56 protein-coding genes and 1 tRNA gene (1 of these 57 cut by a window edge) are annotated in these 55,648 nt (G+C 71.9%); 28 read left to right on the top strand and 29 right to left on the bottom strand.

Annotated elements, in window-relative coordinates:
* Positions 1-489, bottom strand: partial view of a TetR/AcrR family transcriptional regulator gene (locus C3489_RS15050; protein ID WP_103782316.1) — the 5' portion only. 93 nt of this gene lie to the left of the window's left edge; the window shows 489 of its 582 coding nt (coding positions 1-489); it begins with the start codon at positions 487-489; its stop codon lies off the left edge, out of view.
* Between the two features lie 101 nt (positions 490-590).
* Here C3489_RS15050 and C3489_RS15045 point away from each other — a divergent pair, with 101 nt between their 5' ends.
* Complete coding sequence (locus tag C3489_RS15045; RefSeq protein ID WP_103782315.1) at positions 591-3,035, top strand: glycoside hydrolase family 3 protein; 2,445 nt, start codon at positions 591-593, stop codon at positions 3,033-3,035.
* Between the two features lie 88 nt (positions 3,036-3,123).
* Here the strand turns inward: C3489_RS15045 and C3489_RS15040 are convergent, their stop codons facing one another.
* Complete coding sequence (locus C3489_RS15040; RefSeq protein ID WP_103782314.1) at positions 3,124-4,095, bottom strand: aldose epimerase family protein; 972 nt, start codon at positions 4,093-4,095, stop codon at positions 3,124-3,126.
* A 10-nt stretch (positions 4,096-4,105) separates the two neighbouring features.
* Positions 4,106-5,005, bottom strand: a complete 900-nt coding sequence (locus C3489_RS15035; RefSeq protein WP_103782313.1) for an SGNH/GDSL hydrolase family protein — start codon at positions 5,003-5,005, stop codon at positions 4,106-4,108.
* A 254-nt stretch (positions 5,006-5,259) separates the two neighbouring features.
* Here C3489_RS15035 and C3489_RS15030 point away from each other — a divergent pair, with 254 nt between their 5' ends.
* Complete coding sequence (locus C3489_RS15030; protein ID WP_103782312.1) at positions 5,260-5,754, top strand: DUF3145 domain-containing protein; 495 nt, start codon at positions 5,260-5,262, stop codon at positions 5,752-5,754.
* A 147-nt stretch (positions 5,755-5,901) separates the two neighbouring features.
* Here the strand turns inward: C3489_RS15030 and fabF are convergent, their stop codons facing one another.
* From fabF to fasR, 5 genes are all read right to left on the bottom strand, one after another.
* Positions 5,902-7,173 carry a beta-ketoacyl-ACP synthase II gene (fabF, locus tag C3489_RS15025; RefSeq protein WP_103782311.1) on the bottom strand — a complete coding sequence of 424 codons (1,272 nt, stop codon included), beginning with the start codon at positions 7,171-7,173 and terminating at the stop codon, positions 5,902-5,904.
* A gap of 89 nt (positions 7,174-7,262) precedes the next feature.
* Positions 7,263-7,511: an acyl carrier protein gene (locus C3489_RS15020; protein ID WP_004931691.1), complete on the bottom strand. Its 249-nt coding sequence runs from the start codon at positions 7,509-7,511 to the stop codon at positions 7,263-7,265.
* Between the two features lie 104 nt (positions 7,512-7,615).
* On the bottom strand, positions 7,616-8,647 hold the full coding sequence (locus C3489_RS15015) for a ketoacyl-ACP synthase III (protein ID WP_103782310.1): 1,032 nt from the start codon (positions 8,645-8,647) through the stop codon (positions 7,616-7,618).
* A 24-nt stretch (positions 8,648-8,671) separates the two neighbouring features.
* Entirely contained in the window at positions 8,672-9,583 is a 912-nt protein-coding gene (locus C3489_RS15010; protein WP_103782309.1) for an ACP S-malonyltransferase, read from the bottom strand.
* A gap of 89 nt (positions 9,584-9,672) precedes the next feature.
* The gene (fasR, locus tag C3489_RS15005; protein ID WP_103782308.1) at positions 9,673-10,878 is read right to left on the bottom strand and encodes a fatty acid biosynthesis transcriptional regulator FasR; all 1,206 of its coding nucleotides are present in this window, start codon (positions 10,876-10,878) and stop codon (positions 9,673-9,675) included.
* Positions 10,879-10,973: 95 nt separating this feature from the next.
* Between fasR and C3489_RS15000 the strand changes: the two genes are divergently transcribed.
* Together C3489_RS15000 and C3489_RS14995 are read left to right on the top strand one after the other, a co-directional pair.
* Positions 10,974-11,654, top strand: a complete 681-nt coding sequence (locus C3489_RS15000) for a pirin family protein (protein ID WP_181139679.1) — start codon at positions 10,974-10,976, stop codon at positions 11,652-11,654.
* Positions 11,655-11,746: 92 nt separating this feature from the next.
* Entirely contained in the window at positions 11,747-12,328 is a 582-nt protein-coding gene (locus C3489_RS14995) for a hypothetical protein (protein ID WP_103782307.1), read from the top strand.
* 43 nt (positions 12,329-12,371) lie between these two features.
* On the opposite strand, the gene C3489_RS14990 is transcribed toward C3489_RS14995, so the two are convergent.
* Positions 12,372-13,214: a serine hydrolase gene (locus tag C3489_RS14990; RefSeq protein ID WP_103782306.1), complete on the bottom strand. Its 843-nt coding sequence runs from the start codon at positions 13,212-13,214 to the stop codon at positions 12,372-12,374.
* Between the two features lie 18 nt (positions 13,215-13,232).
* Positions 13,233-13,700, bottom strand: coding sequence for a GNAT family N-acetyltransferase (locus tag C3489_RS14985; protein ID WP_103782305.1), 468 nt, complete (start codon positions 13,698-13,700; stop codon positions 13,233-13,235).
* A gap of 96 nt (positions 13,701-13,796) precedes the next feature.
* Between C3489_RS14985 and C3489_RS14980 the strand changes: the two genes are divergently transcribed.
* Positions 13,797-14,288: a MerR family transcriptional regulator gene (locus C3489_RS14980; RefSeq protein WP_103782304.1), complete on the top strand. Its 492-nt coding sequence runs from the start codon at positions 13,797-13,799 to the stop codon at positions 14,286-14,288.
* A gap of 80 nt (positions 14,289-14,368) precedes the next feature.
* Here the strand turns inward: C3489_RS14980 and C3489_RS14975 are convergent, their stop codons facing one another.
* The 3 genes from C3489_RS14975 to C3489_RS14965 form a co-directional block, all read right to left on the bottom strand.
* Positions 14,369-15,223 (bottom strand): DUF4429 domain-containing protein, encoded by an 855-nt coding sequence (locus C3489_RS14975; RefSeq protein ID WP_103782303.1) that lies wholly within the window; start codon positions 15,221-15,223, stop codon positions 14,369-14,371.
* Between the two features lie 58 nt (positions 15,224-15,281).
* Positions 15,282-16,499, bottom strand: coding sequence for an alpha/beta hydrolase (locus C3489_RS14970; protein ID WP_103782302.1), 1,218 nt, complete (start codon positions 16,497-16,499; stop codon positions 15,282-15,284).
* 81 nt (positions 16,500-16,580) lie between these two features.
* Positions 16,581-17,252, bottom strand: a complete 672-nt coding sequence (locus C3489_RS14965) for a TetR/AcrR family transcriptional regulator (RefSeq protein ID WP_374936747.1) — start codon at positions 17,250-17,252, stop codon at positions 16,581-16,583.
* Positions 17,253-17,364: 112 nt separating this feature from the next.
* Between C3489_RS14965 and C3489_RS14960 the strand changes: the two genes are divergently transcribed.
* Positions 17,365-18,987 carry an MFS transporter gene (locus tag C3489_RS14960; RefSeq protein WP_103782301.1) on the top strand — a complete coding sequence of 541 codons (1,623 nt, stop codon included), beginning with the start codon at positions 17,365-17,367 and terminating at the stop codon, positions 18,985-18,987.
* Between the two features lie 305 nt (positions 18,988-19,292).
* Positions 19,293-19,604 carry a small hydrophobic protein gene (locus C3489_RS14955; protein WP_103782300.1) on the top strand — a complete coding sequence of 104 codons (312 nt, stop codon included), beginning with the start codon at positions 19,293-19,295 and terminating at the stop codon, positions 19,602-19,604.
* Positions 19,605-19,656: 52 nt separating this feature from the next.
* Here C3489_RS14955 and C3489_RS14950 read toward each other — a convergent pair whose 3' ends face one another.
* Together C3489_RS14950 and aceE are read right to left on the bottom strand one after the other, a co-directional pair.
* On the bottom strand, positions 19,657-20,400 hold the full coding sequence (locus tag C3489_RS14950) for a potassium channel family protein (RefSeq protein ID WP_103782299.1): 744 nt from the start codon (positions 20,398-20,400) through the stop codon (positions 19,657-19,659).
* A gap of 111 nt (positions 20,401-20,511) precedes the next feature.
* The gene (gene aceE, locus C3489_RS14945) at positions 20,512-23,259 is read right to left on the bottom strand and encodes a pyruvate dehydrogenase (acetyl-transferring), homodimeric type (protein ID WP_103782298.1); all 2,748 of its coding nucleotides are present in this window, start codon (positions 23,257-23,259) and stop codon (positions 20,512-20,514) included.
* 396 nt (positions 23,260-23,655) lie between these two features.
* Between aceE and C3489_RS14935 the strand changes: the two genes are divergently transcribed.
* From C3489_RS14935 to C3489_RS14910, 6 genes are all read left to right on the top strand, one after another.
* On the top strand, positions 23,656-24,093 hold the full coding sequence (locus C3489_RS14935) for a DUF3052 domain-containing protein (RefSeq protein ID WP_181139677.1): 438 nt from the start codon (positions 23,656-23,658) through the stop codon (positions 24,091-24,093).
* A 131-nt stretch (positions 24,094-24,224) separates the two neighbouring features.
* Positions 24,225-24,683 carry a peroxiredoxin gene (locus tag C3489_RS14930; RefSeq protein ID WP_103782296.1) on the top strand — a complete coding sequence of 153 codons (459 nt, stop codon included), beginning with the start codon at positions 24,225-24,227 and terminating at the stop codon, positions 24,681-24,683.
* 133 nt (positions 24,684-24,816) lie between these two features.
* A complete protein-coding gene (locus tag C3489_RS14925; RefSeq protein ID WP_103782295.1) occupies positions 24,817-25,392 on the top strand; it encodes a TerD family protein in 576 nt (191 codons plus the stop codon).
* Positions 25,393-25,492: 100 nt separating this feature from the next.
* On the top strand, positions 25,493-26,071 hold the full coding sequence (locus tag C3489_RS14920) for a TerD family protein (RefSeq protein WP_103782294.1): 579 nt from the start codon (positions 25,493-25,495) through the stop codon (positions 26,069-26,071).
* A gap of 50 nt (positions 26,072-26,121) precedes the next feature.
* The gene (locus C3489_RS14915; RefSeq protein ID WP_103782293.1) at positions 26,122-27,264 is read left to right on the top strand and encodes a DUF475 domain-containing protein; all 1,143 of its coding nucleotides are present in this window, start codon (positions 26,122-26,124) and stop codon (positions 27,262-27,264) included.
* Between the two features lie 105 nt (positions 27,265-27,369).
* Positions 27,370-28,107, top strand: coding sequence for a Tellurium resistance (locus C3489_RS14910; protein WP_103782292.1), 738 nt, complete (start codon positions 27,370-27,372; stop codon positions 28,105-28,107).
* A gap of 10 nt (positions 28,108-28,117) precedes the next feature.
* On the opposite strand, the gene C3489_RS14905 is transcribed toward C3489_RS14910, so the two are convergent.
* A complete protein-coding gene (locus C3489_RS14905) occupies positions 28,118-28,960 on the bottom strand; it encodes a TerD family protein (RefSeq protein ID WP_103782291.1) in 843 nt (280 codons plus the stop codon).
* 190 nt (positions 28,961-29,150) lie between these two features.
* Here C3489_RS14905 and C3489_RS14900 point away from each other — a divergent pair, with 190 nt between their 5' ends.
* The 3 genes from C3489_RS14900 to C3489_RS14890 are packed head-to-tail and all read left to right on the top strand — an operon-like array spanning position 29,151 to position 33,645.
* Positions 29,151-30,317, top strand: coding sequence for an HpcH/HpaI aldolase/citrate lyase family protein (locus tag C3489_RS14900; protein ID WP_103782290.1), 1,167 nt, complete (start codon positions 29,151-29,153; stop codon positions 30,315-30,317).
* Positions 30,318-30,331: 14 nt separating this feature from the next.
* Positions 30,332-32,830 (top strand): phosphoribosyltransferase, encoded by a 2,499-nt coding sequence (locus C3489_RS14895; RefSeq protein WP_103782289.1) that lies wholly within the window; start codon positions 30,332-30,334, stop codon positions 32,828-32,830.
* Positions 32,830-33,645, top strand: a complete 816-nt coding sequence (locus tag C3489_RS14890; protein ID WP_103782288.1) for an HAD family hydrolase — start codon at positions 32,830-32,832, stop codon at positions 33,643-33,645. The genes C3489_RS14895 and C3489_RS14890 overlap by 1 nt, the downstream gene beginning before the upstream one ends.
* A gap of 70 nt (positions 33,646-33,715) precedes the next feature.
* Here the strand turns inward: C3489_RS14890 and C3489_RS14885 are convergent, their stop codons facing one another.
* Together C3489_RS14885 and C3489_RS14880 are read right to left on the bottom strand one after the other, a co-directional pair.
* Positions 33,716-33,937 carry a zinc ribbon domain-containing protein gene (locus C3489_RS14885; RefSeq protein WP_103782287.1) on the bottom strand — a complete coding sequence of 74 codons (222 nt, stop codon included), beginning with the start codon at positions 33,935-33,937 and terminating at the stop codon, positions 33,716-33,718.
* Positions 33,938-33,946: 9 nt separating this feature from the next.
* Entirely contained in the window at positions 33,947-35,323 is a 1,377-nt protein-coding gene (locus C3489_RS14880; protein ID WP_103782286.1) for a hypothetical protein, read from the bottom strand.
* Between the two features lie 376 nt (positions 35,324-35,699).
* Here C3489_RS14880 and C3489_RS14875 point away from each other — a divergent pair, with 376 nt between their 5' ends.
* From C3489_RS14875 to C3489_RS14860, 4 genes are all read left to right on the top strand, one after another.
* On the top strand, positions 35,700-37,430 hold the full coding sequence (locus C3489_RS14875; RefSeq protein ID WP_258054700.1) for a transposase: 1,731 nt from the start codon (positions 35,700-35,702) through the stop codon (positions 37,428-37,430).
* Positions 37,410-37,481: transfer RNA gene (locus C3489_RS14870), tRNA-Val, on the top strand. Before C3489_RS14875 ends, C3489_RS14870 begins: the two co-directional genes overlap by 21 nt.
* 67 nt (positions 37,482-37,548) lie before the next feature.
* Positions 37,549-37,959, top strand: a complete 411-nt coding sequence (locus C3489_RS39065) for a DUF6153 family protein (RefSeq protein ID WP_258054699.1) — start codon at positions 37,549-37,551, stop codon at positions 37,957-37,959.
* Positions 37,960-38,048: 89 nt separating this feature from the next.
* Entirely contained in the window at positions 38,049-38,705 is a 657-nt protein-coding gene (locus tag C3489_RS14860; RefSeq protein WP_103782284.1) for a DUF305 domain-containing protein, read from the top strand.
* A gap of 102 nt (positions 38,706-38,807) precedes the next feature.
* Here the strand turns inward: C3489_RS14860 and C3489_RS14855 are convergent, their stop codons facing one another.
* Positions 38,808-39,842, bottom strand: coding sequence for a trans-acting enoyl reductase family protein (locus C3489_RS14855; protein ID WP_103782283.1), 1,035 nt, complete (start codon positions 39,840-39,842; stop codon positions 38,808-38,810).
* Between the two features lie 98 nt (positions 39,843-39,940).
* Here C3489_RS14855 and C3489_RS14850 point away from each other — a divergent pair, with 98 nt between their 5' ends.
* Positions 39,941-40,921: a helix-turn-helix domain-containing protein gene (locus C3489_RS14850; RefSeq protein WP_103782282.1), complete on the top strand. Its 981-nt coding sequence runs from the start codon at positions 39,941-39,943 to the stop codon at positions 40,919-40,921.
* Here the strand turns inward: C3489_RS14850 and C3489_RS14845 are convergent.
* A complete protein-coding gene (locus tag C3489_RS14845) occupies positions 40,918-41,265 on the bottom strand; it encodes a hypothetical protein (RefSeq protein ID WP_103782281.1) in 348 nt (115 codons plus the stop codon). The two genes, C3489_RS14850 and C3489_RS14845, sit on opposite strands and share 4 nt — an antisense overlap.
* A gap of 107 nt (positions 41,266-41,372) precedes the next feature.
* Positions 41,373-42,284 (bottom strand): ketopantoate reductase family protein, encoded by a 912-nt coding sequence (locus C3489_RS14840; RefSeq protein WP_103782280.1) that lies wholly within the window; start codon positions 42,282-42,284, stop codon positions 41,373-41,375.
* Between the two features lie 103 nt (positions 42,285-42,387).
* Between C3489_RS14840 and C3489_RS14835 the strand changes: the two genes are divergently transcribed.
* A complete protein-coding gene (locus C3489_RS14835; protein ID WP_103782279.1) occupies positions 42,388-42,618 on the top strand; it encodes a DUF2277 domain-containing protein in 231 nt (76 codons plus the stop codon).
* A gap of 603 nt (positions 42,619-43,221) precedes the next feature.
* Here C3489_RS14835 and C3489_RS14830 read toward each other — a convergent pair.
* The 3 genes from C3489_RS14830 to C3489_RS14820 all read right to left on the bottom strand — a co-directional run bounded on the left by C3489_RS14830 (position 43,222) and on the right by C3489_RS14820 (position 45,341).
* Positions 43,222-43,842: a DedA family protein gene (locus C3489_RS14830; protein ID WP_103782278.1), complete on the bottom strand. Its 621-nt coding sequence runs from the start codon at positions 43,840-43,842 to the stop codon at positions 43,222-43,224.
* Positions 43,843-44,063: 221 nt separating this feature from the next.
* Positions 44,064-44,519 carry a DoxX family protein gene (locus tag C3489_RS14825; RefSeq protein ID WP_103782277.1) on the bottom strand — a complete coding sequence of 152 codons (456 nt, stop codon included), beginning with the start codon at positions 44,517-44,519 and terminating at the stop codon, positions 44,064-44,066.
* A 177-nt stretch (positions 44,520-44,696) separates the two neighbouring features.
* Positions 44,697-45,341, bottom strand: coding sequence for an HNH endonuclease family protein (locus C3489_RS14820; protein WP_103782276.1), 645 nt, complete (start codon positions 45,339-45,341; stop codon positions 44,697-44,699).
* Between the two features lie 386 nt (positions 45,342-45,727).
* Between C3489_RS14820 and C3489_RS14815 the strand changes: the two genes are divergently transcribed.
* Positions 45,728-46,309, top strand: a complete 582-nt coding sequence (locus C3489_RS14815) for a TMEM165/GDT1 family protein (protein WP_103782275.1) — start codon at positions 45,728-45,730, stop codon at positions 46,307-46,309.
* A gap of 172 nt (positions 46,310-46,481) precedes the next feature.
* Positions 46,482-47,144, top strand: coding sequence for an HAD family hydrolase (locus C3489_RS14810; protein WP_103782274.1), 663 nt, complete (start codon positions 46,482-46,484; stop codon positions 47,142-47,144).
* A 178-nt stretch (positions 47,145-47,322) separates the two neighbouring features.
* On the opposite strand, the gene C3489_RS14800 is transcribed toward C3489_RS14810, so the two are convergent.
* Entirely contained in the window at positions 47,323-48,480 is a 1,158-nt protein-coding gene (locus C3489_RS14800; protein WP_103782272.1) for a peptidoglycan-binding protein, read from the bottom strand.
* Between the two features lie 140 nt (positions 48,481-48,620).
* Here C3489_RS14800 and C3489_RS14795 point away from each other — a divergent pair, with 140 nt between their 5' ends.
* Complete coding sequence (locus C3489_RS14795) at positions 48,621-50,660, top strand: MFS transporter (protein WP_103782271.1); 2,040 nt, start codon at positions 48,621-48,623, stop codon at positions 50,658-50,660.
* A gap of 68 nt (positions 50,661-50,728) precedes the next feature.
* On the opposite strand, the gene C3489_RS14790 is transcribed toward C3489_RS14795, so the two are convergent.
* Positions 50,729-51,220, bottom strand: a complete 492-nt coding sequence (locus C3489_RS14790; RefSeq protein WP_103782270.1) for a GNAT family N-acetyltransferase — start codon at positions 51,218-51,220, stop codon at positions 50,729-50,731.
* Between the two features lie 151 nt (positions 51,221-51,371).
* Here C3489_RS14790 and C3489_RS14785 point away from each other — a divergent pair, with 151 nt between their 5' ends.
* Positions 51,372-52,058, top strand: a complete 687-nt coding sequence (locus C3489_RS14785) for a hypothetical protein (protein ID WP_103782269.1) — start codon at positions 51,372-51,374, stop codon at positions 52,056-52,058.
* A 5-nt stretch (positions 52,059-52,063) separates the two neighbouring features.
* Positions 52,064-52,621 (top strand): hypothetical protein, encoded by a 558-nt coding sequence (locus C3489_RS14780; RefSeq protein ID WP_258054698.1) that lies wholly within the window; start codon positions 52,064-52,066, stop codon positions 52,619-52,621.
* A gap of 13 nt (positions 52,622-52,634) precedes the next feature.
* Here C3489_RS14780 and C3489_RS14775 read toward each other — a convergent pair whose 3' ends face one another.
* Positions 52,635-53,057, bottom strand: coding sequence for a DUF1992 domain-containing protein (locus C3489_RS14775; RefSeq protein ID WP_103782268.1), 423 nt, complete (start codon positions 53,055-53,057; stop codon positions 52,635-52,637).
* Between the two features lie 100 nt (positions 53,058-53,157).
* On the opposite strand from C3489_RS14775, the gene C3489_RS14770 reads away from it, so the two are divergent.
* Positions 53,158-53,550 carry an FHA domain-containing protein gene (locus tag C3489_RS14770; RefSeq protein ID WP_103782267.1) on the top strand — a complete coding sequence of 131 codons (393 nt, stop codon included), beginning with the start codon at positions 53,158-53,160 and terminating at the stop codon, positions 53,548-53,550.
* A 14-nt stretch (positions 53,551-53,564) separates the two neighbouring features.
* Here the strand turns inward: C3489_RS14770 and C3489_RS14765 are convergent, their stop codons facing one another.
* Together C3489_RS14765 and C3489_RS14760 are read right to left on the bottom strand one after the other, a co-directional pair.
* Positions 53,565-54,233 carry an O-methyltransferase gene (locus tag C3489_RS14765; protein WP_103782266.1) on the bottom strand — a complete coding sequence of 223 codons (669 nt, stop codon included), beginning with the start codon at positions 54,231-54,233 and terminating at the stop codon, positions 53,565-53,567.
* A 46-nt stretch (positions 54,234-54,279) separates the two neighbouring features.
* On the bottom strand, positions 54,280-55,389 hold the full coding sequence (locus C3489_RS14760) for a DUF2330 domain-containing protein (protein WP_374936746.1): 1,110 nt from the start codon (positions 55,387-55,389) through the stop codon (positions 54,280-54,282).
* Positions 55,390-55,648: the final 259 nt, after the last annotated feature.

Raw genomic sequence — 55,648 nt, 5'->3', positions numbered from 1 at the left:
GCCGTCCATCACCGCGACCAGGAGCGGTGCCGTGCGTTCGGGGGTGAGCCCGTTGGGGAGGCGGTCGCCGTACTCGGTGCGCAGGACGTCCGCCATGCTCTCGCGGACCCTGCGGTAGCGGTCGGTGAAGTAGGCGCGCGCCGGGTGGTCCTCGGTGACGCTCTCGCCGAGCAGGGCCGAGAAGGTCTGGATGATGCCGGGCCGCATCGCGTTGTACTCGACCAGCGAGGCGAGCAGGTCCAGGCGCCACTGGCTGTCCGGGACCGCGTCCCACTGGTCCCGCTCCTTCAGGACGGCGACCAGCAGCGTCTCCTTGGTCGGGAAGTAGTGCAGCAGCCCCTGCTGGGTGAGGCCCACCCGCTCCGCGACCGCGCCCAGGCTCGCGCCCCGGTACCCGCGCTCGGCGATCACCTCCAGTGCCGCCCGCACGATCTCCGCGCGCCGCTCCTCGCTCCTGACCCTCGCGTTCATGGCGTCACCGTACCCCAGCCCCGGCTCATGAATAACGGCAGGATAACGAAAACTACCGGTCTACAGGGAACGGGTGCACCATGGGAGCCCCTGCACGGACGTCATGAGGAGGCACCGCGATGGCGGGACCCCAGCGCACCCCGGCCGACGAGGCCCGCGAGGCGGTCGTCGAGTCCGCACTCGGCAAGCTCGATGTGGACACCAAGACGCGGCTGCTGGCCGGGCAGGACATGTGGTCCCTGCCCGCACTGCCCGAGATCGGCCTGGACTCGCTCGTCATGTCCGACGGCCCGATCGGGGTGCGCGGCGTGCGCTGGAGCGCCGACGACCCCTCCGTCGCCCTGCCCTCCCCGACCGCCCTCGCCGCCACCTGGGACCCCGAACTCGCCCGCCGCGCCGGTGTGCTGCTCGCCCAGGAGGCCCGCCGCAAGGGCGTCCACGTGCTGCTCGCGCCCACCGTCAACCTGCACCGCTCCCCGCTCGGCGGCCGCCACTTCGAGGCCTACAGCGAGGACCCGTACCTCACCGGCCGTATCGGCACCGGCTACGTCCAGGGAGTGCAGTCGGGCGGCGTCGGCACCACCGTCAAGCACTTCGTCGCCAACGACGCCGAGACCGACCGCTTCACCGTCGACAACCGCGTCTCCGAACGCGCCCTGCGCGAGCTGTACCTGGCGCCCTTCGAGGCCATCGTGGAGAACGCCCACCCCTGGGGCATCATGACCGCCTACAACACGGTCAACGGCACCACCATGACCGAGCACCACTACCTGGTGAACGAGGTGCTGCGCGGCGAGTGGGGCTTCGACGGCTGCAACGTCTCCGACTGGTTCGCCGCCCGCGACACGGTCGGCGCGCTCCAGGGCGGCCTCGACGTGGCGATGCCCGGCCCGCGCACCGTCTTCGGCGAGGCCCTCGCCCAGGCCGTCCGCGACGGAAAGGTCACCGAGGCCGCCGTCGACGACGCCGTACGCCGTGTGCTGCGGCTCGCCGCCCGCACCGGCGCCCTCGCCGGCGCCGAGCCCGCCGTCACCGAACTGCCCGGAGCCGTCGACGGCGAGGCCCTGGCCCGCGAGATCGCCCGCCGCTCCTTCGTCCTGGTCCGCAACGACAGCGCCGCGCTGCCGCTCAAGCCCGGCCGCACCGTCGCCCTGATCGGCGCCGCCGCCCGCGACGCCCGCGTCCTCGGCGGCGGCTCCGCCACCGTCTTCCCGGCCCGGATCGTCTCCCCGCTCGACGGCCTCACCGCCGCCCTCCCCGAGGGCGCCGTCCGCTACGCCGTCGGCGCCGACCCGGCCACCGAACTCGCCGTCGCCGACCAGGGCTTCACCCTGCGAGCCGTCTGCCGGGACGCGAACGGTGAGGTCATCGGCACCGCCTCCGCCCCCAACGGGCAGATCCAGTGGCTCGGCTCCGACCTGCCCGACGGCGTCACCCGCGAGACCCTGCACTCCGTCGAACTGACCGGCGTGTTCACCCCGCGCGAGAGCGGCCCGCACACCTTCGGCATCCGCGGCACCGGCGGCTTCACCCTCCGCGTCGCGGGGACGACGTACTTCGACGGCGTCCAGCCCCCGGCCGGCGACAGCGACCCCTTCGAGGCGTTCTTCGGCACCCCGGTGGAGCGCGCCCAGGCCGAACTGACCGCCGGCGAGCCCGTCGAGGTCTCCCTCACCCACCTCGTCGAGCGGCAGGAAGCCGCACCGCTGTCGGCGGTCCTGTTCGCCCTCGCCCACCAGGCCCCGCGGCGCGACCCCGACGAACTGATCGCCGAGGCCGTCGAAGCGGCCCGCGCCGCCGACACCGCCGTCGTCGTGGTCGCCACCACCGAGCGGGTGGAATCGGAGGGCTTCGACCGCAAGGACCTGGCGCTGCCCGGCCGCCAGGACGACCTGGTGCGCGCGGTCGCCGAGGCCAACCCCCACACCGTCGTCGTCGTCAACTCCGGCTCCCCGGTGGAGCTGCCCTGGCGCGAGGAGGTCGCCGCCGTGCTGCTGAGCTGGTTCCCCGGTCAGGAGGGCGGCGCCGCCCTGGCCGACGTGCTCACCGGAGCGTACGAACCGGGCGGCCGGCTGCCCACCACCTGGGGCTCCCTCCAGGACGCGCCCGTCACCCGGGTCGTGCCCACCGAGGGCCGGCTCGACTACGACGAGGACGTGTTCATCGGCTACCGCGCCTGGGAGAAGGAAGGCCGCACCCCGGCGTACCCCTTCGGCCACGGCCTCGGCTACACCGACTGGACCTACGAGTCGGCCGAGACGGACGGGACGACGGTGACGGTCCGCGTCCGCAACACCGGCACCCGGGCCGGGCGGGAGGTCGTACAGCTCTATCTCGCGCCCACCGAGCCCGGCGCCGGCCGCCCGGCCCGGTGGCTGGCCGGCTTCGCCGGCGTCGAGGCCGGGCCGGGCGAGGTCGCCGAGGCGGTCGTCGAGCTGCCGCGCCGCGCCTTCGAGATCTGGGACGAGACGACCAACTCATGGTCATTTGTGAAGGGTTCGTACGAGATCCAGGCCGGACGCTCGATCGCGGACCGTCGCATCGCCGTCACGATTAACGTCTGATCCGGGACGCCGCCCCACCTGACGGGGGACGGCCCCCCACCAGCAGCCCCGGTCCGGGACCTGACCCCTGGACCGGGGCTCGTGCCGTTCAGCGCACGGAGAAGCCGTACACCGTCTCCGAGCGGTACACCTCGCCCGGCCTGAGCACCGTGCTCGGGAACTCCGGCCGGTTCGGGGAGTCGGGGAAGTGCTGTGTCTCCAGCGCCACGCCGGCGCCCGGGCCGAACGGGTCGCCCAGGTGGTCGGCGGAGTACAGCTGCAGGCCCGGCTCGGTCGTCGCCACCGTCAGCACCCGCCCGGACTCCGGGTCGTGCAGCTCGGCCACCTCCACGGGGGCCTCGGTGACGCCCTTGTCCAGGACGAAGTTGTGGTCGTAGCCCGAGCCGATCGTGCGCGGCGCACGGAAGTCGAAGCGGGTGCCGGCGACGTCCGCGAGCTTCCCGGTCGGGATCAGGCCGGCGTCGACGGGGGTGTAGCGGGAGGCGTCCAGACGCAGTTCGAGGCCGCCCGCGTGGCGGGAGCCGGCCAGGTCGAAGTAGCTGTGGTTGGTCAGGTTCACCACGGTCGGCGCGTCCGTGACCGCCTCGTAGGCCACGTGCAGCGCGCCGGAGGCGTCCAGGGTGTAGGTCGCGGTGACCTCCAGGCGGCCCGGGAAGCCCTCCTCGCCGTCCGCGCTGACCCGGCTCAGCCGCACCCCGTGCTCGACCGGCCGCACGTCCCAGACCCGCTTGTCGAAGCCGCGCACGCCGCCGTGCAGCGAGTTGGGGCCGTCGTTCGGCGCGAGCGGGTACGCGTGCCCGTCCAGGGTGAAGCGGGCGCCGGCGATCCGGTTGGCGTACCGGCCCACCAGGGCGCCCAGATGGGGCTCCGGGTGGGCGAGATAGCCGTCGAGGCCGGCGAACCCGAGCACCACGTCCCCGGCCCGCCCCTGACGGTCCGGCACCTCCACCGACTGCACGACCCCGCCGTAGGAGAGGACCCGCACCCGGGTGCCCGAACGCTCCAGGGTCCAGCGGTGGACCGGGGTGCCGTCGGAAAGTGTTCCGAAAAGTTCGCTCATGTGGGGAACCCTAGGACACCGGCTCCTTCGCGGTGACCGTGCGATAGGCGATCTCGGCGAGCCGTGCCTGCCCGTCGGTGCTGGGGTGGAACCAGTCCCAGTGGCTCAACTGCGCGGTGCCGAAGCGGAAGTCGTGCACGGCGTTGCCGTCGAAGCGGCAGTACCTGTCCTTGGCGCACACCTCCTTCAGCACCGCGTTGTACGCCTCCACCCGGTTCTGCACGGTGTCCCGGCGCAAGGTGGCCGCGGCGCTGAAGGAATCGGCGTCGCCCAGCATCGACGGGCAGATGCCCAGCTTCCAGATCTGCTTGCCCAGCGCGTTGGTGCGGCCCTGCGACCACAGGCGCTTCAGGTTCGGCACGCTCGCCACGTACACCTGCGCCTTGGGCAGCGACCGCCGCAGCGTGCGCAGGGCCTCCTCGAACCGGGCGCGGAAGTCCGCCACGGACGTCATCGCCGCCGTGGTGTCCCGGCAGGCGTCGTTCGCGCCCGCCATCACCGTCACCAACTGCGGTCTGCGCGCCGCCGCCCGCGCCATCTGGGCCGGAAGGTCGGCCATCCGGGCGCCCGTCACCGCGTAGTTCCAGCTGTGCGTGGCCGCCCGCTGTCTGCCCAGCAGCCGCACCGCCAGCGAGTCCACCTCCGGGCTGTCGCCGGTCGCCCACGACACCCGCGGACAGTCCGACAGCACCGAGCAGGCGTCGAAACCGCGCGTGATGGAGTCACCCACCGCCGCGACGGAATCCGGCGTGGTGTCCCACGACGGCGTCGGCGACGGACGTGACGCCCGCGCCTGACCCCCCGGCCCGCCGGGGGAGTCCCCGCCGACCGCGTCACAGCCCGCGGCGCCCAGCACGGCGGCCGCCACGAGGGCCGTCACGGCCCGCACCCGGTGGCTTCGCTTCCGCATCCGCAGCAGATCCCCTCACATCGTCCGGCAGACTCCTTGCCACCATCACAACGCGCGGGGGTTCCCCCACCGTGCCGTGCAACGGCTCACACCCGTACAAGCGTCCCCCTGGGTGAATGGCAGGCGTTTCACCGCACCGGGACCGACGGTACGTCACACTCCTTGCGCCGCCGCACGGTAGCCTCGCCATCAACGTGGCCTGCCGGCCGCCGCCCCGCCCGCCCGCAAGACGACCCGCCTGCCCGGAGGTCCCGGTGACGACACGTGGAGTTCTGTACGTGCACTCCGCGCCGCGCGCGCTGTGCCCGCACGTCGAGTGGGCCGTCGCCGGGGTGCTCGGCACGCGCGTCAACCTCGACTGGATCCGGCAGCCCGCCGCACCCGGTACCTGGCGCTCGGAGTTCTCCTGGCAGGGCGAGGTGGGCACGGCGTCCAAGCTGGCGTCCGCGCTGCGCGGCTGGCACCTGCTGCGCTTCGAGGTGACCGCGGAGCCGTGCGCCACCGCCGAGGGCGAGCGCTACTCCTGCACCCCCGACCTGGGCATCTTCCACGCCGTCACCGGCATCCACGGCGACATCCTCATCCCCGAGGACCGCCTGCGCGCCGCCCTCCTGCGCTCCCAGCGCGACGAGACGGACCTGGAAGCCGAGATCGCCAAACTCCTCGGCAAGCCCTGGGACGACGAACTGGAACCGTTCAGGTACGCGGGAGAGGGAGCGCCGGTGCGCTGGCTGCACCAGGTGGTCTGAAAGACGCCGCGAGGGAGCAGGCCCCAGGGGCGCGGGGAACTGCGCGACCAGCCACAACGAACCCGCACCCGGCGACGAACAGCACACACAACGGCGAGTGGCCCGGCCTCCACAAGGAGCCCGGGCCACTGACGCCTAACGGCACTGTCACACCGTACGGAACGCCAGAACGACGTTGTGCCCACCGAACCCGAACGAGTCGTTGAGCGCGGCGATACGCCCGTCGGCCGGCAGCTTCCGCGCCTCCCCGCGGACCACGTCCGCGTTCGCCTCGGCCTCGGGGTCGATGTTCTCGACGTTGATGGTCGGCGGAGCCACCCGGTTGTACAGCGCGAGCACGGTCGCGACCGACTCGACACCGCCGGCGCCACCGAGCAGGTGACCGGTCATCGACTTGGTCGCGGAGACCGCGATGTGGTCGGTGTCGTCGCCGAAGACCTTGCGCAGCGCCTTCAGTTCGGCGATGTCACCGGCCGGCGTGGAGGTGGCGTGCGCGTTGACGTGCACGATCTCCGCGGGGTCCAGGCCGGTGCGGTCCAGCAGGTTCTGCAGGGCGTGCGCGATACCGCGGCCCTCCGGCTCCGGCTGCACGATGTCGTGGCTGTCGGCGGACACGCCCTGCCCGACCGCCTCCGCGTAGACGCGGGCGCCGCGCTTGGCGGCGTGCTCGGCGGACTCCAGGACCAGCACGCCGGCGCCCTCGCCGAGGACGAAGCCGTCGCGGGCGACGTCGTAGGGGCGCGAGGCGCCCTGCGGGTCGTCGTTGTTCTTGGACATCGCCATCATGTTGCCGAACGCGGCGATGGGCAGCGGGTGGATCGCCGCCTCCGTACCGCCGGCGACGACGACGTCGGCGCGGCCGGTGCGGATCATCTCGATGGCGTAACCGATGGCCTCGGCGCCGGAGGCGCACGCGGAGACCGGCGTGTGCACGCCCGCGCGGGCGCCCACGGCCAGGCCCACGTTGGCCGAGGGGCTGTTCGGCATCAGCATGGGGACGGTGTGCGGGGAGACGCGGCGGACGCCCTTCTCCTTCAGCACGTCGTACTGGTCCAGCAGGGTCGTCACACCGCCGATGCCGGAGGCGATGACCGCGCCGAGGCGGTCGGGGTCGACGCTGCCGTCCTCGCCGGCCTTCGCCTCGAAGCCGGCGTCCTTCCACGCCTCCTGGGCCGCGATCAGCGCGAACTGCGCCGAGCGGTCCAGCTTGCGGGCCTGCGGCCGCGGGATGACCTCGGTCGGCTCCACGGCGACCGGGGCCGCGATCTTGACGGCCTGGTCGGCCGCCCAGTCCTGCTCCAGGGGCTTGACGCCGGAACGTCCGGCGACCAGGCCCTCCCAGGTCGAGGCTGCGTCGCCACCCAGCGGTGTGGTTGCGCCGATACCGGTGACGACCACGGTGCGATTGGTCGAGCTCACGGGAATTCTTTCTCCAACGATTGAACGAGGATTCGTCACGGCGCCACCGCCGGGTGGCGGGGCCGGGGCACGCCCGGCCCGAGCAGGACTCAGGCCTGGTGCTTGAGGATGTAGTCGGTCGCGTCGCCGACGGTCTTGAGGTTCTTGACGTCGTCGTCCGGGATCTTCACGTCGAAGCGCTCTTCGGCGGCGACGACGACCTCGACCATGGACAGCGAGTCGACGTCCAGGTCGTCGGTGAAGGACTTGTCCAGCTGGACGTCCTCAACCGGGATCCCGGCGATCTCGTTCACGATCTCGGCGAGACCGGCGACGATCTCTTCCTGAGTGGCGGCCATCTTGGCGCTCCTTCTTTGGTGTTCTTCAGGGTGTGGCGCCCGCCGCGGGAGCGGCAGGGTGGTGCTCTCGCCGTGCCGGAGACGAATGTTCCGGCACGGAGTGCCTAGGGGAGAGTAACGACCGTCGCGGCGTAGACGAGACCCGCCCCGAATCCGATGACGAGTGCGGTGTCGCCGCTCTTCGCCTCACCGGTCGCCAGGAGCCGCTCCATCGCGAGCGGGATCGAGGCGGCCGAGGTGTTTCCGGTGGTCCGCACATCACGGGCGACCGTGACCGTCTCGGGCAGCTTCAGGGTCTTCACCATCGAGTCGATGATCCGCTCGTTGGCCTGGTGCGGGATGAAGACGTCCAGCTCGTGCGCGGAGATCCCGGCCGCGTCCAGCGCCTGCTGGGCGACCTTCGCCATCTCGAACACGGCCCAGCGGAAGACCGCCTGGCCCTCCTGCGTGATGGCCGGGAACTTGACGTTGCCCTCGCTGTCCAGCGGCAGCTTGGAGACGTCGCCGATGCGGAACTCGTTCCACGGCACGGTCTGCTTGATGGTCTCGGACTTGTCGCCCTCCGAACCCCAGACCGTCGGACCGATGTGCGGCTCCTGGGAGGGGCCGACCACGACCGCGCCGGCGCCGTCACCGAACAGGAAGGCCGTCGCGCGGTCCTCCAGGTCGGTCAGGTCGCTCAGCCGCTCCACGCCGATGACCAGCACGTACTCGGCCGAGCCCTCGACGATCATGCCCTTGGCGAGGGTCAGGCCGTAGCCGAAGCCGGCGCAGCCCGCGGAGATGTCGAACGCGGCGGCCTTGTTCGTGCCGAGCTTGTCGGCGATCTCCGTGGCGACGGCCGGGGTCTGCTTGAAGTGCGTGACGGTGGAGACGATCACCGCGCCGATCTGCTCGGCGGAGATCCCGGCGTCAGCGATCGCCTTGCCGGACGCCTCGACGGACATCGCGGCGACGGTCTCCTCGTCGTTCGCCCAGTGCCGGGTCTGGATGCCGGAGCGGGAGCGGATCCACTCGTCGGAGGAGTCGATCTTTTCGAGGATGACCTCGTTGGGAACCACGCGGGTCGGGCGGTAGCCGCCGACGCCGACGATGCGCGCGTACGGGGCGCCCTTGCTGGCCTTGATCTTCGCCATGTTCGATTCGGCTCCTTGGGCGTCTCAGGCGTGCTCGGCGATGAGTTCGCGGGCCGCGTCGAGGTCGTCGGGGGTCTTCAGCGCCAGGGTCTTCACACCGGGCAGGGCCCGCTTGGCGAGGCCGGTCAGCGTGCCGCCCGGGCACACCTCCAGCAGCGCGGTCACACCGAGCTCCTTGAAGGTCTCCATGCACAGGTCCCAGCGCACCGGGTTGGCGACCTGGCCGACCAGCCGCTCAAGCACCTCGGCGCCGGTGGCGACGGCCTGCCCGTCCTTGTTGGAGACGTACGGAACCTTCGGGTCGGCCGGCGTGAGGGCCTTGGCGGCCTCGGCCAGCCTGTCGACCGCGGGGGCCATGTGGTGCGTGTGGAAGGCGCCGGCGACCTGCAGCGGGACGACCTTGCGGACGCCCTCGGGCTTGTCCTCGTTCAGCGCGGCGAGCTGCTCCAGCGTGCCGGCGGCGACGATCTGGCCCGCGCCGTTGATGTTCGCCGGGGTCAGGCCGAGCTTCTGCAGGTGCGCGACGGAGACCTCCGGGTCTCCGCCGAGCAGCGCCGACATGCCGGTCTTCGTGATCGCGGCCGCGTCGGCCATCGCCAGGCCGCGGGTGCGGACCAGGCCGAGGGCGGCGGTGTCGTCGAGGACGCCCGCGAAGGCGGCCGCGGTGATCTCGCCGACGCTGTGGCCGGCGACGGCACCCGGGGACACGTCACCCAGTGCCGCGGCGGACAGGATGCCGGCCGCCACCAGCAGCGGCTGGGCCACCGAGGTGTCGCGGATCTCGTCCGCGTCGGCCTTCGTGCCGTAGTGGGCGAGGTCCAGTCCGATGGCCTCGGACCAGGCGGCGGCGCGGTCGGCGGCGCCGGGCAGGTCGAGCCAGGGAGTCAGGAAGCCGGGCGTCTGAGCGCCCTGGCCGGGAGCGACGAGTACGAGCACTCTCACACTCTCTCTTGGGGACGGCCGTGGCCGCCCGTGGGGACAAGGACGAAGAACACGAAGGGGTTTTGTGGGCCCCCGACAAAACACTAGGTCTGGGGATCACCGTCGGCCAGACGCCCCAGAATCAGTGCGATGCGCAAGGTGAACGCAGAGCGTACATCGGAAGGCGACCAACCGGTGACGTCAGTCACACGTCGGAGCCGGTAGCGCACGGTGTTGGGGTGAACGAACAGCATCCGGGCGGCACCCTCCAGGCTGCTCGCCTGTTCCAGATAGACGGAGAGCGTTTCCAGCAGCGCGGAGCCGGCCTCCTCCAGTGGTCTGTAGATCTCCTCCACCAACTGCTCCCGCGCCATCGGATCACCGGCGATGGCGCGCTCCGGCAGCAGATCGTCCGCCAGCACCGGCCGCGGCGCGTCCTGCCAGGCCGAACACGCTTTCAGTCCGGCCGCGGCGGCCTGCGCGGACCGGGTCCCGGCGAGCAGGTCGGGCACGATCGGACCGGCCACCACCGGCCCGGCGGCGAACGGGCCGATCAGCGACTTCGCCACCGCGAGCGGGTTGTCGCTGCCGCCCGCGATGACCACCAGCCGGCTGCCCAGCACCCCGGTGAGCACCTGCAGCTTGGCGTGCCGGGCGGCCCGGCGGATGGCCTCCACGGTCAGCTCGCTGTCCCCGTCCGGGGCGGTGCCCAGCACCACGCACACGTGTTCCGGCGCGTTCCAGCCGAGCGCGGCGGCCCGGCTGACGGCGCCCTCGTCGGCCTCCCCGCTGAGCACGGCGTTCACCACGAGCGACTCAAGCCGGGCGTCCCAGGCACCGCGTGCCTCGGCGGCCTGCGCGTACACCTGGGCGGTGGCGAAGGCGATCTCGCGGGCGTACACCAGCAGCGCCTCGCGCAGCACGCTCTCGTCGCCGGGGGCGGCCACCTCGTCGATGGCCGACTCCATGACCTCGATGGTGGTGCGCACCATCTCCACGGTCTGGCGCAGGGTGATGGCCCGGGTCAGCTCGCGCGGCGCGGTGCCGAAGACGTCGGTGGAGATGGCCTGCGGTGCGTCGGGGTGCCGGAACCACTCGGTGAAGGCGGCGATGCCGGCCTGGGCGACCAGCCCGATCCAGGAACGGTTCTCCGGGGGCATCGCCCGGTACCAGGGCAGCGTCTCGTCCATCCGCGCGATCGCCTGCGCGGCGAGCGAACCGGAGGACTTCTCCAGCCGCTTCAGGGTCGCGGAGTGCGGATGGAGGTGGTGCGCTGCGGCTTCGGGATGACGGGCTTCTGGTTCGGGCACGGGGACAAGACTGCCTTATCGGGACGACGGTGTGTGCCGCCGGGTCCGGACTGCGCACGGCACCGGCCTGCGGCGGGGCTACCGTGGTCCCCGTGATGGTGGACGTACGGCGCTCCGGCGAGCGCTATCCCGGCGGTGAGCCGGAGGCCGGGATCCAGTCGTGGCACGCCTTCTCCTTCGGGCCGCACTACGACCCGGACAATCTTCGCTTCGGCGCGCTGATCGCCTGCAACGAGGAGCGGCTCGCGCCCGGCGCCGGCTTCGACGAGCACCCGCACAGCCACACCGAGATCGTCACCTGGGTCGTCGAGGGGGAGCTGACCCACCGCGACTCCACCGGGCACGAGACACGGGTGCGCCCCGGCGACGTGCAGCGCCTGAGCTCGGCGGCGGGCGTGCGGCACGTGGAGCGCAACGACGGCGCGGGGCCCCTGACCTTCGTGCAGATGTGGCTGGCCCCGCTGCGGCCGGGCGGCGAGCCGTCGTACGAGATCGTCCGCGGCATCGCCGACTCCACCCCGTACGCCGTCCCCGGGGCGGGCGCGATGCTGCACCCGCGGCGGCTGGCGGCGGGGGAGCGGACGGCGGTGCCGGACGCGCCGTACGTCTACGTCCATGTGGTGCGCGGTCAGGTCAGGCTGGCGGAGGACCGGTTGGGGCCGGGTGACGCGGCGCGGATCACGGACGCGAGGGACCTGGAGCTGCTCGGGGAGTCGGCCGCGGAGGTCCTCCTCTGGGAGATGTCGAATGCGCGTACGACACCCGAACGCACGTAACCAACAGTGCATCGGTCGCTACGAGCTGTTTGTCTGGCGCTGAGGCCCCCAGTCCCCGTCGGGCCTCCCCACCAGCAAGGAGAACAGACAGCATGAAGCTCGCTCCCCGCCCCCTGATACGCGCCGCCGCTCCCGCCGCGGCCGCCGGCCTGGTTCTGACCGCCTTCACCCTGCCCGCCGTCGCGCTCGACCCGCCCGGGTCGACGGTGACCCGCTCCGGCGGCACCGTGCAGCTCGTGGCCCGCTCCGGGGTCGCCAACGTGGTCCACGTCGGCGGTCAGACCCTGGCCGACGGCGTCCACGCGATCGTCGAGGACGAGTCCGGCATCGCCGCGTTCAACGGCTGCCGGCCCCTCGACGCCACCACCGCCGACTGCGGTGTCGGCATCACCCAGCTGCAGATCGCGCTGGGCGACAACAGCGACACGCTCTTCATCGACCAGCGGGCCGACCAGAACAACCCCGCCTCCGCCCCGCTGCTCTACAACGCCTCGGTCGACGCCGGCACGGGTCCCGACACGATCGCCACCGGGCGAGGCAACGACCAGATCAACCTCCGCGACGGAGTCAACGGCAACGACCGGGTGACCTGCGACGGCGGCACCCAGGACCGGGCGATCGGCAACCCCGGCGACTCCATCGACCCCAGCTGCGAGTTCCGGGTCACCTTCTAGGCCCGCGCCGCGCGGGCGTGGCCGGTGCTCCCCGGTGCCCGGATCAGCGCAGCTCCGCCAGCACCGCGTCGGTGAACACCGGCCACGCCTCGATCGCCCACGGCCCGAAGGCCCGGTCCGTCAGCGCGACACAGGCCGCGCCCCTGCCGTTCCCGTCCGCCCACCCGGCGTCCGGGTCGATCCACAGGAACGTGCCCGACTGCCCGAAGTGCCCGAACGTGCGCGGCGAGGACGCCGCGCCCGTCCAGTGCGGCGCCTTGCCGTCGCGGATCTCGAAGCCGAGCCCCCAGTCGTTCGGGTTCTGGTGCCCGTACCCCGGCAGCACCCCCTTCGTCCCCGGGTACTGCACGGTCATCGCCGCGGCGACCGTGCGCGGGTCCAGCAGCCGCGGCGCCTGCACCTCGGCGGCGAAGCGCAGCAGGTCCGCCACCGTCGACACGCCGTCCTTGGCCGGGGAGCCCTCCAGCGAGGTCCCCGTCATGCCGAGCGGCTCCAGCACCGCCTGCCGCAGATACTCGGCGAACGGGATGTCCGTCGCCTTGGCCACGTGGTCGCCCAGCTGCTCGAAGCCGGCGTTCGAGTACAGCCGCCGCTCCCCGGGCGCCGCCGTCACCTTGTGCTCGTCGAAGGCCAGTCCGGAGGTGTGCGCCAGCAGATGCCGCACCGTCGACCCGGCGGGCCCGGCCGGCTCGTCCAGCTCGATCGCGCCCTCCTCGTAGGCGACGAGGACGGCGTACGCCGCGAGCGGCTTGGTCACCGAGGCCAGCGGGAACGGCCGGTCGGCCGGCCCATGGGTGCCGAGCACGGTCCCGTCGGCCCGTACGACCCCCGCCGCGGCGGTGGGAACCGGCCAGTTCTCGATCAACGCGAGGCTGTTCAGCGACATGCCGACGAGCCTAAGCGCTCAGAGCGTCAGCTCCATCAACGGGTCGGGCTTGCGTGCGAAGCCCATCGACGCGTACAGCGGCTCCGCCTCGGCCGACGCCGTCAGATGCACGTAACCCGCGCCGCGCTCCCGGAACCACGCCAGCAGCTCCTCCATGCACGCGCGCGCGTACCCGCGCCGCCGGGCGTCCGGGTCGGTCGCCACGCTGAAGACGAACCCGGCGATCCCCCGCGGATGCCCCGCCCGCCCGATCCGGTACTCCAGCGTGCCCACGACCAGCGCGGCCAGCGCCCCCGGCCGCTCGGGATGGTCCACGACGAACGCCGCGAAGTCCCCGTCCGGATCGGCAAGGCGGGCCCGCAGCCCGGGCAGGGACTCGGCGTGCCAGTCGGCGGCCGGCTCGGTCCGTACGGCGTCGATCATCACCTGGCGCAGCCGGAGCAGTTCCCCGGCGTCCTCCGGCACAGCACGGCGTACTAGGCTCATGCGGCTTACGGTACTTACATTGCGCGGTGCTGTCCCGCCGTTTTCTTACCGAATCCGCTTGCTTGGAGTGCACTCCAAGGTCATAGCGTGGGAGCCATGACGGTGATGCAGACCACGGCCGCGGCCCTTCAGGAGATCGAGGAAGCCACCCGCAGGGACATCTGTTCCGCCCCGCCGCGGCGCCACCCCCGCCCCGACGGCCAGGACCGCTACACGATCAGCGAGGTCGTCGCCTTCACCGGCCTGACCGCCCACACCCTGCGCTGGTACGAGCGCATCGGCCTCATGGACCACATCGACCGCTCGCACACCGGCCAGCGCCGGTACACCAACCGCGACCTGGACTGGCTGGACCTCGTGGGCAAGCTGAGGCTGACCGGCATGCCGGTCGCCGACATGGTCCGCTACGCACAGCTCGTGCGCGAGGGGGACAGCACCTACGCCGAGCGCCACGCCCTGCTGGAGGCCACCCGCCGGGACGTGCTGAGCAGAATCGCCGAACTGCACGACACGCTGGCGGTACTGGACCGAAAGATCAGCCACTACGCGAAAGAGATCTCGACAGCTCCGGGCACGGCAACCCCCTGAAGGGGCGCGGGGAACTGCGCGATCAGCCACAACGGCCCCGCACCCGCCGACGAACAAGGACCCGGCAGACGAGAACGCTCCTACAGCTCGGAGAGCAACTCGGCCTTCTTCACGGAGAACTCCTCATCCGTGACCAGCCCGGCCTGATGAAGCTCCCCCAGGTGCCGGATCCGCTCGGCGATGTCCGCGGGATCACGCCGAGCGGCCGGCACCGAGACGGCCGGCCGGCAGTCCCGCACAGCGGCCAGCACCGCCGCCGCGAACGGCAGTGACTCGTGCACGGGCCCGTACCCCAGCCCGAACACCACCGCGGCCGGGTCCTGGTCCGGGTGCGGCGGGGAGGCGCCCTCGCCCTCCCGCCGTATCAGCCGCAGATGCCCCTCGAAGACCTCGGGCGAGCGCCACTCCACCCCGCTGAGGTCGGCGACCGCGAAGCTCTGGTCGCCGGCCTTCCACTTCGCCGACGAGGCACCCGTCCACGACCAGCGGAAGCGCACCGTCGACCCGTCGAAGGACGCCTTCGCGTCGTACGCCTTGAACGACAGCGGCACCCGCGGCGCCCGCACCAGGAACCGCTCGGCCGGACCCGACTCGGTCAGCCGGGCGCGCAGCTCGTCGCCGTAGTACTCGGCGAGGGTCTCCCGCTCGGCCGGCAGCACCAGCCGGTAGGGGTCGCACCCTTCCTTCAGCTGCCCGTCGGCCGCCTCCAGCAGCGGATCGGCGCCCGGCCGGGGCACGGCCCGCAGCACGACCGTGCCGCGCTTGCCCGGCGTGAGCGTCACCGACTCCAGAGCCGTCAGCGGGACGCGCCGCTCCCCGAGCACCTGGAAGAGCCTCGGTGTTCGAATCCCCCGTTCGTAACGGATGAGCACGGAGTCGGACTCGAACTCCCAGGCGGCATGAAATCCGGCCAGTACGTCACCCATGCGGCTCATCGTATGCGGCACCCGCTTCTTCGGCCCATCCCCGCGCAGACCGCACTTCCTGCTGTCTCTACGCGCGTCCGGGCGTCGCCGCACCGGACAAACCCACCCGGCAGGCGCCGTCCTCGTCGGCGCAACTCACCGAGTCATATGCGCCGACGCCGATCTCGGCGAAGTTGCGCAGACTGTCCGTGCCGGGTTCGAAGTAGCCCGCGTGGCCCTGCGCGTCCCGCGCCGACAGCACCCGGGCGCCGAACGCCGCCGACACCGGGTCCGCGCCGTGGCCGAGCCCGCCGAACTCCAGATACGGCACGTCCTGGATCCAGTCCGTGGCGTCCCGCATCGCCCACACCCGGGCGGAGGTGCCCAGGTGCGCGGCCTTCGTCACCCGCATGCCGGGGCTGCCGGCCACCGCGATGTCGGACACCCGGCCCGGCATCGAGTGCGCGGCGACCCCGCACAGCACCGAGCCGTAGCTGTGGCAGAACAGCGACACCGGAGAGCGTCCGGGCAGGGCCCGCAGCAGCGCGTTCAGGCGTACGGCGCCGTCCCTCGCGCGCATCGCGGTGGCCGAGTCGATGCCGAGACCGGCCGGCGCGGTGTAGTCGGCCCAGGCGATCACGGCCGTACGGGTCGAGGGGCTGGCCGAGCGCTCGGCGGCGTACAGCGAGCCGGCCATGCCGGCCGGGGCCGAGTACTTGCGGTAGGTGCGCTGGAAGGTCATCAGATCGGTGTCGACGCCGGGCACGATCACCGAGATCCGCTGGGCCTTGTCGAGGTCGCCGAAGACCTCGGCGGCGCGGCCGGAGCCGTCCGGGTCGAAGGCGAGGATCTGCCGGCCGTCGCGCAGCATCGACTCGAACCGGTGCATGCGCTTGCCCGCCACCTGCTGCCCGGCCCTGCTGAGCCGCATGTCGTGCATACGGGCCCGCTCGGTGTGCGCGGCCTGGGCGAGCGCGACGCGGTTGGCCTTGTAGCGCAAGGCGGCCGGGGCGCCGTTCATGTTGCCGACGGCGAGCGGATAGCGGCGGGCCAGCCCGTCGCGCTCCTGCACGGTGAGCGAGGCGAAGAACCGGGTGAGGCGGGCGGGTGAGGCGTCCGGGTCGGGCAGCCGGTGGCCGGCGACGCTGCCGTGCTCCCAGGCGGAGAGCGACGCCTGCAGCGCGGTGCTCTCCCGCTGGTGGCGCAGTGCCGTCCAGCCCGTGGTCGCCAGCATCACGAACACCACGGCCAGCGCGAGCAGCATGCGCCAGACGTTCAGTTGCGGGGAGGTGTCGAAGGAAGTCACTGGGAGGACACACTAGGAGAACGAGAGGGTCTCGCGTGAACCGAGTGACGGGGATCACGTTTCGCAAACTCGGTGAAGGGTTCAAGTGGTGCGCCAGTTGCCCCTGATGGCCGAGTCCACCTGATCGAGGTAGCGCGCGGTGAGCTCGCGCATCGCCTCCACGCTGCCGTCCTCGCCGACGCTCCACTGCCGCTCGGTGACCCGTATCACCCCGCCGAAGACGGCCACCAGCAGCCGGGGCCGTGGATCGGCGTCGACGTCGATGCCCTCGCGGTCGGCCAGCACCCGCGCGATCTTCTCCTCCGTCTCGGCGGAGCGGCGCAGATGGGCGGCGAGCAGCACCGGGGTCGACTCGATCATCCGGTACATCCGCAGATACAGCTCTACCGGGACGACCGCCTCGATGGACTCGCCGATCCGGTCCCAGCCCTCGACGACCGCCTGGCGCAGGGCCTGCATCGGGGTCTCGTGCGGCGGACGGCCGCGCACCGCCTCAAGGAAGGACGCCTCGGTCATGGCCTGCACGGCGAGCGCGGCGTCCTCCTTGCCCGCGAAGTAGCGGAAGAAGGTGCGCTGGGAGACGTCGACGGCCTCGGCGATCTCGTCGACCGTCGTGCGCTCGTAGCCCTGGGTGGTGAACAGCTCCATCGCGGCCCGCACCAGGGCGTCCCGGGTGCGCTGTTTCTTGATCTCGCGCAGCCCCGGTCGCGGCGCCGCGCCCGGCGCGGTCCTTGGGGTCCCGAGCGTGTCCACATTCCTCCTTCGCTCCTGTTCCCCCAGTTCAGGCTATCGGTCGGTGCCGTGTCAGTTACCGACTTGTGAATTGGTTTGTCAATTGTCAGGGACTGTCACTAGCCTCGAACACATGACTAGTCAGATCACCCTCGACAAGACGGGACCCGGGGGCGGCGGCCCGTCGGACTCGTCGGGGCAGGCGCCGGGCGCCACCGGCCTGCGCGGCCATCCGTGGTTCACCCTCATAACCGTCGCCGTCGGGGTCATGATGGTGGCCCTCGACGGCACGATCGTGGCCATCGCCAACCCGGCGATCCAGAAGGACCTCGGCGCCACCTTCGCCCAGGTGCAGTGGATCACCAACGGCTACTTCCTGGCCCTCGCCGTCTCGCTGATCACGGCCGGCAAGCTCGGTGACCGCTTCGGCCACCGGCAGACCTTCCTGATCGGCGTCGTCGGATTCGCCGCCGCCTCGGGCGCGATCGGGCTGTCCGACTCCATCGCGCTGGTGGTGACCTTCCGCGTCTTCCAGGGTCTGTTCGGCGCGCTGCTGATGCCGGCCGCGCTGGGCCTGCTGCGGGCGACCTTCCCGGCCGAGAAGCTCAACATGGCCATCGGCATCTGGGGCATGGTCATCGGCGCCTCCACCGCCGGCGGCCCGATCCTCGGCGGTGTGCTGGTCGAGCACGTCAGCTGGCAGTCGGTGTTCTTCATCAACGTGCCGGTCGGCGCCCTCGCGCTGGTCCTCGGCCTGCTGATCCTGCTGGACCACCGCGCCGAGAACGCCCCGCGCTCCTTCGACATCCTCGGCATCGCCCTGCTGTCGGGCGCGATGTTCTGCCTGGTCTGGGCGCTGATCAAGGCCCCCGAGTGGGGCTGGGGCGCCGGGAAGACCTGGCTGTTCATCGGCGCGTCCGCCCTCGGCTTCGTCCTCTTCGGCCTGTGGGAGACGAAGGTCAAGGAGCCGCTGATCCCGCTGAAGCTGTTCCGGTCGGTGCCGCTGTCCGCCGGTGTCGTGCTGATGGTCCTGATGGCCATCGCCTTCATGGGCGGCCTGTTCTTCGTCACCTTCTATCTGCAGAACGTGCACGGCATGAGCCCCATCGACGCCGGCCTGCACCTGCTGCCGCTCACCGGCATGATGATCGTCGGCTCGCCGCTGGCCGGCGCGCTGATCACCAAGCTGGGCCCGCGCGTCCCGCTGGCGGGCGGCATGGCCGTCACCGCGGTCGCGATGTACGGCATGTCGACGCTGGAGGTGGACACCGGCAGCGGCCTGATGTCGCTGTGGTTCGCCCTGCTGGGCCTCGGCCTCGCCCCGGTCATGGTCGGCGCCACCGAGGTCATCGTCGGCAACGCGCCCATGGAGCTGTCCGGTGTCGCCGGCGGTCTCCAGCAGGCCGCGATGCAGATCGGCGGCAGCCTCGGTACGGCCGTGCTGGGCGCCGTGATGGCCTCCAAGGTGGACAGCGACCTGCCCGGCAACTGGACGGACGCCGGTCTGCCGCCGCTCACCCCCGAGCAGGTGGGCCAGGCCTCCGAGGCCGTCCAGGTGGGCGTGGCCCCGGTCCCGCCGGGCACCCCGGCGCAGATCGGCGAGAAGATCACCGGCGTCGCGCACGACACCTTCATCTCCGGCATGAGCCTGGCGTCGCTGGTCGCCGCCGGTGTGGCGGTCGTGGCCGTCCTGGTCGCCTTCCTCACCAAGCGCGGCGAGAACGCCGAGGCGGGCGCGGGAGCGGCGCACATCTGACCCGAAGTCGGAAAAGCTCACTCATCAGGGTGACGAGGTCCAGGATCCGTCGACCTCGGCACCGGGCACACGTCACAGTGGGTCAAGCCTTCCGGTACGGCACATTCCCCGGGCACCTGCGCCTGGCATGTGCGCGACCGGAGGGCGGCCCGGGCGCCGCCGCGCTGCCGGAGGGGGACAGCGCGGCGGCGCCCGGGTTTTTTCTTGAATTCCCAACTCTCGGCGGCATGACCCCGCCAAGCCCGGTTACCCGAAGTCCCAGAGCCCCGACGCACAGCCAACTGACCCCGGGGCTCTGGGAGTTGATGATGGCGGGCTTCGGAAACGGAACGCGCGGGTACCCCCGCTCACGTGGCCGGACGTGGTCACGGACCGGGCCGGACCGCGCGACGCTCGGAATCATCGGAGCCGTCTGCGCCGTCGCCGGCTTCTTCGTACTGGGAGCGGTCCTCGGCCCCGCGGCGATGCTCTGCGGCTGGCTGTCCCTGGACCGCACCTGGTCGGGAGCATCCCGCAGGCCCTGGGCCCTGGTCGCCTTCGTCCTGGGCGCCATCGACACGCTCCTGGCCTTGATCTGGCTGGCGGGAGCGGCGACCTGGGGCAACGGCTTGCTGTAACCGGCGGCACGAGGCAAGGCGCCCCCGGCAACGACCGGGGGCCCGCCCGTGCTCACGGCACCGCCTTGTCCGACACCCCCCGCAGCTCCGCGACCTCGGCCCGAAGCGCCCGCACCTCCTCCGTCAGCGACTGGATCGCCTCCGTCTGCCGCCGCTCCTCCACGTCGTCCTTCTCGAACCGCGCGATGAACCACGCCGCGATGTTCGCCGTCACCACACCGAGCAGCGCGATCCCGGACAGCATCAGCCCGACCGCGATCAACCGCCCCAGCCCGGTCGTCGGCGCGTGGTCCCCGTACCCCACGGTCGTCATCGTCGTGAAGGACCACCACAGCGCGTCACCCAGCGTCCGGATGTTCCCGTTCGGCGCCGACCGCTCCACCGACAGCACGGCCAGTGAGCCGAACATCAGCAGCCCCACCACCGCGCCGACGACGTACGTCGTGAGCCGGATCTGGTTGGCCATCCGCGCCCGCCGCCCCACCAGCAGCAGCGTCGCGACGATTCGCAGCAGCCGCAGCGGCTGGAGCATCGGCACCACCACGGCGCACAGGTCCAGCCAGTGCCTGCGCACGAACCGCAGCCGGTCCGGGGCCAGTGCCAGCCGGACCACGTAGTCGGTGGCGAACGCCCCCCACACCACCCACTCGACCACCGTGCACGCCACCGTCATCGACCGGCTCGCCGTGCTGTCCACGATCGGCACGGCGTAGGCGACGGCGAACAGCACGGCGAGCGCCAGCAGCGGCCGCTGGGTGCGCTGCTCCCAGCGGGCCTGCGCGGATTGTGCGTCCATGTCGGTAATCGTAAAGAACGCGTAAGGGCGGTGGAGGCCCGGCAGAAACCGAGCTCCACCGCCCCGAGACTCCCTGAGCCTCCCGAGACGTCCCGAGACCCCCGCAGGGGACTACGCGTCGCCGCCCGCCGCCCCCGGATCCGCGGCGGTCACATCGAGCAGCTGGTACCGGTCGACGGCCTGCTTGAGCACCGACCGGTCGACCTTGCCCTCCCGCGCCAGCTCGGTCAGCACCGCCACCACGATCGACTGCGCGTCGATGTGGAAGAAGCGCCGGGCCGCCCCGCGGGTGTCCGCGAACCCGAACCCGTCCGCGCCGAGCGACTGGTACGTGCCCGGCACCCACCGCGCGATCTGGTCCGGCACCGACCGCATCCAGTCGGAGACCGCCACGAACGGCCCCTGCGCCCCGGACAGCTTGCGCGTCACGTACGGCACGCGCTGCTCCTCCTCCGGGTGCAGCAGGTTGTGCTCCTCGCAGTCCACCGCCTCGCGGCGCAGCTCGTTCCAGGAGGTCGCCGACCACACGTCGGCCCTGACGTTCCACTCCTCGCCGAGGATCCGCTGCGCCTCGATGGCCCACGGCAGGGCCACACCGGAGGCCATGATCTGCGCCGGGATCGAGCCGGCCGTGCCCTCGGCGAACCGGTAGAGGCCCTTGACGATGCCCTCGGCGTCCACGTTCTCCGGCTCGGCCGGGTGCTGGATGGGCTCGTTGTAGACGGTGAGGTAGTAGAAGACGTCCTCGCCGTGCGGGTGCTCCTCGGAGCTGCCGTACATCCGGCGCAGGCCGTCCTTGACGATGTGCGCGATCTCGAACCCGAAGGCCGGGTCGTACGCCACGCACGCCGGGTTGGTCGAGGCCAGCAGCTGCGAGTGGCCGTCGGCGTGCTGCAGACCCTCACCGGTCAGCGTCGTGCGCCCGGCGGTCGCACCCAGCACGAAACCGCGCGCCAGCTGGTCGGCCATCTGCCAGAACTGGTCGCCGGTGCGCTGGAAACCGAACATCGAGTAGAAGACGTACACCGGGATCAGCGGCTCGCCGTGCGTCGCGTACGCGGAGCCCGCCGCGATCAGCGACGCGGTGCAGCCCGCCTCCGAGATGCCGTCGTGCAGCATCTGGCCGGTCGGCGACTCCTTGTAGGCGAGCAGCAGCTCGCGGTCCACCGACTCGTACTGCTGGCCCAGCGGGTTGTAGATCTTCGCGCTCGGGAAGAAGGAGTCCATGCCGAACGTGCGGTACTCGTCCGGCGCGATCAGTACGAACCGCTTGCCGAGTTCCTTGTCCCGCATGAGGTCCTTGAGCAGCCGTACGAACGCCATGGTGGTGGCGATGGACTGCTGACCGGAGCCCTTCTTCACGGTCGCGTACGTCTTGTCGTCCGGCAGCGGGAGCGGCTTGGAGCGCACGACGCGGGTCGGGACGTACCCGCCGAGCGACTTGCGCCGGTCGTGCATGTACTGGATCTCCTCGGAGTCCCGCCCGGGGTGGTAGTACGGCGGGGCCCCGCTCTCCAGCTCCTTGTCGGAGATCGGCAGGTGCAGCCGGTCCCGGAAGCGCTTGAGGTCGTCGACCGTCAGCTTCTTCATCTGGTGGGTGGCGTTGCGGCCCTCGAAGTTCGGGCCCAGCGTCCAGCCCTTGACCGTCTTGGCCAGGATGACCGTCGGCTGGCCCTTGTGCTCCTTGGCCGCCTTGAACGCCGCGTAGATCTTGCGGTGGTCGTGGCCGCCGCGGCCCAGGTGCAGGATCTGGTCGTCGGTCATGTTCTCGACCATCGCGCGCAGCCGGTGGTCGTCGGCGAAGAAGTGCTCGCGGATGTACGCGCCGGACTCGGTGGCGTACGTCTGGAACTGGCCGTCCGGGGTGGTGTTCATCCGGTTGACCAGCACGCCGTCGCGGTCCTGGGCGAGCAGCGGGTCCCAGGTGCGGTCCCAGATGAGCTTGATCACGTTCCAGCCGGCGCCCCGGAAGACCGACTCCAGCTCCTGGATGATCTTGCCGTTGCCGCGCACCGGGCCGTCCAGGCGCTGCAGGTTGCAGTTCACCACGAAGGTCAGGTTGTCCAGGCCCTCGCGCGCGGCGATGGACAGCTGGCCCAGCGACTCCGGCTCGTCCATCTCGCCGTCGCCGAGGAACGCCCACACGTGCGACCGGGAGGTGTCGGCGATGCCGCGCGCCTCCATGTAGCGGTTCATACGGGCCTGGTAGATCGCGCCGATCGGGCCGAGGCCCATGGAGACCGTCGGGAACTCCCAGAAGTCCGGCATCGAGCGCGGGTGCGGGTAGCTGGACAGGGCGTGCGGGGCCTTCGACTTCTCCTGGCGGAAGCCGTCGAGCTGTTCGGCGCTGAGCCGGTCGAGCAGGTACGCGCGCGCGTAGATGCCCGGCGAGGCGTGCCCCTGGAAGAAGACCTGGTCACCGCCGTCGCCCTCGTCCTTGCCGCGGAAGAAGTGGTTGAAGCCCACGTCGTACAGCGAGGCGGAGGAGGCGAACGTGGCGATGTGCCCGCCGACGCCGATGCCGGGGCGCTGGGCGCGCGAGACCATCACCGCCGCGTTCCAGCGGGTGGCGTTGAGGATCTTGCGCTCGATCTCCTCGTTGCCCGGGAAGAACGGCTCGTCCTTGGTGGCGATCGTGTTGACGTAGTCCGTGCTGCGCATCTCGGGCACGGCCACGCGCTTCTCGCGGGCCCGCTCGATCAGCCGCAGCATCAGGTAGCGCGCCCGCTCCCGGCCGCGCTCGTCGATGGCGGCGTCGAGCGAGTCGAGCCACTCCTGGGTCTCCTCGGGGTCGAAGTCGGGGACCTGACTCGGAAGGCCGCCAATGATGATCGGGTTGCGATCGGATCCGGAAGCCACGCTGATCCTTACCTGTCGAAAGAAACCTGCCGAAACGGCCGTGCTGTCGCCGACCCCATCGTCCTCCCCGGTGCGGCGTACGTCATCTCCGACGCCCTCACTACCGTGAGGTAACGACAGGTGGGGGCGGGGCGGGCGAGGCCGGGAAACTCATTCGAGTCTCGTACCCGCAGACGGTTCCCAAACGCCCAAAGAGGGCAGAAAGGTGTGGTGTGCATCACCACGGTCTGGGATTGTGTGCCGTAAGTTGCGGCGACACGGCCAGGATCGTCACCGTTTCGGCGGTCCGAACCGCCGGGTACTTGCGCGATCCGCCCCGCCCGTGTGGACTACGGCCAATGCTTCGCGCACGCGCGTGGCTGAGATATTCACCAAGACATGATCAGGAGGCAACCCGTGAGCGCGACCGCGGACCACGCGGAGGAGCGGACGAACCCTGCCGGCAGGCTGGGGTTCCAGCCCGGGCAGGTGGTCCAGGAGATCGGCTACGACGACGACGTCGACCAGGAGCTCCGCGAGGCCATCGAGGAAGCCATCGAGGGCGACCTGGTGGACGAGGACTACGACGACGTGGCCGACGCCGTTGTGCTGTGGTTCCGTGACGACGACGGCGACCTGACGGATGCGCTGGTGGATGCCACCACGTACATCGAAGAGGGCGGCGCGATTCTGCTCCTCACGCCGAAGACCGGCCGTTCGGGGTACGTGGAGCCGAGCGACATCTCGGAAGCCGCCACCACGGCGGGGCTGACGGCGTCCAAGAGCGTCAGCGTCGGCAAGGACTGGAGCGGCAGCCGGCTGGCCACGCCGAAGGCGGCCAAGACCAAGCGATAGTCGTTCGTCACCCGGGCGGGCCGGCTCTGAGCCGGTCCGCCCCAGGGCCTGCCACGCCCCGGCGGTGGCCGCCTCGTAGGGTGGAGCCCAGCGTTGCACCCGAACGGCCCCCCGAAAGGACAGGCACCCCGATGGCGATCCAGGTCGGCGACAAGGCCCCCGACTTCGAGCTCAAGGACAACCACGGCCGCACCGTGAAGCTGTCCGACTTCCGCGGCAGCAAGAACGTCGTCCTGATCTTCTACCCGTTCGCCTTCACCGGCGTGTGCACCGGCGAGCTGTGCGAGGTCCGCGACAACCTGCCGCAGTTCTCCGACCGCTCCACCCAGGTGCTCGCCGTCTCCAACGACTCCATCCACACCCTGCGCGTCTTCGCCGAGCAGGAGGGCCTGGAGTACCCGCTGCTCAGCGACTTCTGGCCGCACGGCGAGGTCTCCCGCGCCTACGGCGTCTTCGCCGAGGACAAGGGCTGCGCGGTGCGCGGCACCTTCGTCATCGACAAGGAGGGCGTCGTGCGCTGGAGCGTCGTCAACGCGCTGCCCGACGCCCGTGACCTGAACGAGTACGTCAAGGCGCTCGACGCGATCTGATCCAGGCCGACACCCGGCGATTGTTCGGCTCCAGGCTCCTGCGGGCTGCGGGAACCCGTCACTAGGATCGGGTCGTTGATCCGATGTCACAGCACGACGGGGCTCCCCGCCCCCGAACACCAATGGAGGACTCGTGGGAGTCAGCCTCAGCAAGGGCGGCAACGTATCGCTGACGAAGGAGGCCCCGGGCCTGACCGCCGTCATCGTCGGTCTGGGCTGGGACGTGCGCACCACCACCGGCACCGACTTCGACCTCGACGCCAGCGCGCTGCTGCTGAACAACTCCGGCAAGGTCGCCAGCGACCAGCATTTCGTCTTCTTCAACAACCTCAAGAGCCCCGACGGCTCGGTGGAGCACACCGGTGACAACCTCACCGGTGAGGGCGAGGGCGACGACGAGCAGATCAAGGTCAACCTCGCCGGCGTCCCGGCGGACGTGGAGAAGATCGTCTTCCCGGTCTCGATCTACGACGCCGAGAACCGCCAGCAGTCCTTCGGCCAGGTGCGCAACGCCTTCATCCGCGTCGTCAACCAGGCCAACCAGCAGGAGATCGCCCGCTACGACCTCAGCGAGGACGCCTCCACCGAGACCGCGATGGTCTTCGGTGAGCTCTACCGGCACGGTGCCGAGTGGAAGTTCCGCGCCATCGGCCAGGGCTACGCCTCGGGTCTGCGCGGCATCGCGCAGGACTTCGGCGTGAACGTCTGAGTCGTCCGAAGCGTCTCACCGTCCGGCGCCGCGCGGTTTACGTGCGGCGCCGGACGCGCAGGACAAGCACAGGCACACCGTCTCGGGGAGGGACCACGACATGGGCGTCACACTCGCCAAGGGGGGCAACGTCTCCCTGTCCAAGGCCGCGCCGAACCTCACACAGGTGATGGTCGGACTCGGCTGGGACGCACGCTCCACCACCGGAGCCCCGTTCGACCTCGACGCCAGCGCCCTGCTGTGCGGCGCCGGCAACCGGGTCATGGGCGACGAGTGGTTCGTCTTCTACAACCAGCTCAAGAGCCCCGACGGCTCGGTGGAGCACACCGGCGACAACCTCACCGGTGAGGGCGAGGGCGACGACGAGTCGATCCTGGTCGACCTGTCCAAGGTGCCGGTCCAGTGCGAGAAGATCGTCTTCCCGGTCTCGATCCACATGGCCGACGAGCGCGGCCAGACCTTCGGCCAGGTCTCCAACGCCTTCATCCGCGTCGTCAACCAGGCCGACGGCCAGGAACTCGCCCGCTACGACCTGAGCGAGGACGCCTCCACCGAAACGGCGATGATCTTCGGTGAGCTCTACCGCTACCAGGGCGAATGGAAGTTCCGGGCGGTGGGGCAGGGGTACGCATCCGGGCTGCGCGGCATCGCTCTAGACTTTGGGGTCAACGTTTCGTAAAGCCGAGTGCGGCACGGGGGAATCCCGTACACGTACGGATTGGGTAGCCAGTGCTTCTGAAAACCTTCGGCTGGTCGTTCGCGGTCACCGCGCTCGGCCTGGTCGCAGCGGTCTTCTACGGGGGGTGGGAAGCCTTCGGCATCGTGGCGATCCTCTCCATCCTGGAGATCTCGCTGTCGTTCGACAACGCCGTGGTCAACGCCGGAATCCTGAAGAAGATGAACGCCTTCTGGCAGAAGATCTTCCTCACCGTCGGCGTCCTCATCGCGGTCTTCGGCATGCGCCTGGTCTTCCCCGTGGTGATCGTCGCGATCAGCGCCAAGATGGGCCCCATCGAGGCCGTCGACCTCGCGCTCAACAACAAGGACCGCTACCAGGAGCTGGTCACCGACGCCCACCCCGCGATCGCCGCGTTCGGTGGCATGTTCCTGCTGATGATCTTCCTCGACTTCATCTTCGAGGACCGGGACATCCAGTGGCTGCGCTGGATCGAGCGGCCGCTGGCCAAGCTCGGCAAGGTCGACATGCTGTCGGTCTGCATCTCCCTGATCGTCCTGCTGATCACCTCCTTCACCTTCGCCACCCACGCCCACCAGCACGGCGGCACCCACGTCGACAAGGCCCAGACGGTGCTGATCGCCGGCATCGCCGGCCTGATCACCTACATGATCGTCGGCGGCCTGTCCGGCTACTTCGAGGACAAGCTGGAGGAAGAGGAGGAACGCGAGCACGAGGAGGAGGAAGAGGCCGAACGCAGCGGCAAACCCCGCAACGCGGTCAAGCTGGCCGGCCAAGCCGCGTTCTTCATGTTCCTCTACCTGGAGGTCCTGGACGCGTCCTTCTCCTTCGACGGCGTGATCGGCGCCTTCGCCATCACCAACGACATCGTGCTCATGGCCCTCGGCCTCGGCATCGGCGCGATGTACGTCCGGTCGCTCACCGTCTACCTGGTCCGCCAGGGCACCCTCGACGACTACGTCTACCTGGAGCACGGCGCCCACTACGCCATCGGCGCCCTCGCCGTCCTGCTGCTGGTCACCATCCAGTACGAGATCAACGAGGTCATCACCGGCCTGGTCGGCGTCATCCTGATCGCCTGGTCCTTCTGGTCCTCCGTGCGCCGCAACAAGGCGCTCGCGGCCGCCGAGGGATCCGGCTCGAACGACAAGGCCGAGGTCTCCTCCGGGGTGTGACGACCTCCCCGACGAGGGAACGCTTCGAGGCGGGGCGGCTGTGCGGGACGACTCCTGACGCGGCCGCCCCGCCGGTTCATGCAGTGACACCAGGGGGGGCGGGACATGGGACTCTTCGACGGACTGCTGGGCGGACGCGCCGCCGACTTCGACTCGGGCAGCGCCGCGACCAACGCCATAGAGCTGACCAAACGGCACCGCCAGGTCTCCCTCACCAAACAGGGCGCGGCCACCGGCAACCTCCGCGTCAACCTCACCTGGCGGATGCGCACCTCCGACATCGGCGGCTCCCAGCGCGAAAGCCTGCTGCGCCACCCCTTCCGGGCGCTCAAACCGCCCGAGGTCCTCGAACACAGCCAGTCCATGGTCAACGTCGACCTCGACCTCGGCTGCCTGTACGAGCTGACCGACGGCACCAAGGGGGTCGTCCAGCCGCTGGGCGGCTATCTCGGCGACGTCAACGCACCGCCGTACGTCAAACTCAGCGGCGACGACCGGTTCGGGTCCGGATCGGGGGAGACGATGTACGTCAACCTCGACCACCGGGAGAACATCAAACGGCTGCTGGTCTTCGTCTACATCTACGACCAGACCCCGGCCTTCGACCGTACCCACGCCATCGTCACGCTCTACCCGAGCAACGGCCCGCGCATCGAGATAGGCCTCGACGAACGCCACCCCCAGGCCCGCTCCTGCGCCGTGGTGATGATCGAGAACGTCAAGGGGGAGCTGATCGTCCGCCGCGAGGTCAAGTTCGTCTACGGCTTCCAGGGCGAGATCGACCGGCTCTACGGGTGGGGACTGCAGTGGGGCAGGGGCTACAAGGCCAAGGCCGAACGGTAGCCCGAAGCCGTCACCGCCCGATGAACTGCGGGCCCATCGGAGGCAGACCGACGTCCTGGCCCGGACCCGGCGTCACCGGCGGCGGATAGCCGTAACCGGACACCCCCGCCGGGGCCGGCACCGGCGCCGTCGCCGGAGTCGTCGCGGGAGCCGGCGGATAGCCGTACGCGGGCTGCAGAGGCGCCGTCGCCGGCGGCTGCTGCGGGTAGCCGTACGCCGGCTGGGCCGGCACCGCGCTCGGCTGCTCCGGCGGCAGCGGCTGCGCCGCCGGCGCGGCGGACGACGGCCGGGCCGCCGACTGCGCCTCCTCCGCCTCGTCCACCGAGATGCCGAAATCCGTCGCCAGGCCCTTCAGGCCGTTGGAGTAGCCCTCACCGAGCGCGCGGAACTTCCAGCCCTCGCCCCGCCGGTACAGCTCCCCGCAGATCAGCGCCGTCTCCTCACCCGTCTCCGGCCGGATCGCGAACGAGGCCAGCGCCTCACCGTCCGGGGCGCCGGCGTCGTACAGCAGGATGCTCAGATCCCGCACCCGGTCGAAGGTGACGCCGTCCGCGGAGGCCACCAGCAGAATCCGCGTGACCCCCGCCTCGACCCCCGTGAGGTCGGTCTGGATCGTGTCGGTCAGCCCCTGCGCCAGCCGCTTCTTGCCCAGCCGCCACACCACGCCCGACGGATGCCGGGGCTGGTTGTAGAACACGAAGTCCTCGTCCGAGCGCACCCGGCCGTCGGAACCCAGCAGCAGCGCCGAGACGTCAACGTCCGGGACGTCCTGCCCGGGCGACCAGCGCAGCACGGCACGGACCGTCGTGGCCTCCAGCGGGACGTTCGACCCCTTCAGCATCGCGTGCGTCATGCCGTCATCCTGCCTTCTGAGTCCTGTTCACGACAACGCGGGGTGCGGCCCGCGCCGGCACAGCGCCGCCCCGGCCGTGTTACCGGAAATTCATGCCCCGCGGGAACTCAGGACATGGATCCGTACGTACTATTACCGGCCACCTTTTACCGCATCCATAGGCCAGATCCTTGCGCCCCGGGGGAGTTACATGCGTCATTTCGGGCACATCGCCCCGGAGGTGCGGCAGCGCCTCTTCCACCGCGAGCCCTGCGAGTTCACCGCCGACTCCCCGGCCCGGCTGCTGTCCGCGGCCCTCGGCGCCACCCTGTACAGCCCGGCGACCCGCCCCCAGCTCGCCGACGACATCCTCAAGCAGGCCGCACGCGGCGTCGTGTCCATGGTGCTGTGCCTGGAGGACTCCATCGGCGACGAGGACGTCGAGGACGGCGAGGACAACCTCGTCCACCAGTTCGCCGACCTCGCCGCCCGGCCCGCCACCGACCTGCCCCTGCTGTTCATCCGGGTCCGCGCCCCCCACCAGATCCCCGACCTGGTCCGCCGCCTGGGCCCCACCGTCCGCCTGCTGTCCGGCTTCGTGCTGCCCAAGTTCACCGAGCAACGCGGCATCCTCTTCCTGGAGGCCCTCGCCGCCGCCGAGAGCGCCTGCGGCCACCGCCTGTTCGCGATGCCGGTCCTGGAATCCCCCGAGCTGCTGTACCGCGAGTCCCGCGTGGAGACCCTGGAGGGCATCTTCCGCGCCGTCGACAAGTACCGCGACCGCGTCCTCGCCCTGCGCCTCGGCGTCACCGACTTCTGCTCCTCCTACGGCCTGCGCCGCGCCCCCGACATGACCGCCTACGACGTCCAGATCGTCGCCTCCGTCATCGCCGACGTGGTCAACATGCTCGCCCGCGCCGACGGCACCGGCTTCACCGTCACCGGCCCCGTCTGGGAGTACTTCCGCGTCTCCGAGCGCATGTTCAAGCCGATGCTGCGCACCAGCCCCTTCCTGGAGGGGCAGGCCGTCGAACTGCGCGAGAGACTGATCGAGCACGCCATGGACGGACTGCTGCGGGAGATCACCCTCGACCAGGCCAACGGCCTGCTCGGCAAGACCTGCATCCACCCCTCCCACGTGCTGCCCGTGCACGCGCTGTCCGTCGTCAGCCACGAGGAGTACAGCGACGCCCAGGACATCCTCAAGCCGGAACGCGGCGGCGGGGGTGTACTCAGGTCGGCCTACACGAACAAGATGAACGAAGTGAAGCCGCACCGCGCCTGGGCCGAGCGCACCCTGCTGCGCGCGGAGGTCTTCGGCGTCGCGGGCGAGGGCGTCAGCTTCGTGGAACTGCTCGCCGCCGGAATACCCGGCTGAGGACACAGGGACGGATGAAGAACGCAGTGAACAACGGGGTCTGGTCCGGGACCTGGGTCGCCGAGCGGCTCGGCGTCGAACTCGTCGGCGACGACGATCTCACCGAGCTGCTGGGGCTCGCGTTGCGCCGCAACCCCAAGCGGGCGCACCTGCTCGTGTCCCACGTGCTCGGCAAGCACGTCCCGCAGTCGCCGTCGGTCGTCTACGGCTCCGGGCTCGCGCTAGGCCGCCGCGTCCGGGACCTGCTCGGCGCCCAGGAGGCCGCCCGCGCGGTCGTCCTCGGCTACGCCGAGACCGCCACCGGCCTCGGCCACTCCGTCGCCGACGGCCTCGGCACCGCCCCCTACCTGCACTCCACCCGACGCCCCGTCCCCGGCGTCGCCCGCGCCGGCGGCTTCGAGGAGTCCCACTCCCACGCCACCACCCACCTGCTGCTGCCCGAGAACCCGGCCCTGCTGGCGGGGGAGGGCCCGCTGGTCCTGGTGGACGACGAGTTCTCCACGGGAAACACGGTCCTGAACACGATCCGCGACCTGCACGAGCGCTACCCGCGGGGACGGTACGTGGTCGTCGCCCTGGTGGACATGCGCTCACCGGAGGACGCGGACCGGCTGGAGGACTTCGCGCAGGAGATCGGCGCGAGGGTGGACCTGGTGGCGGCGGCCAGGGGGACGGTACGGCTGCCCGAGGGCGTCCTCGAAAAGGGACGGGACCTCGTAGCGCGGCATGAGGTGACCCACCCAGGGGCGCGCGGCGGTGACATATGCGGCTCCGCCGCGTGGGCGCGAGAAACCACAACGCACCCGCACCCACCCCACAACCGCACCACCCGAGTGGATCTGCACTGGCCCCCCGGCCTACCCGACGGCGGCCGCCACGGCTTCACCCCCACCCACCGCCGAAGGCTGGACGCCGCCCTCCCGGCGATGGCGGCCCGCCTCGCCGAAGCCCTGCCGGAAAATGCGCACCGCGTCCTCGTCCTCGGCAACGAGGAGCTGATGTACGCCCCCCTCCGCCTCGCCCGCGAGCTGGAGCAGATCACCGACGCCCAGGTCCGCTTCTCGACCACCACCCGCTCCCCCGTACTCGCCGTCGACGACCCCGGCTACGCCATCCGCACCCGCCTCGTCTTCCCCGCCCACGACGACCCCGACGACGGCCCCGGCGAGCGCTACGCCTACAACGTGGCCGGCGCCGGCTTCGACGCCGTCGTCGCCGTCGTCGACTCCGCCGGCGACACCGCCGAGCTGCACGCACCCGACGGCCTGCTGGCCCGGCTCGCCGAGCACACGCCGCACGTGGTCCTCACGGTCGTACCGTCGTACGTCCCCGCGCCCGCCCCCGAAAGGCCCGCCATGCTGCCCGAGCCACTCCGTGGCCCCGCGTTCTCCTCCTACGCGCCCGAGGAGGTCGGCTGGCTGCTGCAGGACCTCTCGGACGTCACCCTGGAGGCGCCCACCGAGGAGCGCGAGGAGGCCATCCAGAGCGGCGGCGCCCACTACGCCGAGTCCCTGCCCGTGGAGTACCAGCCCAGCGAGCAGTACCAGGAACTCTTCCACCAGGCCCTGGACGCCTCCGCGGCCCGCATCGCGCACGCCGTCGGCGTCGTCACCGAGACGGTCCTCGCCGAGCGCTCCCCCCGCCCCGTCCTGGTCTCCCTCGCCCGCGCCGGCACCCCCGTCGGCGTCCTCATGCGCCGCTGGGCCCAGCACCGGCACGGCCTGGACCTGCCGCACTACGCCGTGTCCATCGTGCGCGGCCGCGGCATCGACGCCAACGCGCTGCGCTGGCTGGCCGCCCACCACGACCCCGCCGACGTCGTCTTCGTCGACGGCTGGACCGGCAAGGGCGCCATCACCCGCGAACTCGCCCAGGCCGTCGAGGAGTTCGAGAAGGCCGAGGGCATCACCGGCTTCGACCCGGAGATCGCCGTCCTCGCCGACCCCGGCTCCTGCGTACGCACCTACGGCACCCGCGAGGACTACCTCATCCCCTCCGCCTGCCTCAACTCCACCGTCTCCGGACTGATATCGCGCACCGTGCTGCGCGCCGACCTGGTCGGCCCGCACGACTTCCACGGCGCGAAGTTCTACCGCGAACTCGCCGGCGCCGACGTGTCCAACGCCTTCCTCGACGCCGTCTCCGCCCGCTTCCCCGAGGTGGCCGACACCGTCGATGCCGCCGTCAAGGAACTCCTCGCGAGCGACCGCACCCCCACCTGGGCGGGCTGGGCCGCCGTCGAGCGCATCAGCGAGGAGTACGGCATCCACGACGTCAACCTCGTCAAGCCCGGCGTCGGCGAGACCACCCGGGTGCTGCTGCGCCGGGTGCCCTGGAAGATCCTCGCGCACGAGGGGGCCGGGGCCGACCTGGACCACGTCCGCCTGCTGGCCGAGCAGCGCGGGGTGCCCGTCGAGGAAGTCGGCGACCTGCCCTACACCTGCGTAGGACTGATCCACCCCAAGTACACACGCGGCGCCACCGGCGCCGACGGCAAGGCGGTGACCGTCTGATGCCGGTCCTGGTGGCGAGCGACCTCGACCGCACGCTGATCTACTCCTCGGCGGCCCTCGCGCTGACCATGCCCGACGCTCGCGCACCGCGCCTGCTGTGCGTGGAGGTGCACGAGAGCAAGCCGCTGTCGTACATGACCGAGACGGCGGCCCAGCTGCTGACCGACCTGGGCGACACGGCCGTCTTCGTCCCGACCACCACCCGCACCCGCAAGCAGTACCAGCGCATCAACCTGCCGGGGCCCGCACCGACGTACGCGATCTGCGCCAACGGCGGTCACCTCCTCGTCGACGGCGTCTCCGACCCCGACTGGCACCGCCAGGTCACCGACCGCCTGGCCGGCGAGTGCGCCCCCCTCGCCGAGATCCAGGACCACCTGCTGCGCACCGCCGACCCCGTCTGGGTCCGCAAGCACCGCACCGCCGAGGACCTCTTCGCCTACCTCGTCGTCGAACGCGAACTGCTGCCCGAGGAGTGGGTGAAGGAACTGACCGCCTGGGCGGAGCCGCGCGGCTGGACGGTCTCGCTGCAGGGCCGCAAGATCTACGCCGTACCGAAGCCGCTGACCAAGAGCGCGGCCGTGCGCGAGGTCGCCCGCCGCAGCGGCGCCGAGCTGACCCTGACCGCCGGCGACTCGCTGCTGGACGCCGACCTCCTCCTCGCAGCCGACCAGGGCTGGCGCCCCGGCCACGGCGAACTGGCCGACGAACGCTGGACGGCCCCCCGGATCACGGCCCTGCCGGAGAGAGGGGTACTGGCGGGGGAGAGGATCCTGCGCGAGTTCCTGAAGGCGACCAGAAGAGCAACCCCCTAGGGCCCGGGGCGCGACCAGCCACAACGGTGCCGCACCCGCCCCACGGCCTGGTGCGGCACCTCGGCAGGCGCTAGCCGCAACAACCCCCACCACAACAACCGCCGCCCCCGCCCCCCGCACGGGGCGCAGGCGCGGACGCCGAAGCGGTCCCACCCACAGCCACCGTCGACAACAACTTCACCGTGTCCTCATGCCCGGCAGGGCACGCCGCCGGCGCGGACGACTCCGCCATAGGCCGGCTCAGCTCGAAGGTGTCAGCACAGGTCCGGCACCGATACTCATAGCGAGGCATGCCAGAAGATTAACCGGCATGATGACCCCGCTCCTCGCGGATCTGCGCGACCACCCGCGCCACCGACTGCCGCACCGCCTCCGTCTCGGTCAGGAAGTGCCAGAAGTCGGGATGCCGGCCGCCCTCCAGGGACGCGACCGCACGGTCCAGCCGCGCCACCGCCTCGTCCAGCGGCCGCGCGTGCCGCGGATCCGGCGTCGTACGACCCGTCATCGCCAGCCGCTGCGCGTCCCGGATCGCGAACCGGGTCCGCTCGATCTCCTGCTGCGGGTCCTTCTGCACGGCGTTCAGCCGCCGCAGCCGGTCCCCGGCCGCCGACACGGCCTCGTCGGTGGAGTTCAGCAGCGCCCGCACCGTCGACAGCAGCGCCGTCGCGTCCGCCCACCGCTGCGCGTCCCGCGCGCCCTGCGCCTCCCGCAGCTTCAGCTCCGCCTGCCGCACGTTGTCGTCGGCATGCTCCGGAACCCGCTGCAAGTCCTGCCAGCAGGCCGCCGTGAACCGCCGCCGCAACTCGCTCAGCACCGGCTCCACCTGCCCGGCCCGCGTGGTCAGCGCCTGCGCCCGGGTCCGCAGCGACACCAGCCGGTGATCGATCTCGGCCGCCCGCTCCGGCAGCCGCTCGGCCTGAGCCCGGACCGCCTCCGCCTCCCGCGCCACCCGCTCGGCCCGCTCCAGCGTCGGCGCCACACCGTGCTGCCCGGCCCCCTGATTCAGCCTGGTCAGCTCCGGGGACAGCGCGGCGAGCCGCGCCGCGAGATCGTCGGCCTTCAGCCCCGACTGCCGTACGGCGTCCAGCGCGCCGGTCGCCGCCAGCAGCGCCTGCCGGGCCCGCTCCACGGCCGGCGCGACCCGCGCCAGCTGCGTCTCCGCCTTGCCCAGCAGCGGCCCCAGCCCCTCGCCGAAACGGTCCAGCTCCCGCTTGACCGCCTCCAGCTCGTCCTTGGCCCGGCTCAGCTCGGTACGCGCCCGGGAGGCGGCCGCCGCCTCCAGGTCGTCCCGGTCGAGATCATGGGCGTCCACGGCCGCGATGTACTGCCGGGACACCTCGTCGATGCGCTGCCCCAGCGCGGCGAAGTCGGCGACCGCGCGCCGGGCGGCCGGGGAGTCGTCCACGGCCGTGATCGTCTCCACGGAGATCCGCAGATCACGCTGGGCGGTGTCCAGTTCGTAGAAGGCCGCGGCAGCGGCGTCCTTCGCGGCCTGCGCCTCGGCCCGCTGGCTCTCCGCCCGCCCGCCGAACCAGCGCCGCGTACCGCCCCCGGCGAACGCGGCGGGCAACACCAGCGCGGCCACGAGCGGCAGACCCACCAGGGTGAGCGTGTCCCGCAGGACGCGCGCGTACGACACGGACGGCGACGAGTACGCCTGCGCTGGAGTCGCCGTCACATCCCTCTCCCGTGCTGTGTTCGGCCCTGCCCGGTGCCATTCTCCCACCGGTTGAAGACGAACACACGGGCCGATCAGTTCGCCGGACGCACGGCGATTCTCGCGTCGCCGGTACGCACCGGCACGAGATGCCCACCGGAGCCGTCCCGCGGCACGGACACCCGCACACCCCGTCCCCGCTCTTCGCCGACACCGGTACACGGCACTGTGCAGCGCCAGCGTCACGGACCCGTCCTTCACCGTCACGGCCCCGCCTGCCTGCTCGGAGTCACCGAGGGCAGCGGGGGACACGAGTTCTTGTGTCGAATGGGTGACCTTCTCCCGTTGTGGTCGTTGGACGGGACGACTGAGGACTACGTATCGGTGGTGGCTACGGGTGGGCGGATCACGACAGGCGGCCGCGCCGTTCGTGGCGCCCGGCCCCGCCGGGGTGTCGATCCGAGCGCGACTGCGACTGTCACCGGCCGATGAGGCGGTGCTGATCGAGGTCGGTGCCTTCCTCGGCTCGCTCGCGTCTCGGGATCTCGCCGTGCGGTCCGGACAGGGAACAGCTCACGACGCGAACTCATGGGCGACGCGCAAGCGGGCGCTGACCGTTGCCTCGTCGGCGCGGTGGGCCGGCAGTATCACGAAGGCGACGCACGATCAGTGGGCGTTGGCCAGGCGTGGCCAGGCAACCGAGGCCGCACGGCTGCGCAGTGAGATCGCACGAGTCGAGGCGCGGCTGGCCCGCCCGCTGGGTGCCAAGGCCGACAAGGCGGCGAGGCTGGTGCGCGGCTACGCCACCAGGGCGGAGTGGCATGCCAAATCCCGTCGTCTGCATGTCCTGCGGGATCGGCTGACCGCAGTCGAGGCGGACTGGGCGGCGGGTCGTGTGCACGTGGTCCGCGGCGGCAAGAAGCTGGCCGGGCTGCGTCACCGTCTGGACGACGCCGGAATCGACGGACAGACATGGCGGGACCAGTGGCAGGCCGCCCGGCTGTTCCTGGCTGCCGACGGGGAGTCCGGGAAGCGCTACGGCAACGAAACCGTCCGCGTCACCGACACCGGACAGGTCTCGATCCGACTGCCGGCGACCCTGGTGCACCTGGCCAACGCCCCGCACGGTCGGTATGTGCTCGGCGCCGCCGTGGCCTTCGGTCACCGGTCCGAGGAATGGCGGGACCGTATCGCCACGGACCGGGCGGTCGCGTATCGCATCCACCGCGACGTCGTACGCGGCCGCTGGTACATCACCGCCTCCTGGCAGCGCCCTGCTGCCCCGGTGCTGCCGCTGCGCACGGCACTGTCCCGGGGCGTGGTCGCGGTGGACATGAACGACGATCACCTCGCCGCCTGGCACCTCGACGTGCACGGCAACCCGGTAGGCGAGCCTCGGCGGTACTTCTACGATCTCTCGGGCAGCGCCTCGCACCGGGACGCCCAGATCAGGCATGCGATGACCCGGTTGCTCCATCACGCCCGGCGCTGCGGAGTCGGCGCGGTGGCGATCGAGGACCTGGATTTCACTGACGGGAAAAGCCGCGAACAGCACGGCCGGAGCAGGCGTTTCCGCCGCCTTGTCTCCCGCTTCCCCACCGCCAGACTCAGGGGCCGACTGGTGTCGATGGCCGCCGAGCAGGGCCTGGCGGTCGTCGCCGTGGATCCGGCCCACACCTCGCAGTGGGGTGCTCAGCACTGGCAGATGCCACTGTCCACCCCCCGACGTCCGATCACACGGCATGACGCCGCCGCCGTGGCGATCGGAAGGCGTGCCCTCGGCCATCCGATCCGGCGTCGGACGGCACCGCCCCCACACGACCGGAGAGATCGTGCGGGGCATCGGACCGTCCAGACCGGTACGGAAACCCGTGGACACGAGGGACCCCGCCCCCGCCTTCCCGGACCACGGGCACGACCCGTGTCGCCGGACGCGGTGCGAAAGCGGGTGACCAGCGTGCTCAGGACCACTTGGGGCACGCGGTCGAGCATGCGCCCTGCCCGCAGGACGCAGACGCGCTCGATCTTCAGAAAACGGCTACGCCTGCTCACGCCCTACTGGTTTGCAGGACACGGCCCGGGACAATGTAGGCTGTCGGCTTGTCTCGGGTGCGTAGCTCAGTGGTAGAGCGCCTGCCTTACAAGCAGGATGTCGGCGGTTCGAAACCGTCCGCGCCCACCGTAGTGAGGGCCTTCGGGTGAAACCCGGGGGCCCTTTCGCGTGTCCTGGGGTGGGGCTGCCTACGATGTGGCGCGTGAATCGGTTCGAGTCGGGGCGTCGTCCGCGGCCGCGTGTGCGGTCGTGGCGGGTGGTCGCCGTGCTCGGGCTGCTGGTCGGGTTGCTGGGGATGCATGCCCTGGCGCCCGGTGGGGCCATGCCGGAGCGGCATGGGCATGCGGGTTCCCGGGCCGCTGTCGTCCTGGTCGAGGACGGGTGCGCCGGGGACGACGGGCACTGCGGTGGTGGGCATGCGCGGCATGCCGACGTTACCTGTGCCTCCGGTGCGGTGAGCGGTGGGCCCGTGCTGCCCGCTCTGGTCGCCGACCCGGGCGCCGTCGTCGTGCCGGTCCGGTCCGGGTGCGGATACATCGGTGCCGCGCCGGACGGGGCCCGTGCGCCGCCCTCGCTGGCCGAACTCCAGTCGCTGCGGATCTAGACACCGCTCCCGTGCCGTGCCGTCGGCCTTCTGTGCGGCGCGGTGCGTCCGTGTGTCCGGAAATCCTTTCTTCCAGCAGGAGTTCACCCATGAGCAACATCCACCGTGCCCTGGCACGCCGCGCCGGTCTCGTCACGGCGGCCGTGAGTGCCGCGCTGCTTCTCGCCGCCTGTGGGGGCGGCAGCGGTGACGGCGGTCATGAGGGGCACGCCGCCCCGTCCGCTTCCGCTTCCGCCTCCGCGACCGGCGGGGCGCACAACGCGCAGGACGTGTCCTTCGCGCAGGGCATGATCCCGCACCACCGGCAGGCGCTTGAGATGGCCCGGATGGCCGCCGAGCGGGCCTCGTCGGCGCAGGTCAAGGACCTGGCGGCGCGGATCGAGAAGGCGCAGGACCCGGAGATCCGCACCATGAGCGGCTGGCTGCGGGCCTGGGGCGAGGACGTGCCCGAGGCCGATGGTTCGGCCATGCCCGGGATGGATCACTCGGCGCATTCGTCGCAGTCGGGCATGCCGGGCATGTCCGGGATGATGGGCGAGCAGGACATGGCCAAGCTGCAGAAGGCCTCCGGGAAGGACTTCGACACCCTGTTCCTGACCCTGATGGTCGAGCACCACAAGGGTGCCGTGGAGATGGCCAGGGCCGAGCAGGCCAAGGGCGCCTACGGGGCCGCGAAGAAGACGGCCGCTGACATCGTCACCGGGCAGAGCGCCGAGATCGAGGAGATGCGGGGTCTCCTCGGCTAGGCCCTTCGTGGCTCTCCGGCCGGGGCCTTGTCGTCGACATCGTCGGCGTCGTCTACGTCGTCGACGGGTCCCGGCCGTGCCGCGGTGCGGTGGCCGTGCCACCTACGCGCCGGGGAGTTCCACCTCGATGTGCGGGGACAGGGCGCGCAGGAAGTCGGGCGCGTCGAAGATCTCGCCCGCCGAGGCGACGCCGGTCGTCCTGGTGCGGCCCGTGAGGACGCGGGCGACCGCTTCGACCGCGAGCGGTGCGGTGACGGCGTAGATGTCCCGCCCTCTGGCCACCGCGCGCCGCTCGTGGCCCTGGGAGCGGAGGACGACGTCGACGAGGAAGGTCTGGGCGGACCGTCCGTGTTCGTCGGCCGGGGAGGGGGCCGGGGTGTCCGGGGCGACGACGTCCCGGGCCGCGTCGGCCGTCATGTAGGTGCGCACCTCGGGGACGGACAGGTGGCTGGGGAGGGTGACGACGTCGGCCATGGTGAACTCCCCGATGACCTTGCGGGGGCCGACCGGTTCGGGGAAGGGCCATTCCAGCGTCGGCTGGTCGTCGTGGCGGTGCTGCAGCCGCCCGTCGGTGAAGACGACGCGTGCGCCGCCGCGTCGCTCGCGGGAGACCGCGCCGGCGTTGCGGGTGCCGGCGGTGGGGTGCCAGCTGTCGAGGCCGTAGGCGATGTGCGCCTCGTCGGCGGCGGTCCAGTCGCCCATCGCGGCGGTGGCCAGCAGGTCGCCGAGGCCGCCGTAGAAGGCCATCGCGGGGACGATCACGGCTCCCTGGGCGCGGGCTCGGTCGCTGAAGTGGGCGAACGTGTCGGCGTTGGCCTCGATCTCGGCCGCCACGTCCACGTAGGGGATGCGGGCGCGCAGGGCCGCTTCGATCACGGGGGCGGCCGTGGCGGCGAAGGGGCCGGCGCAGTTGATCACGGCGGCGGTGCCGGCCAGGGCGCGGTCGAGGGCGGCGTCGTCGTCGACCGGTGCGGGCCGGACGTCGAGCCCGGGGTGGGAGGCCGTCAGGGCCCGCAGCTTCCCGGCGTCGCGGCCGGAGGCCACCGGGACGTATCCGCGCTCGCGCAGCTCCGCCACCACGAACCGGCCGGTGTGTCCGTACGCGCCGTAGACGGCCACCTTCTGTCCCGCTGCCATGACTCACTCCCTGCTTGAACGGTCAACTACCCCCATACTGGCGGCCGTTCGGTGGGCCCGCGAGTGTCCGGAACGACAGCGCCCGTACAATTACGGACATGGGGACGGCGGGTGGGAGTACGGGCGCGGGCACGGTCGCGCTGGCGGTGACCGACGGCATGCTGCACTTCGAACTGTCCATCGCCCACGAGGTGTTCGGCCCGCCGCCGGACGCGGTGGACGTCCCCTGGTACGACCTGGAGCTGTGCGGACCCGGTGCGGTGCCGCTCGGCCGGTTCCGGCTGGAGCCCGACCACGGCCTGGACCGGCTCGCCCGCGCCGGCACGGTGATCGTCCCCGGCTGGGCCGACGTCGAGGTGGCCCCGCCCGGCGAGCTGGTCGACGCGGTGCGCGCGGCCCATGAGGCGGGCGCCCGGGTGGCCTCCCTGTGCACCGGCGCGTTCGTGCTGGCCGCGGCGGGGCTGCTGGACGGCGGGCGCGCGACCACGCACTGGGCGCACGCCGCCGAGCTGGCCGCCCGGTATCCCCGGGTCGAGGTGGACGCGGACGTGCTCTACGTCGACAACGGCAGCGTGCTCACCTCCGCGGGCAAGGCCGCCGCCCTCGACCTGTGTCTGCACCTGGTCCGCCTCGACCACGGCTCGGCGGTTGCCAACGCGGTCGCCCGCCGTCTGGTGGTGCCTCCGCACCGCGACGGCGGTCAGGCCCAGTTCGTGACCACGCCGGTCCCCGCCCCGGGCAACCATCCGCTCGCCGAGCTGCTCCCGTGGGTGCTGGAGAACCTCGACCGTCCGCTGACCGTCGAGGACCTCGCCCGCAGAGCGCGGATGAGCTCGCGCAACCTGGGCCGCCACTTCCGGTCCGTGACCGGTTCCACCCCGCTGCAATGGCTGCTGGCCCAGCGGATCCGGCACGCCCAGGAGTTGCTGGAGGTCTCCGACGACGGGATCGACGCGATCGCGGCGGCCACCGGCATGGGTACGGCGACCACGCTGCGCCGGCACTTCAATCGCGCGCTCGGGGTGCCCCCGGACACCTACCGCCGCACCTTCCGGGCCCGGAAGTCTCCGTCGGCCTAGCTCTCCGGGTCGCCGGGCGGGGTCTCATGGGCGTGCTTGAGGCGCGAGCGGGCGTCCATCCGGTTCTCGGGTGCTATCTCCGACCAGAAGCGGTGCGTGGTGACGAACACCGCCAGTTCGTGCTCGCGCCGCCGGAGCTTCTCCACCTCGGCCTGCTCGTCGGCGGTCCAGCCGGGGGAGGCGGGGCGTTCCAGCTTGCGCCAGCCGTTGTCGTCGCTGAAGGCGTCGAGCGGCTCGACCGACCAGGGGAGCCGCTTGAGCAGGGCCGACAGTTCGGCCCGGACCTGATGCAGCTCCTCCTGGCCGGCGAGGAGGTCACTGGGGAAGTCATAGGTCGTAGCCACGCCGCAATGCTACGCCTGTTCGAATTGAGGCAGCGAGCGGCTTCCGTGGCTTCACTCGAATGAGTGCACGAGTCGATCGTGCGTGCGTTCCCCTGTGCCGGCGTGTCTCAGCGGTGCGTCTCGGTCAGCTCCCGCACCACCCGCGTCGCCACCGGCACGGCCACCTGGTGGCGCCCCGCCGCGCGCAGCAACGCGCCCCCGATCGCGTCCAGTTCGAGCGGCCGGCCCGCCTCGGCGTCGCGCTGCATGGACGACTTCATGGTGGGCGGGAAGGCGTCGTAACGGGCGAGGGTGGCGGCCGGGTCGCCGGGACCGCCACACGCGCGGCTGACCGCGGCCGTCTCCGCCACCAGGGCGGTCAGCTCGTCGCGGTGCCGCGTGCGGACCTCGCCGATGGGCAGCCCGTGGCGGGTGGTCAGCAGTGCCATGGGGGCGAGGAAGGACATCTTCGCCCACAGCGCGGCGGCCTCGTCGTCCAGCACGCGGGCGGTGACGCCGGCCTCGGACAGGGCCTCCGCGAGGTGGGCGAGGCGGTCGTGCGGGACCGGGTCCCCGGTGAGGTCGACCTCCGCGAAGTCGGTGCCGTGTTCGATCACGCCGGGCGCGAGGCGGATCGACTCGACGCGGATGACGGCCGGGGCGACGCGGTCGGCGCGGTAGCGCTCGCGCAGCCCCGCCGGGTGGTCGACGCCGTTCAGCAGGGGGACGAGCAGGCCGTCGCCGAGGGTGGTGGGCGGTACCCGGGTGAGGGCGGCGTCGAGCGCGGTGTGCTTCACGGCGACCAGGCACGCGTCGACCGGCTCGCGCAGCGCGGTGTCCGCCTCGACGGGGGCCGTGAAGTCGCCGAAGCGGCGGCTGCGGACGCTGATGCCGGTGGTGCGCAGAGTCTCGGCCGTGGCCTCGCCGGCCAGGCAGATCACCCGGTGGCCGGCGCGTGCGAGCAGCGCGGCCAGCAGGCCGCCGACGCCGCCGGGGCCGAGAACGGCGACCGTGGGTTTGGCGTGGTTCGTGAGGGTCATCGCAAGGTGTCCTCTCGTCGGTCGGCCCCGTGGATGGTGGCCGCCTGGAAGAAGATCTTCGCAGCCGCTGCGGAGGGGGCGTGCGGGGGGCCAGACTTGAGGCATGTGCCGGAGTATCAAGACGCTGCGTCCGCCCGTGCTGGCCGGTGAGGCCACCGAGGAGGAGATCCGGGCCGCCGCCCTGCAGTTCGTGCGGAAGGTGTCCGGCTTCCGGGCCCCGGCCGCGCACAACCGTGAGGTCTTCGACCGCGCGGTGGAGGACATCACGGCCGCCACGGCCCAGCTCCTCGACGGCCTGGAGGTCCGGGGGGCGCCGGCGCGGCGGGCGGGGTAGGGGGCGCGGGCGAGCGGCTCGGGTAGAGGGCTCGGGGGCGCGTCACGCCATGGGGCGTGCTGTGCCATGGGGCGTGCTGTGCCATGGGGCGTGCTGTGCCATGGGGCGTGCTGTGCCATGGGGCGTGCTGTGCCATGGGGCGTGCTGTGCCGTGCGGCGCACTGGGCCGGCGGGCTCGTGGTGCCGTGTGACGCACCTGGCCATGGGGCTTGGCTCTGGTGCCCGCGTTGCCTCGGGGGCTCGCTGTGCCGTGTGGCGCATCGTGTCACGTGGCTCGCCGTGACATGGGGCGCACGGTGCCACGGTGGCTTCCGGTGCCGTCTGGCGCACAGTGCCGCGAGCTTGTCGCGTCCTGCGGCGTACCAAGCTGCGGCGCTCGCCGTGCCATGGGGGCACTTCGCGTCATACGGCAGTGGCACGCCACGCCATCTGGCGCACCACGCCTCCTGTCACGTTGCGCCACCTGGCGCACCACGCCTCCTGGCACGCCGCGCCGCGTGGCACTGCACGCCGCGTGGCGCTCCGCGCCGCCATGACACTGCGCGCCGCATGGCACTCCGCGCCAAGCCGCACGGCCACGCGCCGAGTCGCCGCCCTCCCGCGTTACGCCCCCGGCCGGGGCCTGCGGCGCATCACGTACGCCGCTGCCGCGCCCGCGGCGAACAGGGCCGCCACCGAGACCCCGGTGGCCAGCCAGGTCGCGCCGAGCCAGTGGGCGCCGTAGTAGCCGAGGGCGGCGCTGTACGCCGCCCAGGACAGGCCGGCCAGGGCGGACCAGGGCAGGAAGTCGCGGGCCCGGTGGTGTGCGGCGCCGGCGCCGAGGGAGACGACCGAGCGGCCGGCGGGTGCGAAGCGGGCCAGAACGACAAGGGGTCCGCCGCCCCGGGCGAGGGCGGCGCCGAGACGTTCCTGCGCGCGGCTCAGCCGCCGGGAGCGGGAGATGGCGCTGTCCAGCCGGGCCACCCCGCGCCAGGCCAGCCGGTAGGCGACCAGGTCGCCGAGCAGTGAGGCGGTCGCCGCGGAGAGGATGAGGAAGAGCAGGTCGGGGACCTGGGCGGGGGTCGTTCCGCCCGCCGCTCCGGAGCCCGCGGCCGCCGCGGTCGCCGCCGTGACGACGAGGACGCCGCTCGGCAGGATCGGCAGGAACACATCCAGCAGGACGGACGCCGCGACGACCGCGTAGATCCATGGGCTGCCGGTCAGCGACCCGACACACTCCAGCACCGCTTACTCCCCGTACTCCCCCGTGGGCCGTACCGTGCCGCGGCGAGCGCGGGGAGCGGCAGTGATCGGCCGATGACAGCCATACAGCGTACGCCTGTCGGGTGACAGGAGGGGCCTGCGGGGTTGATGTGTCGATCGGGAGTTATGGGAAGTGGCGTGGAGCAGGTGCTGGAGCACGAGAAGCGCCCCCCGGCGGCGGGAGGCGCCTCTCGCCGGGGGGGTCAGGCGGTCACCGGCGTCCGCTCCGCCGCCGGGCGGTCCGTGCTCTCGCCGCGCCGGGCCAGCAGACGGTCCACGCCGAACGCGCCGGAGCCGGTGAAGATCAGCAGGAAGAACGCCCAGCAGAACATCGCCGACGCCTCGCCGCCGTTCTGGATCGGCCACAGCGCCATGCCCTGGTGCACGTCGAAGTAGGCATACGCCATCGAGCCGGAGGCGATGAGGGCGGCTCCGCGGGTGCCCAGGCCGAGCAGGACCAGCCCGCCGCAGACCAGCTGGATCACGGCCGCGTACCAGCCGGGCCAGGTGCCGGCCGGGATGGTGCCGCCGTTGCTGCCGGCCGCTCCGCCCAGGACGCCGAAGAGCGAGGCGGCGCCGTGGCAGGCGAAGAGCAGGCCGACGACGATGCGGAACAGGCCGAGCACATACGGCTGGGCGCCGTTGAGGCGAGCGGTCATGGGGGGGCTCCTTCGGTGTCGAACGCGACGGCCTCGGCGGCCGGACGTGGGGACGGCGGTACCGAGTGAGCCCAAAGGTTAGGCAGACCTCACTTGTGCTTGCAAGTTCAACATTAGGCACCGCGCATTCGGGCCGGCGCCGCGCGGACGTCCCGCGTGGCGCCGGCCCGTCGGCGGTCAGCAGCCGGCGAGGTAGTTCGTGAGCGCGTTCTTCTCGGCGCTGTCGACCGAGAGGTCGTAGTAGTACTTCACCTGCACCCAGGCGCGGACGTACGTGCAGCGGTAATCGGTGCGCGACGGCATCCAGGTGGCCGGGTCCTGGTCGCCCTTGGCCTGGTTGACGTTGTCGGTGACGGCGATCAGCTGCGGGCGGGTGAGGTCGTTGGCGAAGGCCTGGCGCTGGGCGGTGGTCCACTTGCTCGCGCCGGAGTCCCAGGCCTCGGCGAGCGGCACGAGGTGGTCGATGTCGAGGTCGGAGGCGGCGGTCCAGGTGGCACCGTCGTAGGGGGAGGACCAGCTGCCGCTGGTGGCGGCACAGGAGGAGTCGGTGACGACGTTCGTGCCGTCGCGCTTGAGGACGGTCTCGCGGGTGTTGCAGGTGCCGCTGATGGTGATCCAGTGCGGGAAGAGGTCGCGGCTGTAGCCGGTGCGGTTCTCGGTGGCGACCGTGAGCTGGGCGAGGTAGCTGCGGGCGGTGGCCCCGCTGACCGGGGTGGGCAGGGCGGCGGAGGCGGTGGGGGACGTGAAGAGGGTCACGGAGGCTGTCAGCGCGGTGAGCGCCGCGAGTATGCTCACCCGTCGACGCGCGTAGAACCTCGGCATGCGAACTCCCTTGGGTAGTGGGGGTGTTGGAGCGCGAGCGCTGGAATGCTCGCGGTGCCGTGTTGCGGGGAGATGTGCGCGCGGTGAGAGGTTAGTGACGTGTTCATGACACGACAAGGTTCACGGTCGAACTTTCCGTCGCGTACGATGGGTGGCGCAGAAGGGGAGTAGCTCTTCGCCGGTGTCGTCGACATACTGCTCGGTCAGCCCGAGCCGGCGCCCGGAGCGGACCCGCGAGGATCGCGGGCATCCGCCAGCGAGACCTTCGGCAAGCAGTGCACGCCCATGCCCGCACGGCATGGGCGAGGAGTGTGCTGCCGTGCCGAGGTGTCTTGCGCGTGACGTACCGCACTCTCGGTGGGGCAGCCCCGACCGATTGAGGGATCTTGATCAGCATCACCGTGACGGCGCTCGTCTTCGGCGTCATCTTTCTCGCCGAACTGCCGGACAAGACCGCGCTCGCCGGCCTCGTCCTGGGCACCCGCTACCGCGCGTCCTACGTCTTCGCCGGTGTCGCCGCCGCCTTCGCGCTGCACGTCGCGCTCGCCGTCGCGGCCGGCAGCGTGCTGACCCTGCTGCCGCAGCAGATCGTGCACGCGCTGACCGGTGTGCTCTTCCTGGGTGGCGCGGCGATGCTGCTGATGAAGAAGGACGAGGACGAGGAGGACGTCCGTAAGCCCGAGGGGCAGTCCTTCTGGAAGGTCGCGGGGACGGGCTTCATGCTCATCCTGGTCGCCGAGTTCGGCGACCTCACGCAGATCATGACCGCCAACCTCGCCGCCCGCTACGACGACCCGCTGTCCGTCGGTCTCGGTGCGGTGCTGGGCCTGTGGGCGGTCGCCGGGCTCGGCATCGTCGGCGGAAAGGCCCTGATGAAGCGGGTGCCGCTGGCGCTCATCACCAAGATCGCGGCGATGCTCATGCTGGCGCTCGGCGTCTGGAGCCTGTGGGAGGCGGTGGCCGGGTGAGGCCGGCCGCCGAGCTGAACGGGCGGTGAACTCTTCCCGGGGTGGTGGCGAGATGCCGGAACTATTTTGTACCGTGGAGGAACAAAGTGGCTCCCGCCCGTTTTCCCTGACCGGCGGGCGGGACCACCTTGTCCCTCCGGGGGCTTGTTCGCTCACTTCCTGGGAGTCGCCGATGCCGGCCACCGTTCTCACCGCCCGCGCGCTGCTGCTCGACATGGACGGCACGCTCGTCAACTCCGATGCCGTCGTGGAGCGGATCTGGCGGCGGTGGGCCGAACGGCACGGGCTGGACGGCGATGAGGTGATGAAGGTCGTCCACGGGCGGCAGGGGCACGCCTCGATGGCGGTCCTGCTGCCGGACCGGCCCGTGGAGCAGAACCTCGCGGACAACGCGCGCATGCTCGCCGAGGAGACGGCGGACATGGAGGGGGTCGTGCCGGTGCCGGGGGCGCCGGAGTTCCTCTCGTCGCTGGTCCGTGGCGGGGTCCCGCACGCGCTGGTGACGTCGGCGGACGTCGCGCTGTCCAGTGCGCGGATGGCCGCGGCGGGGCTGGCGCTGCCGGAGGTGCGGATCACGGCGGAGAGCGTGGGGGCGAGCAAGCCGGATCCCGAGGGCTTTCTGAAGGGCGCGGCCGAGTTGGGGGTGCCGGCTGCGGAGTGCGTGGTGTTCGAGGACTCGGGGGCGGGGATCGCGGCGGGGCGCTCCGCGGGGATGCGGGTGGTGGGGGTCGGGGAGCGGGCCGGGGTGCATGGGCCTGATGTGTGGGTGCGGGATCTGACGTCTGTGCGGGTGGATTTGGCTGTGGGTGGGTTGGTTCGGCTGCGGGTGGGTTGATGGTTGCCCGGTGCTGCCGCGGGCCGGGGGTGGGTTGCGCAGCCCGGCGCGACGGGGTGCCTCCCCCAAGCTCTTCGAGCAGGGGGGACCCCCAGCGCCCACCCGTGCCGCCCCGGGCGGCACGCATGCCCGTGGCTTGGCTGGACGAGCTGCCCGGCATGAAGTTCTCTGGCTCTGCCTACGGTTCTGTTGTTTCTGATTCCAGTTGGGTTCTTGTCTGGGGGCCGTAGATGCCCCAGCCGTCCGCTGCGAGGCCCCTGGCCCACTGGTAGTTGCGGAGGGCCGCTTCCAGTTGGCCGTTGAAGTTGCCGTTGGCCTCGCCGGTGTAGAGCTGCAACTGGCGTAGGCGGAGCTGGAGTTCCCTGACCTCCGGGCCGCGGTCGCCGCGGCGCAGGGTCGGGGCATCGGTGTTCTGGTCGCCGCCGGGAGCGAAGGAGCCGGACCCGGGGGTGGCCGCCGTCGCGGTCGCCCCGGACGTCGGGGTCGGGCTCGGGCTCGGCTCGGTGGTGGACGGCGAGGACGACGGCGTCGGCGACGGGCTCGCGCTGGTCCGAGAGGGGCTCGGGGACGCCGAGGACGGCTCCGCCGAGGGGGATCCGGTCCGGGAGGGCGACGGCTCGGGCTCCGTCGTGACCGTGACCGTGTCCGGTACGGCCGCGCGCACGCCGCCGGGGGCCGCGCCGTCCCGGGACGGGGGCTCGTAGGAGAAGAGGCCGCCGGCCAGCCCGGCCGACGCGGCCACGACCACCACGGCCCCGGCCGCGGCGAGCAGCACGGTACGGCGACGTCGGCGGGGCCGCTGGCCGGTGTCCTCGTCGTGGGGCGTGGCCTCCGCCGCGTCGAACAGGCTCAGGTCCGTGTCGCTGGGCGCGGTGGACGGCGGCGCGAGCGGGGTGGGCAGCGCGGTCGTCCGGTCCTGGGCCACCGCCCGCAGCGGCATCGTCTGCTCCGCCGCCACGGCCCCGAGTGGCATCGTCTCTTCCGCCGTCGCCCCGAGCGCCGCCGTCGTCCCCGGAGGCGCCGTCTCTTCCGCCGTCGCCCCCGGCGGCGCCGTTGCCTCCGTCGTCGCCCCGGGCGGCACCCGTTCATCCAGCGCAGGTTCGCCGGCCGCGGCGGTCCGCGTTGCCTCCAGCTCGACGTACGGTCTGATGCGCAGGGGGTCGAAGTCCTCCGCCGCGGCCGCCTGGGCGGTGCGTGCCTCGCGCAGGGCGTCGGATGCCCGTCGGCCGCAGCCGCACGACGGGGTGTTGTCGGCCGCCCTCGGCGCTCCGCACTCCGGGCACTGGTGGGTGCCGGTTCCGCCCCCGTGTTCGTCCACTTGTTCGCCCCTCCCCATGCAAACTCCAGAGATTATGCGGCTCCTCCACACAGGTGAAGGCGGCTCCCCCCGGAATACTGGGCTCCAACAGGACTCAACAGGCCATAACCGGTCACACCGAACAGGATGGATGTGTCACGACACCCGGGGAGGTCTCCATGACCGTCGACGCGCAGGCCAGGACGGCGAGTGCGCAGCAGGAGCACGTGTCCGGCAATGTGCTCGTCTCGATCGGCGCCCTGCTGCTGGGCATGCTGCTCGCCGCCCTCGACCAGACGATCGTGTCGACCGCGCTGCCCACCATCGTCAGCGACCTCGGCGGACTGGAGCACCTGTCCTGGGTGGTCACCGCGTACCTGCTGGCCTCCACCGCCGCGACCCCGCTGTGGGGCAAGCTCGGCGACCAGTACGGGCGCAAGAAGCTGTTCCAGACGGCGATCGTCATCTTCCTGGTGGGGTCCGCGCTGTGCGGGATGGCGCAGAACATGCCGCAGCTGATCGCCTTCCGGGCCGTGCAGGGCCTCGGCGGCGGCGGGCTGATGGTGCTGTCGATGGCGATCGTCGGGGACGTCGTCTCACCCCGCGAACGCGGCCGCTACCAGGGGTTGTTCGGGGCGGTGTTCGGTGCAACGAGCGTGCTCGGGCCGTTGCTGGGCGGACTGTTCACCGAACACCTGAGCTGGCGCTGGGTGTTCTACGTCAACCTGCCCGTCGGTGTCGTCGCCCTCGCCGTGATCGCGGCCGCGCTGCACATCCCGCGCCGCTCGACCCGGCACACCATCGACTACCTCGGCACCGTCCTCATCGCGTCCGTCGCGACCTGCCTGATCCTGGTCGCCTCCCTCGGCGGTACGACATGGGGCTGGGGCTCGCCGCAGATCATCGGCCTCGCGGTGCTCGGGGTGGCGCTGGCCGGCGCGTTCGTCGCCGTGGAGCGCCGGGCCGCCGAACCCGTCCTGCCCCTGAAGCTGTTCCGCATCCGCACCTTCACCCTGTCCGCGGTCATCAGCTTCATCGTCGGCTTCGCGATGTTCGGCGCGATGACCTATCTGCCGACGTTCCTCCAGGTCGTGCGGGGCGTGAGCCCCACGCTGTCCGGGGTGCACATGCTGCCGATGGTGTTCGGCATGCTGCTGTCGTCCACGGTCTCCGGGCAGATCGTCAGCCGCACCGGCCGCTGGAAGGTGTTCCCGATCGCCGGTACGGGCGTCACCACGCTCGGCCTGATCCTGCTGCACCGGCTCGACGAGCACAGCTCGACCGCCGAGATGAGCGTGTACTTCTTCGTCTTCGGCCTCGGGCTCGGCCTGGTCATGCAGGTCCTCGTGCTCATCGTGCAGAACGCGGTCTCCTACGAGGACCTGGGCGTGGCCACCTCCGGCGCCACCTTCTTCCGCTCCATCGGCGCCTCCTTCGGCGTCGCCATCTTCGGCACGGTCTTCGCGAGCCGCCTCGGCGACAAACTCACCGACGCCTTCCGCGGCGTGACGCTGCCGCCCGGCGCGTCCCCGGACGCGCTCAAGGCCGACCCGCGCGGTATCGGCGCCCTGCCGCCCGCGCTGCGACCGGCGGCGCTGCACGCGTACGCCACCTCCATCACGGACGTGTTCCTCTACGCCGCGCCGGTCGCCCTCCTCGGCTTCGTGCTGGCGTGGTTCCTCAAGGAGGACCGGCTGCGCGCCTCCGTCACCGCGCCGGACGTCACCGAGACCCTCGCCAGCAACCCTGTTGAGCGTTCCTCCTACGACGAGGTCTGCCGGGCGCTGTCCGCGCTCGGCACCCGGGAGGGGCGCCGCGAGGTCTACCGGACGATCACCGAGCGGGCCGGATACGACCTGCTGCCGGCCGCGAGCTGGCTGCTGCTGCGGATCAAGAAGTACGGCAGTGTGGAGCCGGTCCAGCTGGCCGAGCGCAGCCCCGTGCCGCTCAAGGTGATCCTGGAGGCCGCCCGGCAGGTCGAGGAGCGCCGGCTCGCCCGCCGCGAGGGCGTCGACCTGGTGCTCACCGACACCGGCGCCGAGGTCGCCGCACGGCTCGCGCAGGCCCGGGAGGAGTCCCTCGCCGAGCTGCTCGGCGACTGGTGGGGCCCGGACAGGCCCACCGATCTCGCCCAGCTGGTCAAGCTCCTCAACGAGGAGCTGTGCGGTTCGACCCGCGAGCAGCCGCGCGACTCCGGGCACGGCGCGACGGTCGCCTGAGCCGGACGCCCGGACGCCGGACGCCGGACGCCGGACGCCGGACACCGGGCGTCCGGCGTCGGCGCCGCTCAGCCGAGCTTCTTGCGGAACCAGTGCTCGGCGTACGGATCGTCGTTGTGTCGCTCGGTCTCCGTGAAGCCGAGCCGGGCGTACAGGGCGCGGGCCTCCACCAGGTCGCTGCGCGTGTCCAGGATCAGCTCGGCGGCGCCGAGCGCACGCGCGGCGTCCTCTGCCGCGGCCACCAGCAGACCGGCCCCGCCCCGGCCGCGCACAGCGGGCAGCAGGAAGACCCGCTTCAGCTCGGCCGTCGCCGCGTCCAGCAGCCGTACGCCCGCGCTGCCGGCCGGCTCACCGCCGTAGCGTGCGATCAGCAGCCGGCCGCGCGGCGGCGCCAGATCCGACCCGTCGGCGGCGGCGATCTCCCGCTCCAGCTCGTCCGGGTCGGTGGGGTGCCCCTCGTGGAGCAGGTACCAGCGGTCGCTGACCTCCGTGTAGTACTCCCGCCACAGGGCGCGGGCATCCGGGGAGTCGTGCGGCTCCGGGGCGATGGTCCAGTTCATGGCCGCCATTGTGGGAAGCGGGCGGGGGCCTGCCGCAAGCGAATATGCGGGGCCGTGGACCGTGGTCCGTTTGCCGGGGCGGGCGCGGGCAACCCGGTGGGAAGCCGGCCGCAGGGGCCGGTTGTACCCGGAAGGCACCCGGAAGGCTTTCATGTCCACAGGTGTGCTCATCGCTGTGATCATCATTGTGGCGGCCGTCGTCCTCGTCGCGGCCGCGCTGACTCTGCGGGCCCGCGGCGCGGGCGGCGGCCGGAATCTGAAGCGGCGCTTCGGACCCGAGTACGACCGTGCCGTCGCCCGGCACGACGGGGACGTCAAGGCCGCCGAGCGGGACCTCGCCCGGCGGCTGGAGAAGCACGGGGAGCTGAACGAGCGGCCGCTGGAGCCGGCCCGGCGCGAGCAGTACGAGGCCCGCTGGACGGCGCTGCAGGAACGCTTCGTCGATGCGCCGCGCGAGGCGGTCGCCGAGGCGGACCGGCTGCTCGCCGAGCTGGCCGCCGTGCGCGGCTACCCGGACGGCGGGCAGTACGAGGAGCAGCTCGACGCGCTCTCCGTGCACCACGCCGGCCACGTCCAGGGCTACCGGCACGTGCACCGCGTCGCCCACGCCCCGCTGACCGCGGACGGCGACGGCCCCGGCACCGAGGAGCTGCGCGAGGCGCTGGTCGAGGGACGCGAGCTGTTCGCGGAGCTGCTGGCCCCGGCCCCGCAGGACAGCGGGCGGCACCGCGCGGACCGCGCGGCCAGGTCCGGGCGCGAGCAGCGCGCCGCGGCCGGCACCGGCCACCGCGCCCATCTGCCGTGGGGGATGACCCGCGGTCACGTCAAGGGGAGTTGACCGTCATGACCGACGACGGCCGTTACGGCACGCGCCGCGCCCCGGCGACGGAGGAACGCCCGCCGCTGGTGCCCGAGGAGGGCCGGCCGGCCGGCACCCCCGTGGCCGGGGGCCCGCACCCCGGCGGGGTGCCCCAGGAGGGCGCCCCGGACGCCCGGGGTGAGACCGCCATCGGCACCACCCACGGCTCGGGCGCCGGCACCGGCACGACGGCGGCCACGACCGGCGCCGCGGGCGCGACCACGGCGGCCGGCGCCCAGGAGGGCACCGACGCCCCGCTCATGCCGCACGAGGAGACGGACGAACTCCAGCAGCGGCTCTCGCACGCGCTCGCCGGCTTCGTCGACGGGCCGCGGGCCGCCGTGGAGGAGGCCGACCGCGTGCTGCAGGAGATCACCGCCCACGTCACCGACGCCGTCTCCCGGCGCCGCCGCACCCTGCGGATGTCCTGGCAGGGCGGCGAGGCGGGCGAGGACAAGCCCGCCACCAGCACCGACACCGAGCAGCTGCGGCTCGCGCTGCGCGACTACCGCGAGCTGTCCCGCCGGCTGCTGCGCCTGTGACCCACGGCCGGGCTCACGCCCCGGACCCGCCCGCCGCGGCCCGCCGCTCACGCCACTGCCGTACGACGTCCTCGACGTCGTACGGCTTGCGCCCGAGCGGCGGGCCGGGCGGCGGTTTGAACATCATGTCGCTGATCCTGACGTTGATCTCGGTGATGATCCGCCGCACCATCTGCTCCGAGGGCGCCGCGTAGGCCGCCGCGAGCGCGTCGTCGGCCTCCTTGCGCAGCGCCAGCGCCGGCGGCAGCACCGAAAGACCCTCGCGGTGCAACTTCCGCTTGACCCACCACAGTTCGTCGTAGGCCGTCTCCACCTCGGGCGGCAGCGGCTCGCCGACGCCGGGCAGCCGGTCGAAGTCACCGCGGTTCTGCGCGTCGCGGATCTGCTTGTCGACCCAGGACTCGAACGGCACCCCGGGTGGCTTTCGCTCGGTCATGACCCCATTGTGCCGGACGCGGCCCCGTCGGCCGATCTATCATGCGGCGGCGGCAGTCCAACCAGGCCGCCGCACCGCGACGTCGCTAAGGGAGCAGCACGTGCTCGAACTGACCATGGCCTCCGTCTCCGGGGGAGACGAGGGCGCCACGGCCGGGATGTCCATGGCCGACGCGCCCAGCGAGCCGGGCGCCGTGCTGAGGGTCGGGCGGGACGCGTCCGCGTGCCGGCTCGTGACGCCGGAGGACTGGCTGTTCGTCTCCCGCGTCCACCTGGAGTTCCTGTGCGGGGCCGACGGCGGCTGGCAGCTGACGTGGCTGCGCGGTTCGCAGCCCGACCCGTCCTCCGAGGTCCGCCTGGTGATCGGCGAGCACGTCCAACCCCTCGTGTACGGCGGCACGGTCCCGCTGCCGCGGGGCGGCTCCGGTGAGGTCGTCGTCCTGGACCGGACGGGACCGCGCAGTGTGAACGTGGGCTTCTACCACGAGGTCTGAGCCGCCGGCGGCGCTCACACCACCCGGGCCAGCGCGAACCCGTCGTAGCCCTTGCTGCCGACCGTCTGGATCGCGGTGCCGCTGAGCCGCGGGTGGGAGCCGATCAGCTCGATGGCGGCCCGGGTGCCGCGCACGTCGGGGTCGTCGCCGGCGGCGTCGGCGACCCGGCCGCCGCGGACCACGTTGTCGACGATGATCAGGCTGCCCGCGCTGGTCAGGCGCAGCGCCCACTCCACGTAGTGCGCGTTGTTGGCCTTGTCGGCGTCGATGAAGACCAGGTCGAAGGGCGGCGGGTTCTCGTCGGCGAGCTGGGGCAGCGTGTCCAGGGCCGGGCCGACGCGCACGTCGACGAGCTTGTCGAGGCCCGCGCGGGCGATGTTGCGGGTGGCGACCTCGGCGTGCTTGGGGCTGTACTCCAGCGAGATCAGCCGGCCGTCGGCGGGCAGCGCCCGGGCCAGCCAGATCGTGCTGTACCCGGCGAGCGTGCCGATCTCCAGGATGGTGCGGGCGCCGTGGATCTGGGCCAGCAGCTGGAGCAGCTTGCCCTGGGTCGGGGTGACGCTGATCCGCGGCAGCCCCGCGGCCTCGCTGTCGCGCAACGCGGCCAGCAGCGCCTCGTCGTCCGGCGCCAGGTGGGTGGAGAAGTAGTCGTCGACGTCGTCCCAGAGCTGCGACCCGCTCATGCGTCTGCACCTTCCGTACGAATCCCAGATCCCAGGGCACAGCATTTCAGAGGTTGGGCACGGGTGCCCGGGAGGTGCGGCGGCGTGTGGCGCGTACGGTGAACACGGCGATCACAGTGGCCAGTGCGGTCAGGGCCGCGCCGGTGGTCAGCAGCCAGGCGGGGAGGCCGGCGATCTCCCGCAGGTGGTAGTCGTAGATCACCTCGCGGTAGGCGCGGTCGCTCGGCGCGCGTCGCAGCTCGTGGTCGCCGGAGATACGGGAGGGCACCGGGAACTCCTGGTCCAGGGCCGTGAGGTAGTCCGTGCCGCGGGTCAGGTCGGCCAGCGGGCCCGTGGCGCCCTCGACGTGTCCGGCGAAGGTCACCTCCGGCCGGTCGCCGCCGATCGCCGTGCGCGGCTCCATGCGGTGGGCGGCGAGCAGGTACAGGCCGAGCGACTGGGGGTTGCGGGCCAGCCGGGACAGGCGCATCGGGTACACCGGGGCGTCGGCGGCGAAGGTGAGGCGCAGCGGGTCGAGGGCTCCGTAGAGCGGGGTGTGGGCGTTCTGGGGGGCGAGGCGGATCGCCACGTACTCCCAGTGCATGTCGACGTAGGGCTTGAGGGCCTGCTCCAGGCGGGCGGGGAGGGCGAAGCCGTTCTTGTGCAGCCAGTCGCTCAGGGCGGCCGGGTCGTCGGCGGTCAGCCGCGCGACGTCGAACGGGCCGAGCTGCTGGCGGCCGACGACGCCGACGCCGGGGCGGGCGCCGGCCTCGATCGGGGCCTCCGCGGAGGCGCCGTCCGAGGAGTCGAACGGCCAGTCGCCGGAGCGGGGCCAGAAGTAGTACCCGGTGCGCTCCGCCGGGGCGGTGGCCTCCTCCAGCTGCTCGAAGAGGCGGCGGTCGCCGAGGCCGACGGTGGCGCGGTGGGGGACCGGCATGATCCAGGCGGCGCGGTCGGCGTCGCCGGCGACGGTCAGGCTCATCACGATCTGTTCCTGACGGCCGTCCCAGCGGACGACGGAGACCTCGCGGTCGACCCTCACCTGCTGCTGTCCGCCGGGAATCATCGCGCCACAGCCGCAGGCGTACGCGGGGGCGGCGAGCCAGGCCAGCTGGATGCCGAGGAGGGCGAGGACGAGGGTGAGGATGCGGTGGGTAGAGCGGGCTGTTGTGTGCACGCCACGTATGGACGACGCCGGCGGAGGCACTGGTTCCATCGGCACCCGGTGCGGCGGTGGCCCGGAGGTGGGCTACGCAACCCGGCGCGACGGGGTGCCGGTACTGCGGTGGGCCGGGGGTGGGTTTGCGCGGCCCGGCGCGACGGGGTACCGCTGCGCCCACCCGTGCCGCCCCAGCGGCACGACTGCCCGCAGCTAAGCGGAGACGGGTGCCGCCCCGCGCGGCGGCGCGCAGCTAGGCGGGGACGGGTGCCGCCCC

The organism is Streptomyces sp. Ru71, from assembly GCF_002920535.1.
Classification (GTDB): Bacteria; Actinomycetota; Actinomycetes; order Streptomycetales; family Streptomycetaceae; genus Streptomyces.
Note: the sequence above shows the minus strand (reverse complement) of the source record. Positions and strands in the feature narration are given on the sequence as shown.

Excerpts from the sequence above, each read along its gene's own strand:
- C3489_RS14785 (WP_103782269.1), top strand. The coding sequence starts at position 51,372 with ATGTCCACAGGTGTGCTCATCGCTGTGATCATCATTGTGGCGGCCGTC.
- C3489_RS14990 (WP_103782306.1), bottom strand. The coding sequence starts at position 13,214 with ATGTCGCTGAACAGCCTCGCGTTGATCGAGAACTGGCCGGTTCCCACC.
- C3489_RS14820 (WP_103782276.1), bottom strand. The coding sequence starts at position 45,341 with ATGCCGAGGTTCTACGCGCGTCGACGGGTGAGCATACTCGCGGCGCTC.
- C3489_RS15045 (WP_103782315.1), top strand. The coding sequence starts at position 591 with ATGGCGGGACCCCAGCGCACCCCGGCCGACGAGGCCCGCGAGGCGGTC.
- C3489_RS14780 (WP_258054698.1), top strand. The coding sequence starts at position 52,064 with ATGACCGACGACGGCCGTTACGGCACGCGCCGCGCCCCGGCGACGGAG.
- C3489_RS14855 (WP_103782283.1), bottom strand. The coding sequence starts at position 39,842 with ATGGCAGCGGGACAGAAGGTGGCCGTCTACGGCGCGTACGGACACACC.
- C3489_RS14825 (WP_103782277.1), bottom strand. The coding sequence starts at position 44,519 with ATGACCGCTCGCCTCAACGGCGCCCAGCCGTATGTGCTCGGCCTGTTC.
- C3489_RS14895 (WP_103782289.1), top strand. The coding sequence starts at position 30,332 with ATGAAGAACGCAGTGAACAACGGGGTCTGGTCCGGGACCTGGGTCGCC.
- C3489_RS14955 (WP_103782300.1), top strand. The coding sequence starts at position 19,293 with ATGATGGCGGGCTTCGGAAACGGAACGCGCGGGTACCCCCGCTCACGT.
- C3489_RS14840 (WP_103782280.1), bottom strand. The coding sequence starts at position 42,284 with ATGACCCTCACGAACCACGCCAAACCCACGGTCGCCGTTCTCGGCCCC.
- C3489_RS14885 (WP_103782287.1), bottom strand. The coding sequence starts at position 33,937 with ATGCCTCGCTATGAGTATCGGTGCCGGACCTGTGCTGACACCTTCGAG.
- C3489_RS14920 (WP_103782294.1), top strand. The coding sequence starts at position 25,493 with ATGGGCGTCACACTCGCCAAGGGGGGCAACGTCTCCCTGTCCAAGGCC.
- C3489_RS39065 (WP_258054699.1), top strand. The coding sequence starts at position 37,549 with ATGTGGCGCGTGAATCGGTTCGAGTCGGGGCGTCGTCCGCGGCCGCGT.
- C3489_RS14975 (WP_103782303.1), bottom strand. The coding sequence starts at position 15,223 with ATGAGCCGCATGGGTGACGTACTGGCCGGATTTCATGCCGCCTGGGAG.
- C3489_RS14930 (WP_103782296.1), top strand. The coding sequence starts at position 24,225 with ATGGCGATCCAGGTCGGCGACAAGGCCCCCGACTTCGAGCTCAAGGAC.
- C3489_RS14960 (WP_103782301.1), top strand. The coding sequence starts at position 17,365 with ATGACTAGTCAGATCACCCTCGACAAGACGGGACCCGGGGGCGGCGGC.
- C3489_RS14765 (WP_103782266.1), bottom strand. The coding sequence starts at position 54,233 with ATGAGCGGGTCGCAGCTCTGGGACGACGTCGACGACTACTTCTCCACC.
- C3489_RS14900 (WP_103782290.1), top strand. The coding sequence starts at position 29,151 with ATGCGTCATTTCGGGCACATCGCCCCGGAGGTGCGGCAGCGCCTCTTC.
- C3489_RS14980 (WP_103782304.1), top strand. The coding sequence starts at position 13,797 with ATGACGGTGATGCAGACCACGGCCGCGGCCCTTCAGGAGATCGAGGAA.
- C3489_RS14910 (WP_103782292.1), top strand. The coding sequence starts at position 27,370 with ATGGGACTCTTCGACGGACTGCTGGGCGGACGCGCCGCCGACTTCGAC.
- C3489_RS14890 (WP_103782288.1), top strand. The coding sequence starts at position 32,830 with ATGCCGGTCCTGGTGGCGAGCGACCTCGACCGCACGCTGATCTACTCC.
- C3489_RS15015 (WP_103782310.1), bottom strand. The coding sequence starts at position 8,647 with ATGGCGAAGATCAAGGCCAGCAAGGGCGCCCCGTACGCGCGCATCGTC.
- C3489_RS14850 (WP_103782282.1), top strand. The coding sequence starts at position 39,941 with ATGGGGACGGCGGGTGGGAGTACGGGCGCGGGCACGGTCGCGCTGGCG.
- C3489_RS15020 (WP_004931691.1), bottom strand. The coding sequence starts at position 7,511 with ATGGCCGCCACTCAGGAAGAGATCGTCGCCGGTCTCGCCGAGATCGTG.
- C3489_RS14905 (WP_103782291.1), bottom strand. The coding sequence starts at position 28,960 with ATGACGCACGCGATGCTGAAGGGGTCGAACGTCCCGCTGGAGGCCACG.
- C3489_RS15035 (WP_103782313.1), bottom strand. The coding sequence starts at position 5,005 with ATGCGGAAGCGAAGCCACCGGGTGCGGGCCGTGACGGCCCTCGTGGCG.
- C3489_RS14950 (WP_103782299.1), bottom strand. The coding sequence starts at position 20,400 with ATGGACGCACAATCCGCGCAGGCCCGCTGGGAGCAGCGCACCCAGCGG.
- C3489_RS14795 (WP_103782271.1), top strand. The coding sequence starts at position 48,621 with ATGACCGTCGACGCGCAGGCCAGGACGGCGAGTGCGCAGCAGGAGCAC.
- C3489_RS14790 (WP_103782270.1), bottom strand. The coding sequence starts at position 51,220 with ATGAACTGGACCATCGCCCCGGAGCCGCACGACTCCCCGGATGCCCGC.
- C3489_RS14985 (WP_103782305.1), bottom strand. The coding sequence starts at position 13,700 with ATGAGCCTAGTACGCCGTGCTGTGCCGGAGGACGCCGGGGAACTGCTC.
- C3489_RS14860 (WP_103782284.1), top strand. The coding sequence starts at position 38,049 with ATGAGCAACATCCACCGTGCCCTGGCACGCCGCGCCGGTCTCGTCACG.
- C3489_RS14775 (WP_103782268.1), bottom strand. The coding sequence starts at position 53,057 with ATGACCGAGCGAAAGCCACCCGGGGTGCCGTTCGAGTCCTGGGTCGAC.
- C3489_RS15040 (WP_103782314.1), bottom strand. The coding sequence starts at position 4,095 with ATGAGCGAACTTTTCGGAACACTTTCCGACGGCACCCCGGTCCACCGC.
- C3489_RS14835 (WP_103782279.1), top strand. The coding sequence starts at position 42,388 with ATGTGCCGGAGTATCAAGACGCTGCGTCCGCCCGTGCTGGCCGGTGAG.
- C3489_RS14810 (WP_103782274.1), top strand. The coding sequence starts at position 46,482 with ATGCCGGCCACCGTTCTCACCGCCCGCGCGCTGCTGCTCGACATGGAC.
- C3489_RS14800 (WP_103782272.1), bottom strand. The coding sequence starts at position 48,480 with ATGGGGAGGGGCGAACAAGTGGACGAACACGGGGGCGGAACCGGCACC.
- C3489_RS14995 (WP_103782307.1), top strand. The coding sequence starts at position 11,747 with ATGAAGCTCGCTCCCCGCCCCCTGATACGCGCCGCCGCTCCCGCCGCG.
- C3489_RS15000 (WP_181139679.1), top strand. The coding sequence starts at position 10,974 with ATGGTGGACGTACGGCGCTCCGGCGAGCGCTATCCCGGCGGTGAGCCG.